This window comes from Kitasatospora sp. NPDC052896, assembly GCF_044547075.1.
GTDB lineage: Bacteria > Actinomycetota > Actinomycetes > Streptomycetales > Streptomycetaceae > Kitasatospora.
This window is the reverse complement of sequence record NZ_JBITZU010000001.1, coordinates 591052-646801: the sequence shown is the minus strand read 5'-3', so window position 1 is coordinate 646801 and position 55750 is coordinate 591052. Positions and strand designations below refer to the sequence as shown.

The window sequence follows — 55750 nt, the reverse complement described above, 5'->3', positions numbered from 1 at the left end:
CCCGTACTGACCCCTCACGACTGGGGATTCATATGCGGCCTGCTGGCGGCCAAGACTCCGCAGGAGCTCGCCGCGCGCCCGTTCGTGCCGACGGCGGCCAGGCTGCGCCAGGGCGAGCAGGCACTGCTGACGGCGCCCGCCCAGCGGCACACCTGGAAGCCCACTTCAGCACCCCAGTACCGCCGCCACAATCTGTCCGCCCGGGGCTCCGTGGGGTACGTGCTCGCTGCCCACGCCGTCAACGAAGGCATCAACGCGATCAACAAGTCCCGCGCCCAGGCCAAGGCGCAGGGCCGCTGGATCACCGAGTCGGCCGGGACGCTCACCGTCACCACCCACGGCATGCACTACCTGCACCCCGAGAACTGGGCGACGGTCAACTGGACCAGCTCGCAGATGTGCGACCTCCCCGCTCCCGACCTGTACGAGGTCCACATCCACAACGGCCAGGCCGGCAAGCGGATCGGCCTGCGGCTCCGCACGATCTGGGCGCCTCTGCTGTTCGCGATGACCGCGTTCGCCGCCCACCCCGGGCACCCCCGCCTGCACGACCGGTCGTGGGTGCCCCCGCACGTCGCCCACCTGTACCCCGAGGTCCCTGCCGAGCTCGCCGCCCTGGCCGCCACTCGCGGTCGACACGGACAGCCCTGACCACGCCACTCTCCGCCCCGTGCGGCCTCCGCCCTCCTACGGGGCGGAGGCCACCGAGGCCAGAGGCGACATCGGCCCGATGGGATTCAGATCCAGCTTCTCGCTCCTGCGCATGGTCGAGGCAGCAAAGGGGCTCACCGAGCACGCGGTCGTCCAGCAGCGAATCGACACGGTGTTGCGCATCATGGGGACGGACCGCACGTACGGCAAGGGCCGGCCGTTGGTGGACGCCCTGAACGATGTGGCCCAAGGGGCCATTCTCTGTGGGGACTTCGGGCTTGCCCAGCGCTTCCAACGGTTCGCCGGCTACGCCGACGGAGAGCTGTTCCTCGAAGTTGTGGAGGGGTACTACGACGAGGACGCTCAGCAGCGTGGTGAGGAGTTCCATCGGAGGATGGCCGCTCTTGGTGCCGACCGGGCGGTTGCCGTGCTTGACGTGCTCTGCCGTGACAATCCGGACGCGACTGCCGCGGATGCCCGTGACCTCTTCCGTGGCATTGCCCAGTCCGCCGACCACCTGGGAGTCGAGGCTGGCGAGGGTGGGATCCGGCTGTCCGCGCGGGAGGTGAGGCGACTCCAGCAGTACGGCCACCTTGAGCTGGTCCTGCGAAGTCTGCCGCGTCCGGCCTCTGCGGAGTCTGCCCGGTTGCTGGGTGATGTCCTGGCGGATGCCGACGCGGGACTGTTGGCCCAGTTCCTTGAGCTCAAGGCCAGGCGGGCCGGCCTCGCGGCCCTGAGGGCTGCGGTGGATGATCCGGCCAGTTCCGAGAGCGCGCTTCACGCCTGCCTGAAGAATCAGGCGTGGATCTTCGGCGGGGCCTACGTGGGTGAGCTGGCGCGCCGCCAGTACACCCCGGATGCCATCCTGGACATCCCGCTCCTGCGTGCCGATGGTTCCCTGCACGTCGTCGAGCTCAAGCGCGCCAACATCGAGAGCTTGGTCATTCGCCGCAGCGGCCATCTGATGCTGGGCGCGCCACCCCACCAAGCGGTCTCCCAGGCACAGAACTACCTGCGGACACTGGACGAGAACCGGCGGACCATCCTGGCCGACTACGGAGTCGACAGTCGTAGGGCCTCGGCCACCATTGTGATCGGCCACTCGCGCTATGTGGCAGGGGGTATTGCGCCGACGGAGGTCGCTGAGACCCTGCGTACCTACAACACGCACGCCACCCGGATAGAAGTGATCACCTACGAGACGCTGCTCGATTCGGCCAGCCGGATGCTTGCGCTGTCATCCGAGCAACAGGACTCGGAAGCGACTGAGGAGCCCGACGTATGACTGACGCCCAGCCCTCGATCGAGCAACTCCTGGCTCGCCTGTGCGGTGGCTTGATCACCGCGAAGGACTACGTGGGCTACTTTCTGAACGAGTACGGCGAGGAACTCGTCTTCGCCCAGCGTCGAGGGGAGAAGACGGCGCGCCTCTGGCACAGCGATGCGGATTGGCAGCTGTTCCGCGTCGGCGACCACTCGATCCGGGTCGGCGAGGTCATGGACGGGATGATCACCGTCAGCGGCCTCATCATCAACCAACCAGAGGCAACCTGGCTGTCTTCCTGCTTGGCGGCCTCTCGCCACCTGCGCCGGCGGTAGCCATGATGCCGGCGGGGACAGCCCGGCAACGACGATGGCCCGGACCGCTGTGCGGTCCGGGCCTTCTGCCGGCGGAGGATACGAGATTCGAACTCGTGAGGGGTTGCCCCCAACACGCTTTCCAACTGTTCGTCCGGGAGTCCGGGGGCGTTCGTCAGCGTCCTGACCTGCGATGAGACGACCGACGGACGCCCACCCGGACAGCTGTGAACACAGGCGAATGCAACCGGAACTGCAACCACCCGGCGTTCCTCTCCGCGAGGTCCGACATGCGACGTCTCGGCTCGATGCCAAAGCGCAGCGGCGGGGGCAGGACGGTAGAGGCTCTACTTGCTGTAGTGGTAGCGGCAGGCGACGACACAGACGGTGTCGGCTTGCTCGTCGAGGACGTAGACCAGGCGGTGCTCCTGGTCGATCCGGCGGGACCAGGCCCCAGCGAGCTCGTGGCGCAAAGGCTCGGGCTTGCCGATGCCCTCGTTGCCGTTGCGGCGGATGTCGTCAATCAACTGGTTGATGCGCTTGAGGAGGCGGCGGTCGTCCGCTTGCCAGGACAGGTAGTCGTTCCAGCCGCGCTCGGTGAACTGGACCTTCACGCGGTCTGCTCGGTGAGGCCGTCGGGGTCGATCAGCTCGCGGGCCTGGACGCGGCCTTCCCGGTATTCCTGCAGGGAGCGGCGCAGGTGATCGGCGTTCGCCGGGGAGCGGAGCAGGTAGTCGGTCTCGCGTAGTGACGCGTACTCGGCGAGGGAGACGACGACCAGCGGTTCGTGGCCGGCGCGGGTGATAACGAGTTCTTCGGCGTCGTTCTCGACGGCGTCGAGCGCGGCGGCGAGGTTGCCGCGGAGTTCAGTCGCACTCATCGTCTTCATGCTGTACATAATAACGTACACTCCGCGCCTTGCTCTACCTTGGCGCTGCGGGGGTTGAGTATCGCTTGCCCCGACTTCATGATCGCTCCACCTTCGGTGCCTGCGCTCCCCGCAGGGTCGGCGGACTCATCTGGCGTGCGAAGAGGGAGTCGGACGACGGGTCGGAGTCTCTGGAAACCCAGCGTTGAGACTGCCGATGGGGCTGTGAACGCAGAAGGGCTGCACCGTCGGAACGGTGCAGCCCTTCTAGCTGCGGAGGATACGAGATTCGAACTCGTGAGGGGTTGCCCCCAACACGCTTTCCAATTCTCACGAACGCTGTCCGTCGGGGTTCACACCCGTCCTGACCTGTGGCGCAGCGAACCGCTGGGCGGCGGCTGAACCCGGCTGGACGGGGGTGAATGAGACCAGAACTGAGACCGGGCACTTGGCTACGACACTTCCCGGTGGCTGAGGGGCCAACTTTGGAGAGGCACCACCGAGTCAGTGATTGCGAGAGTGCGACGGGCTGTCTGGATCCAAGAGAGTCGCTTCCCCGCTGTCAGCTCATCCCGGCCGCCTTGAGCAGCTTGTGCCAGTAAGGCAACTCGCGCACCTCAGCTTTCTTGTACACGCCGTGTACTCGCAGCTTCTTGTACGCGTGGACAAGATGTTCCGCGGTTCGCCGCGTCAGCGCCGGCACCTCGTTGTCGAGGATCTTCTCCCATTCTGGAGCCGCAGGGTCCCACAGGTCGCAGTGCAGCCAGTCGATCGGCAGTTGGCGGGCAACCGCCCAGACGACCAGGTCGGGGGCATCCTCCAGCAGGTGCCAATGGTGGGCCGACTGGATCCGGAGCATCTCTTCCATGACGTTGAGGATGGACCGCCGGAACGTGATGGCGATGTGGACGCCAGTTGCTTGGGTGCGGTCGTTGAACAAGGTGCGGAACGCCCGGCCGGACGGATCTCGCCAGATCTCCTGCCGTCCCCTGTCCTCAAGCGTATGAAAGGCGAGGTCAGGATGAGTTTCGTGCGAGAACAGGGCGAGCGCTGTTGTCGCTTCACCGATGGAATATCCCTCTCGGTGCGGGCCGCGTCGATGCCCTCGTCGAAGTTTGAAGTGACGCTGATCGTTGCTGAACTGTTTGACCAGCTTGAGCATGATCGGTTGGCGGACGAGCAGGTCCTGCGGCTCGGTCGGGTTGCAGTACAAATGAGCGCGGTCGTACTCACTCCGAGCCAGTTTGCGGGCCAGTCCGGTGAGGATGCGGACATCCAGTACGGCCCGGTCGAGATGGTCCGGAGACAGTTCGTTGGCGAGGCGGGCGATGAGGGCGATCTGCTGGTACCCGTCGATGCACTCCGGCCTGAGAAGGTCTAGGGTGCCGCTGCTGCGGGTGCGGTCCGGTACCCAGAAGACGTTGTCGGCGCCGAGGACCACCCGGCCCACAACGCCGAAGGCCTCAGGCCGTTCACGCAGTACCTGTTCCCGTGCCAGGTTCTGAGCCGAGCCTTCCAGGAACTCGCGCCTGGCACCGAGTTGTTCTGCCGCGTCGAGTGCTTCACCGAGCCCGACGAGTTGGCTGGCGGGTACACGAGCATCCCAATGATCGGTATCCAGCCGATGCAGGAGCGTCGTCTGGATCCGGTGGCCCGAACACGGAAGCGGCATGCTTGTCGGCTCCTCGCGAGCCGGGAAAGGATGCGTCGCGGCAAAGGAGTTCACACTCCTACAACGGGCGCTTCGTCGATCAGGTGACGGGCGCCGCCGTGGAGAGTGTTCCTTGGTGAAGCGGAATTCATCCGTCGGTTGCGGCTTGCTCGTGCCCGGGCTCGGGGATGCGCCAGACGATCCGAACCTGCTCGTCCAGGGGGAGTGAGGGACCGCCGATGTAGATGCGATGGATCAGGTAGAGCACTGCCAGCCGGAACGCGTCCGGCCCGAGGTCGCCCATGGTCGAGCGGCTCAGTTTCGTCACCTGCCGGACGGTGCGCGGATCGGCTTCGAGGGGCCCGAGTTCCGCCACGAACTCCGGTTCGATCTCGCAGTCCTCGCGCATGGCTGAGATCGAGCGCGAGAGGAGATCCGGCTCGGCCTCGAATCGGGTGACAATGCGGTCGATGACGTACTGGTGAAGTACATCTGCTGCGATGTTGCCGTGCTCCACGGGCTCCTCGCCCGTGCAGCTTGGGCGCCCGTCGCACTCGTCAGAGCCGAAGATGGCCTCCGATTCCTCGTCTGCCTGCCGCGTGGACATGAAGCAAGAGGCTACCCACATGATCTCCGGCTGGCTCAACTCCAAGTCTTCTGCTGACGACAGGTCATGGTCGTTCCAGAGGCGAGCTGCGGCCTCGTCGACTGCCACGAAGTCCGGCGGCGCCATCTCGGAGCGCATCAGGGACGCCAGGCTGACGAGATACGGCTCCCAGTCGAGTGCACTGTGCAGCAGGGTTGCGAGTTCGGCTCCGGGGTGGCGCCAGAAGATGAGGTCTTCGTCGTAACCGTTGACGAAATGCAGGACGTGGTCCGCCGGATCGAATTCGACCCCGGACATCTCTCCCAGGTGGGTGAGGACGGCCTGCCTGCCTCGGTACCGTCCGACGTAGCGACGGGCCTGCGCGACGAACGAGCTCATCGTCGTACCGGCCAGCACCGCGTTGGGGCTGACACCGATTGCCTTCGGGCGGTTGAACGGGCCGGATCGGCGGAGCTGTTGCGTTGCGTTCGCCCAGAAGAGCTGCTTGTTGTCCGGGTCGTACACCACGCAGTAGACAGGGATGTTCCCGTCTGCCCAGGTGTCGCCGTGGTGGCTGACGGGTACCGCGTAGCCGTTGGCTCGGCGCCACTTGTCTCCACCCTTGACCTGGACCCTGATGACGTCGCTCGTTACGTGTTCGTCCTCGACGAACGTGACGTAGAGGTCCTCGCCGAAGTCGTTTTGCCCGGATATCTCCTGGACGATGTGGTCATGCTCCTCAAGGAGGGTGCGCACCGCGTTCACAGCCGCCTGGCCAACACGCCGGCCTTTGTGGATCTTCGGCATGTCGCCCTCTCCGGAGGTTCCTCAACCGTCCGCGCAAGTTCCGGGACAGTGCCTTCCCAGTGATTCTGCCCTGAGCTTCTGACATGGGGGCCAGCGCACGAACGGAGCGGACGTGACACGACCGAGGGCTGGCACGGAGAACGTAGAAGGCCCGGACCGCTGGGCGGTCCGGGCCTTCTGCCGGCGGAGGATACGAGATTCGAACTCGTGAGGGGTTGCCCCCAACACGCTTTCCAAGCGTGCGCCCTAGGCCTCTAGGCGAATCCTCCGTGGGAGAGCTTAGTACATGTTCGGGGGTGCTCGCGAACCGCTATCCCGCAGGTGGTCTTGGGTGGCTGCCTGCGGATCGTCGACGGGGGTGGGGGTAGGGGGCAGGGGCCAGGATCCGCTACTCTGGTGCCAGCCCCTCGTGTGGCGTTATCTCTCTGAACCCCCCCAGGGCCGGAAGGCAGCAAGGGTAAGAGGGCTCTGGCGGGTGCACGGGGGGTCCTTGCGTTCCCGGGGCGGGATGGAGGGGGACGCGTTTGTCGGCCTGTCCCGATATCGTCGATGGCGTGTCCCTAGCCCTGTACCGCCGCTATCGCCCCGAGACTTTCGCCGAGGTCATCGGGCAGGAGCACGTGACCGCTCCGCTCCAGCAGGCCCTGCGCAACAACCGGGTCAACCACGCCTACCTGTTCAGTGGCCCGCGCGGCTGCGGTAAGACGACCAGCGCGCGGATCCTGGCCCGCTGCCTCAACTGCGAGCAGGGGCCGACCCCGACGCCGTGCGGGGAGTGCCAGTCGTGCCGCGATCTGGCCACCGGTGGGCCGGGGTCGATCGACGTGATCGAGATCGACGCCGCGTCGCACGGTGGTGTGGACGACGCGCGCGAGCTGCGGGAGCGGGCGTTCTTCGCACCGGTGCACAGCCGGTACAAGATCTTCATCCTGGACGAGGCGCACATGGTGACCTCGGCCGGCTTCAACGCGCTGCTGAAGGTGGTGGAGGAACCGCCGGAGCACCTCAAGTTCATCTTCGCCACCACCGAGCCGGAGAAGGTGATCGGGACGATCCGGTCCCGGACCCACCACTACCCGTTCCGGCTGGTGCCGCCGGGGACGCTGCGGGACTACCTCGCCGAGGTCTGCGGGCGGGAGGGCATCCAGGTCGAGGACTCGGTGTTCCCGCTGGTGGTGCGGGCCGGTGCGGGGTCGGTGCGGGACTCGATGTCGGTGATGGACCAGCTGCTGGCCGGGGCCGCCGAGGGCGGCGTCACGTACCAGATGGCCACCGCGCTGCTCGGGTACACGGACTCCGCGCTGCTGGACGAGGTGGTGGACGCCTTCGCCGTGCGGGACGGGGCGACGGTGTTCCAGGTGATCGACCGGGTGGTCGAGGGCGGTCACGATCCGCGGCGGTTCGTGACGGACCTGCTGGAGCGGCTGCGCGACCTGGTGATCCTGGCCACCGTGCCGGAGGCGGGGGAGAAGGGGCTGATCGACGCGCCGGCCGACCGGGTGGCCGTGATGCAGGCGCAGGCGGACCGGTTCGGGTCGGCCGAGCTGAGCCGGGCAGCCGACATCGTCAACACCGGATTGACCGAGATGCGGGGGAACGCGGCGCCGCGGCTGCAGCTGGAGCTGATCTGTGCCCGGGTGATGCTGCCGGGGGCGTACCGCGACGAGCTGTCGCTGATGGCGCGGCTGGACGGGTTGGAGCGCCGGGTCGTGATGGGGGCGCAGGGGGCGCAGGCGCTGGGGGAGCAGGTGGCGGTCGCTCCCGTGCAGGCGCCGCCGGCCGTGCCGGCGCCGGTCCAGGCCGCGCCCGTGCAGGCCCAGCCCCAGGTCCAGGCACCGGCCGCTGCCCCGGTCGCTCCGGCCGGTCCCGCGCCCGGGGCCTGGCCGATCCCGCGCAGCTTCCCGGCGGCGGGCGAGGCCGTCCCGGCCCCGGCCCCGGTGCAACCGCCGGCCCAGGCCCAGCCGCAACAGCAGCCGCAACAGCAACAGCAGCAGCCCGCGGGCGGCCCGGCGCCCGCGGCGGGCCAGCAGGGTGCGGCGCAGGTGCGGCAGCTCTGGCCGCAGATCCTGGAGGCGGTGAAGAACCGGCGTCGCTTCACCTGGATCCTGCTCAGCCAGAACGGTCAGGTGGCCGGCTTCGACGGCAGCACGCTCCAGGTCTCCTTCATCAACGCCGGCGCCCGGGACAGCTTCGTCAGCAGCAACAGCGACGACGTGCTGCGGCAGGCGCTGGCCGATGCGCTCAACGTCGACTGGCGGGTCGAGTGCATCGTCGACCCGTCCGGTGGCAGTGCCGCGCCGTCCGGCGGTGGCGGCGCTGGTGGCGGTGCCGGTACCGGTGGTGGCGGCTGGGGGGCCCCGCGTGCCGCGGCGCCCGCGGCCCCGTCGTACCAGGGCGCCCCGCCCGCGGCGCCGTCCGGCGGGTTCGCGCACACCTCCTCGGCGGTGTCGGCCGTGCCGCCGCCCGCGGCCCCGGCCGCCGTGCCGCCGTCCCCGGTCGCGCCGCCCGCCGCCCCCCCGGCCGGCTCGCCGCCGCCCCCGCCGGCGCCGTACGCCGACCAGTACGGCGACCCGGACGAGGACATCGCGGCGGACGACGCCCCGGCCGTCCCGGTGGAGTCCGTCTCGGCGCAGGAACTGATCATTCGTGAGCTGGGCGCGACCGTGCTGGAGGAGATCCAGCACGGCGGCTGAGGCGTGCCCCGGGTGGTGTCGACGAGCCGGCGGCAGGACATAGGCTCGAACCGGCGTGGTCCGTCGGATGACTCGGATGACGCAGCGTGACGAACTCAGTCAGGAGTGAACCGTGTTCCCTGGTGGCCAGCCCAACATGCAGAAGATGCTCATGCAGGCGCAGAAGATGCAGCAGGACCTCGCCAAGGCCCAGGAGGAGCTGGCCGCGGCCAAGGTCAGCGGCTCCGCCGGTGGTGGCCTGGTGGAGGCGACGGTCAGCGGCAGCGGCGTGCTGCTCGGCCTGACCATCGCGCCGGAGGCGGTCGATCCGGAGGACACCGAGACCCTCGCCGACCTGGTCCTGGCGGCGGTCCACGCCGCCAACGCGGAGGCGCAGAAGCTGCAGCAGGAGCGGATGGGCCCGCTGACCCAGGCCCTGGGCGGCCTCGGCGGCGGTATCCCGGGCCTGCCCTTCTGAGCACGACCCGGCCGGATCGTCGCCAGCCGGGTTACCGGAATGTGAGGATCCGGGGACTTCCGGGCGCTGGACGGTGTGTCCGGCGCCCGAATCGTTGGATGATGGCACCGGCGCAACCACCGTCGAGCACGGCCGGGTGCGGCACGGACGTGTGCGCGGGTGCGCCGGCGTCCGTGAGGACGAGTGCGGTGGCGAGTGCAGTGGGAAGGCAGAGCGGTGTACGAAGGCGTGGTTCAGGACCTGATCGACGAACTGGGCAGGCTGCCCGGCGTCGGGCCCAAGAGCGCCCAGCGGATCGCCTTCCACGTGCTGCAGTCCGACCCGGTGGACGTCCGCCGGCTGGCGCACGCGCTGCTGGAGGTCAAGGACAAGGTGCGGTTCTGCGCGGTCTGCGGCAACGTGGCCGAGGCCGAGCAGTGCCGGGTCTGCCTGGACCCGCGGCGTGACCTGGGCGTCATCTGCGTGGTCGAGGAGCCCAAGGACGTCGTCGCCATCGAGCGGACCCGCGAGTTCCGCGGGCGGTACCACGTGCTCGGCGGCGCGATCAGCCCGATCGAGGGGGTCGGGCCGGATGACCTGCGGATCCGCGAACTGCTGGCGCGGCTGGCCGACGGCACCGTCGGCGAGCTGATCCTCGCCACAGACCCCAACCTGGAGGGGGAGGCGACCGCGACCTATCTGGCCCGGCTCTGCAAGCCGATGGGCCTGAAGGTGACCCGGCTGGCGAGCGGTCTGCCCGTCGGCGGGGACTTGGAGTACGCCGACGAGGTCACCCTCGGCCGGGCCTTCGAAGGGAGACGACTGCTCGATGTCTGACAAGAGCGTGCACCCGGTGCACATCCCGGAACCTGACGACTTCGCGGTGCAGATCGCGGACTCGATCAAGAGCTTCGTCCTCGCGGTGACCGAGATCGCCAAGGGCGACGAGCCGGGCAGCGCGGTCTCCCTGCTCCTGCTGGAGGTCTCCCAGCTGCTGCTGGCCGGCGGTCGGCTCGGCGCGATCGAGGACGTGCTCCCGGACGACCGGTTCGAGCCGGACGCCGGCCCGGAGCCGGACGGGGTCGAGGTGCGTGAGCGGCTCGCCGAGCTGCTGGCGCCGATCGACGTCTACCACGAGGTCTTCGACCCCTACGGGCCGCCGGAGAAGCCGAACGCGTTCCGGATCTCCGACGACCTCGCGGGCGTGGTCAGCGACCTGCGGCACGGCCTGACCCACTACGACGAGGGCCGGGTCAGCGAGGCGCTCTGGTGGTGGCAGTTCTCCTACCTCTCCACCTGGGGCTCGACCTGCACGGCGGTGCTCCGCGCGCTGCAGTCGCTGATCGCGCACGTCCGGCTGGACAGCCCGATCGGCGCGGTGCCGGACGGTGCGGACACCGACGACGACGGGCTCACCGACGAGCAGCTGGAGCAGCAGGCCGGTGACCTGATGGCGGCCGAACTCGGGATCTGAGCCGGCCCGCCCGGGAATTCTCCGAAAACTCTTCGACCGGCAAATCCGGCCCCGACGCGCCCGACCCGTGGAATTCTTTCGACCGGCTGCCGCCCGGCCCGCAGAGTCGCCGGTCGGGCACCCGAATCGCCGTCCATTTGCTGAAATGCCAGTCTCATCATATGGAATGCGACTGACGCCCGGTCCCCGCTCGGTAGACTGGCCGGCGACCGCAGTACCCCCTCCCAGGGGGTCTGGGGGGACCGGACGGCGCCACCCCGCGCCGGGTACCACCCCCCGAAGACGACTTAGTCGAGGAGCGCACGTGGGCCTTGTCGTGCAGAAGTACGGCGGCTCATCCGTTGCGGATGCCGAGGGCATCAAGCGCGTAGCCCGTCGAATTGTCGACACCAAGAAGGCCGGCCATGAGGTCGTCGTCGTGGTGTCCGCGATGGGCGACACGACGGACGAGCTCATCGAACTCGCCGAGCAGGTATCCCCGATTCCTGCCGGTCGTGAGTTCGACATGCTGCTGACCGCTGGAGAGCGGATCTCGATGGCCCTGCTGGCGATGGCGATCAAATCGCTCGGGCACGAGGCCCAGTCGTTCACCGGCAGCCAGGCCGGTGTGATCACCGACCAGGTCCACAACAAGGCGCGCATCATCGACGTCACGCCGGGCCGGATCCGCAACGCCCTGGACGAGGGCAACATCGCGATCGTGGCCGGCTTCCAGGGCGTCTCCCAGGTGAGCAAGGACATCACCACCCTCGGCCGGGGCGGCTCGGACACCACCGCGGTGGCGCTGGCCGCCGCGCTGGAGGCCGAGGTCTGCGAGATCTACACCGACGTGGACGGCGTCTTCACCGCCGACCCGCGGGTGGTCAAGAAGGCCCGCAAGATCGACTGGATCGCCTACGAGGACATGCTGGAGCTGGCCTCGTCCGGCTCCAAGGTGCTGCTCGACCGGTGTGTCGAGTACGCACGGCGCTACAACATCCCGATCCACGTACGATCGTCGTTCTCCGGTCTGCCGGGGACCATCGTCAGCAACACCAACCCGACCAAGCCCGAAGGGGGCGAGATGGAGCAGGCCATCATCTCCGGAGTCGCCCATGACACGTCCGAGGCGAAGATCACGGTCGTCGGCGTCCCGGACAAGCCGGGCGAGGCGGCCCGGATCTTCCGCGCCATCGCGGACGCCGAGGTCAACATCGACATGGTGGTGCAGAACGTCTCCGCCGCGTCGACCGGTCTCACCGACATCTCCTTCACGCTGCCGAAGACCGAGGGCCAGAAGGCGATCGACGCACTGAGCCGGGTCCGCGAGGGGATCGGCTTCGAGTCGCTCCGCTACGACGACGCGATCGGCAAGATCTCGCTGGTCGGCGCGGGCATGAAGTCCAACCCGGGGGTCACCGCGACCTTCTTCGAGGCGCTCTCCGAGGCCGGCGTCAACATCGAGCTGATCTCCACCTCGGAGATCCGGATCTCCGTGGTGACCCGGGCCGACGACGTCAACGAGGCGGTCCGCGCCGTGCACACCGCGTTCGGCCTGGACTCGGACAGCGACGAAGCCGTCGTCTACGGCGGGACCGGGCGATGACCGCCGCCGAGCCGTCGCCGGAGCAGTCGGCGGCGGCGCGGCGCAGGCCCAACCTGGCCGTGGTCGGCGCGACCGGCGCGGTCGGCACGGTGATGCTCGGCATCCTCTCCGCCCGGGAGGACGTCTGGGGCGAGATCCGGCTGATCGCCTCGGCGCGCTCGGCCGGCCGCCGGCTCACCGTGCGCGGCCGCGAGGTCGAGGTGGTCGCGCTCACCGAGGAGGCCTTCGAGGGCATCGACATCGCGATGTTCGACGTCCCGGACGAGGTCTCCGCCCAGTGGGCGCCGATCGCCGCCGCCAAGGGCGCGGTCGTGGTCGACAACTCCGGGGCGTTCCGGATGGACGAGGACGTGCCGCTGGTGGTGCCCGAGGTGAACGCCGCCGCGGCCCGGCTCCGGCCCCGCGGCATCATCGCCAACCCGAACTGCACCACCCTGTCGATGATCGTCGCGCTGGGCGCGCTGCACTCCGAGCTCGGGCTCAGGGAGCTGGTGGTCGCCTCCTACCAGGCCGCCTCCGGCGCCGGGCAGGCCGGTATCGACGCGCTGCGCGAGCAGACCGCGAAGGTGGCCGGCACCGCGGTCGGCGAGCTGGCCGGCGACCTGCGCGCGGTGATCGGCGACAACGGGCCGTTCGCGGCCCCGCTGGCGCTGAACGCGGTGCCGTGGGCCGGCTCGCTCAAGGCGGACGGCTGGTCCTCCGAGGAACTCAAGGTCCGCGACGAGAGCCGCAAGATCCTCGGGCTGCCGCACCTCAAGGTCGCCGCGACCTGCGTGCGGATCCCGGTGGTCACCACGCACTCGCTGGCCGTGCACGCGGTCTTCGAGCGCGAGGTCAGCCAGCTGCACGCGCAGGAGATCCTGGCCCGGGCGCCCGGCGTGGTGCTGTACGACGACCCGGCGGCCGGCGAGTTCCCGACCCCGAACGACGTGGTCGGCACCGATCCGACCTGGGTCGGCCGGGTGCGCCGCTCGCTCGACGACCCGAACGCGCTGGACCTCTTCCTCTGCGGGGACAACCTGCGCAAGGGCGCGGCGTTGAACACCGCCCAGATCGCCGAGCTGGTGGCGGCCGAATTCATCGGCTGAGGCCGGGTCCGGATCCCGAGGAGCCCCCTTCAGGTGGAGGGGGCTCCGTCGCGTGCGGAAGAATGTCCGCCGAACGGGGCAACCCTGAGGGGGGATCAAGTGTCCAACGGGCGTGACAGACCTGGTGGCGGTGGGTGTGGATCCGACGGTGCGGCTGCCCCTGGCGGGGGTCCGTCCGCTTGTCCGGCAACCGGTTGAGCCGGGGATGACCATGGCCGCCACCGACACGGCGGGAGCCAGTGTCGACCTGCTCACCGAGACCTACCAGGCCCACTACCGCTCACTGCTGCGGCTGGCCGCGCTGCTGTTGGACGACCTGTCCTCCTGCGAGGACGTCGTCCAGGAGGCGTTCATCCGGGTGCACGCGGCCCGCCGCCGGGTGCGCGACCCCGAGAAGACCCTGGCCTACCTGCGCCAGACCGTCGTCAACCTGTCCCGCAGCACGCTTCGTCGGCGGATCCTGGGCCTGCGCCTGCTGCCCAAGCCGATGCCTGACATGGCCAGCGCAGAGGAGGGCGCCTACGATGCTCTGGAACGCGACCAGTTGAGGGCCGCCCTGCGCGGCCTGCAGCGGCGGCAGCGCGAGGTCCTGGTCCTGCGCTACTACGCCGATCTGACCGAGGCTCAGGTCGCCGAGGTGCTGGGGGTCTCCGTGGGGGCGGTCAAGGCGTACGGCTCGCGCGGCCTGGCGGCGCTGCGGGTGCTGATGGAGAGCAGTCATGACTGAGGATCGGTTCGGCCGGGACGCGAAGCGGGCGGAGGCGGCGGCCGAGGGCCGCGGCGAGGAGGCGGCGCTGCGGGCGCTGCTGCACGGCGCGGTGGACGGCCTGCAACCCGCGGCGGACGCGCTGCCGCGGATCCGCCGGGCGATCCCGGCCCGGCGGGCCCGGCACCGGCAGGTGTGGACCGGTGCGGCCGTGGTCGCCCTGGCCACCGCGGTGCTGCCGACCCTGAACAGCCTCGGCGCGTTGCAGCTCTCGGACGGTTCGGCGCCCGGCGGGGGCAGCGGAGGCGCGGCCGCCGCGCCGGCGCCCCGGCTGTCCGCGCCGGCGCGGGGACAGGTTCCGCTCCCCGTCCCGGCGGCGAGCGCCGGTCTGTCGAGCCCGAGCGCCTCGGCCGAGCCGGTCTCGGCCGGGCCCAGCGTCACGGCCGGCGGGCCGAGCGCCAGCGCCGCCGGCCCGGCCGCGGCGGCCGCCGGCGCGCCCGACTGCGTCCGGACCGATCTGGGCGGCGGCGCCGCGCAACTGGGTGCGCCCGACGCGGCCGGCCGGCGGTACGGGTACTTCTCGGTGGCCAACGTCTCCGGGCACGCGTGCGTGGTGGCCGACCCGGGCACGGTCTCGGTCAGCGGCGGGACGGGCGCGATCCGGGTGGTGGCCCACACCGTCGGCGACCCGGCCGGTGGCCTGCCCGACCCGGCGAGTCTGCCGGCCCGGCTGCTGCTGGCCGCCGCGGCCAGCTACCGGCTGCCGTTCGCCTGGGTGCCGGACAGCCTCTGCCCGGCCGCCGGCCCGAGCCCGGTCCAGTCGGCCGGCCAGGGGGCCGGGACGGCCGGGACGAGCGCCTCGCCCAGCCCCAGCCCGTCCGGCGCCGGCGCCCCGGTCTCGGCCGGCCCGGCGCTCTCCAACGGCACGGCCGGCCCGGCCGCCCCGGCAGCCCCGGTGGCCGACGGCCCGGCCTCGCCCGGCGCCTCGCCGTCCCCGGCCGCCACCGTCGCCCCGGCCGTGCCGGCCTCGCTCACCGTCGGCCACCAGCCGCTGGGAACCGGCCCGGACGCGGCCAGCACCGTGATCGACGGGGTGTGCGGCGGCGGGACGCTCTACCGCTCGGTGCCGCAGGCGGCCTCCTGAGCCCGGCCCGTCCGGCGGCCGGCGCACCCGCGCGCCGCCGGACGGGGACCCTGCGTCCGGGCCGGTGGGATCGCTGGTTACCGTGGGGGCTGTGTACCGGTTCCTCCTGACTCCGCGCTGGCTCGGCAGCACCGTCCTGTCGATCGCCGCCATCGTGGTCTGCGTCTGGCTGGGCACCTGGCAGCTGAGCCGGTTCGAGGCGGCGGCCGGTGTCTCGCACCCTCAGCACCACACGCAGGCCAGCACGCCGGCGCGGCCCGCCGCCGCGAGCCCGCTCGAGGCCCTGCTGCCCGGGCCGACCGCCCAGCTGACCACCGGCGCGCTGGGCCGCGAGGTGACCGCCACCGGGACGTACGACGCGGCGCACCAGCTGCTGGTGCCCAACCGGACGGTCAACGGGAAACAGGGTTACTACGTGCTGACCCCGCTGCGCACCGCGGCCGGCCCGGCCGTCTCGGTGGTCCGCGGCTGGGCCGAGGGCAACCCCGGCACGCCCCCTCCCGCCCCGACCGGCCAGGTCACGGTGACCGGGAGGTTGCAGGCCGACGAGACCGCCGACACCTCCGGCGCGGTGGCCGGCGGCCTGCCGGACGGGCAGCTCGGCATGATCAGCCCGGCCACCCTGGTCAACCTGCTGCCCTATCCGACCTACGACGGATGGGTGGCCGCCGACACCGTCCCGGCCGGCCTGACCGCCGTGCCGACCACCCAGCCGGACGGCGGGAACGGGCTGACCGCCCGGGCCTTCCAGAACCTCGGCTACACCCTGCAGTGGTTCGCCTTCGCGGGTTTCGTCGGCTTCATGTGGTTCCGGCTGGCCCGCCGGGAGGCGGAGGCCGCCCAGGACCGGGCGCTCGGGCTGACCCCGTCCTGGACTGACCCCGTCCTGGACTGACCCGGAGCCCGGTCCCGGACCGGGCCCAGGGCCTGTCCGGCGTCAGCCCAGGTGGCGCCGGACGAAGTCGATCTCCAGCCGCTGCTGCTTGATCCGCTCGTCCACCACCAGCGAGCCGTGCCCCGCGTCGTAGCGGTACACCTCGTGCGGGACGCCCAGTTCCACCAGTCGCGCCACGTAGTTCTCGATCTGCCGGATCGGGCAGCGCGGGTCGTTCAGGCCGGCGCTGAGGTAGAGCGGCACCCGGACGTTGGCCACGTGGGTCAGCGGTGAGGAGGCCCGCCAGCGCTCCGGCACCTCCTCCGGCGTGCCGCCGAAGAGCGTCCGGTCGAGCGACTTGAGGGCCTCCATCTCGTCCCCGTACGCGGTCAGGTAGTCCGCGACCGGGACCGCGGCCAGGCCCAGCGACCAGGCGTCCGGCTGGGTGCCGAGGCCGAGCAGGGTCAGGTAGCCGCCCCACGAGCCGCCGGAGAGCACCAGCCGGGCCGGGTCGGCGAGCCCGGACGCCACCGCCCAGGCGCGCACCGCGCCGATGTCCTCCAGCTCGATCAGGCCCACCCGCTCGCGCAGCGCGTCCGTCCAGGCCTGGCCGTAGCCGGTCGAGCCGCGGTAGTTGACCCGGACCACCGCGAAACCGTGGTCCAGCCAGGCGGCCGGGCCGGCCGCGAAGGAGTCGCTGTCGTGGTGGGTCGGGCCGCCGTGCACCTCGAAGACGGTCGGGAACGGACCCTCGCCGGCCGGGCGCTGCACCAGCGCGTGCACCCGCCCGCCGGGCCCGTCCACCCAGACGTCCTCGACCGGCACCGAGCCGGGCGGCACCGCGCCGGGGGCGCGCAGCACCACGGTGCCCGCGGTGGAGCGGACCACCGAGGGCTCCGCGGCGGAGGACCAGAGGAACTCGACGGTCCCGTCCGGCCGGGCGGTGGCGCCGGCCACCGTGCCGCGCGGGGTCTCCAGCCGGGTCAGCGTGCCGTCGGCCAGGTCGTAGGAGAACAGCTCACTGCGCGCCTCGAACTCGTGCTCGATCAGCAGGGCTCCGGCCCCCGGCCGCCACTGCGCCGAGACGTCGCCGGGCAGCGGCCGTCCGTCCGCCGTGCGCAGCGCCAGCTCGGTCTCGACGCCGGTCAGCGGGTCCCAGAGCATCGGCTCCCAGCGGTCGTGCCGCTGGTGGGCGACCAGCAGCCGGCTGTCCCCGGGCACCGGGGCGAAGCCCAGGCAGGCCAGGCCGAGCGGCTGCTCACGGCCGGTCACCTCGTCCAGCTCGGCGACCGTCGAGCCTCCCCCGGCCTCCGAACCGGGGGACTCCCGCCCGGTCCGCACCACCCGGATCGCGCTGTGCATGGCGTCGCCGTGTTCGGTGTGCTCGATGGCGAGCAGTGTGCCGTCGTGCGAGAGGTCGCCCACGCTGCCGTACTCGGCGTGCCGGTAGACCTCGACCGGCTCCGCGGCGCCCGGCCGGAGCAGGTGCAGGGTGGTGCCCGCCTCGTCGGTGGAGCGGCCGACGACCACGGTGCCGTCCCGGCCGAGCGCCAGGCCGGCCTCGTAGGACGGGGCGAGTCCGGGCACCGCCTCCTGGTCCGGGCCGCCCTCGAACGGCTGCCGGCGCCAGACGCCGAACTCGTCGCCGTCGGTGTCGTCGAACCACCAGACCCAGGCGCCGTCGGGGGAGAGCGCCGCGTCGGTGGTGCCGTGCGGGCGGTCGGTGACCTGCCGGTGGGTGCCGGCGGCCCGGTCCCAGGCGTACACCTGGTAGCTGCCGGTGGCGTTGGAGACGTACAGCGACCGGTCGGGCGCGTCGTCCGCCCAGTCGGGGAGGGAGACCCGCGCCGCCCGGAACCGCTGCTCCCAGGCGGGCGTGTCGTGCTTCTCGCTACTCATCCACCCATCCAACCCGATGGGGGCGCGGTGGCGGCAGCCCCCCGGTCGTGCGACGGGGCTCAGCCGAAGAGCAGCTCGCGGTCCGGGCCCAGGTGCTCGCGGAGCACCGCCAGCGAGCGCATGCTCTGCGACTTCACCACCGAGGGGCTCACCCCCAGGATCTCGGCGGTGGCCTCGACACTGTGGTCCTCCCAGTAGCGCAGCAGCACGATCGCCCGGTCCCGCTTGGGCAGCAGCGCGAGCGCGTCCAGCAGGGTGAGCCGGACGGCGGTGGGGTCGGCGGCGCCCGGCCGGTCCGGGAGCTGGTCGGTGGCCAGCTCGCCGCTGCTGCGCAGCCTGCGGTGGTCGAGCAGCGAGTTCAGCAGCACCTTGCGGGCGTACAGGAAGGGGTCCAGCTCCGGACGGCGGTTGATCCGGTTCCAGGCGACGTACATCTTGGTGAGCGTGGTCTGGGTGAGGTCCTGCGCGAGGTGCCAGTCCCGGCACATCAGGTAGGCGATCTGACGCAGGCGGACCGCGCCGGCCTGCGCGAAGGCGGTGAAGTCTGCTTCGTTGCGCACTACTGGGACCCCGATCTGGGCAGGCGGTGGGACGGACGACGAAAGCCGCCGCGACTCCCGGGGGACGGGAGCCGCGGCGGACCGGATCAGCTGAACGTGGGCACGCCGCCGAAGAGGGCGTTCGCCCTGGCGATGTACTCGGCGGGCATCATCGCCGTGAGCGTCGGGTCGCCGGCGATCGCCGTCGCCTGGTCGGCCGTCAGCGCCGGGACCCCGGGCCGGTTGGCGCTGCCGTCCCAGGCGAGGCAGCTTGCCACGCTGATCATGACCACACTGTGGTCGGAGTGCTCGACGGTGACGACCAGGCTCTGCACGCAGTTCCCCGGCAGGGTCAGCACCGAGACCTGCTGTCCCCGGCTGTCCCGGTAGCACGTCGCGCCGCGGGCGCAGAGATCGCCGCCGTCGCCCTTGCCCACGTCCACCCGGATCATCCCGGTGCCGGCCGCGGAGGTCAGGTAGACCTGGGCGCCGGTTTCGGTGATCTCGTTGCCGTTGACGCTCGCGTCGTTGGCGGCGAGGTGGGAGGGGGTGACGCCCTTCGGCAGCAGGTTCAGCACGGCCTGCAGCACGGCGGCGCCGGTCGCGTCGGCCGCCGCGACCGGGCCGGCCTGGCTCGCGGAGGGGCTCGCGGTGGGGGTGTCGCTCGGCGTGGGCGTCGGCGTAGGCGTGGGCGTCGGGGCCGGGGACGGCTGGCCGGCGACGACGGACGGTCCGGCCGCCGCGCCCAGCTCGCGCGAGCGGGTGGCCGGGTCGAGCGGACCGGTCAGCAGCGCGGTGAGGGTGGCCAGCGCGACCACCGACGCGGCCGCCGTGCTGATCACCCGCAGCCGCCGGATCCGGCGTCCGCGCTGGGCCGCCGCGCCGACCACGTCGCCCAGCGGCGGCGGGGTCAGTGCGAGTAGCTCGTCATCGAGTGCGGTGCGGAACCCGTCGATTCCGTCGATTCCGGTGAAGTCCTCTGACGTCACGTGATGTCCTCTGGTGTCGACCGCACGCCGGCTATGCGGACCCGCTCGTTCGCGGGGCTCTGCCCGATGGGACGGCTCGGGAGGCCGGTTCGGTCGCACCCGCCGAGGTCTTTTTTCCACGGCCCTATGGGACGGTGAGCACGATCTTTCCGGTCACTCGCCCGGTGTCGCCCAACGCGTGGCCCTTGGCGGCCTGGTCGAGTGGGAAGGTGGCCTCGATCACCGGCCCGAGCCTGTCGGCGGCGAGCAGCTCGCCGATCGCGCGCATGCCCGCCCGGTCGGCCTCGACCAGCAGCGGGTAGGACGTGCGGCTCAGTCGTCCTCGACGGACACGCTGCCGCCCCCGGTGTGCGCCTTGATCCGGTGCGTGGAGGTCGGGTCGGTCGTCACCCCGACGGACCGGCCGGTGACGGAGCCGTCCAGGTCCACCGCGTAGGAGCCCTTGGGCACCCGGATCCGCACGCTGCCGCCGCCGCTCTCGGCGTCGACCTGGTCCGGCGTCCGGTCGAGCCGCACGTCGACGCTGCCGCCGTCGGTCTGGGCGGTGACGTCCGTGGCCGCGGAGTCGTGGACGTCGACGGCGCCGCCGCTGGTGTGCGCGTACGTCGTGCCGGACAGCCCCTCGAGGCTGATGCTCCCGCCGTCGCTGGTCAGATGGGTCGCGGTGGCCCGGGGGACCTCCAGCCGGTACGACACGTCGCACTTGCTTCCGACGTGTCCGAACCCGCTGGAGCTGCAACCGTTCGCCTGGAGCGTGAGTTCGCCGTCCCGCACGGAGTGCGTGGTGCGCGGCTTGCCGTCCGAGTAGGTGTAGGTCTCCACCACCGTGACCGTGCTCTGGTCGGTGGCGACCACCTCGATGCTGCCGCCCCGGTCATCGACATTGACCGACTTCACCGCGTCCGTCACCTGGTAGCTCTGGGAGTCCGTCCTGCTGTCGAGGACGGAACACCCACTGACCAGGCCGGTCACGGCGACCGCGGCGACCGCGACGGCCACCGCCCACCTGCCGCCACGAGCGGCAGTGCTGGAACGGGCTTTGGTGGACACGGATTCCCCCTCCAAGACGGCGCGTCGGTCAGGCTCCGAACATTCTGACCCGACCTGACCGGCCGTCACATCGGGAACAACCCTGGAAGGACCTGACGACCCCCACCCGCCGCCTCAGGGGCGTGCTTCGATCCAGCCCGAGCCGCGGTCCCGGGTGCTGGAGTCGACGGTCGCGCCGGAGGCCCGCGGGACGCCGAGCGGCTGGCGCGGTTCGTCCAGCCGCCGACGCGGCGGTGCCTGATCGAATACCGCTCCCACCCGTGCGAAGTCGACATCCGACCGCCGCCCGATCCCCGGCGCGAGCCCGCCGGCCCGGAGATCCCCGCTAGGAGCAGTCGGAGCGGTGGCTGTAGGGCCGGTCCGGGCAGCGTCGGCAGTCGAAGAGGTAGATGCCGCCCATGTCGCCGAGCATCAGCCCCGGCGGGCGCTGGATCCGCGTGCGCTCCTGGTACGGGAGGTCCCAGACGGTGCCCGTGGCGGGGATGTCCTCGACGGGGAGCCAGGTCCGCCAGGACTCGCCGTCGAACTCCGCGCTGTTGACCGTGAGCAGGTGCTCCATGCGCTGGCCGCAGGTCGGGCAGTCGGGCCAGGACGGCTCCTGGGTCCACGTCGGGTACCCGCCGACCTTGATGCCGTCGGCCACGGACAGGTGCGACCAGTACGACCACCCGGTCTCCTCCTCCAGCCGGTCGAACCGTTCCTCCAGTGCCTCGGCGACCTCCTCGGGCAGGTCCCAGTTCGGGTAGTCGGCGGTCCTCTCGGGGTGCAGCACGCACGGGTCGGGCAGGTAGTCGTCGTCGGCGCCGATCGGCCGGGGCGGGGTGCCCGGTTCGCCGTCGCAGGCGGAACCGTCCCGCCAGTAGCGCTCCGGGCGGGGAACGTAACCGGCCTCGTGGTCGAACGGGCACCACAGCACCTGCAGGACGTCCGTGCCGGCTGGGAAGGGCAGCTCGGGGACGTCGGCGGCGAACAGTTGGAGGACGGGCACCAAGGGGATCGCGCCGGGTTGCGGCGGGGCGAAGGCGGTGTGCGGATGGTCGTCGTGGCAGTGCGGCCAGGGCTGCGACCGCGGCCACAGCAGGGGCCCGCCCACGGAGCTGTCCCGCACGCCCGGATCGCCGGCCCGCGGGTGCAGGCGGACGGTGTCCCTGCGGTACGGCGAGACCTCCGGGAACAGCGTCTCCACGTCGACGGGACGCGGCGGGGTGGTCCGGGCCATGGTGGCTGCTCCTGCGGGTCGGTGTCGGTTCGCGACGGCGGAGCCGCGGCGCCCCGCAGCGTAGCCGCGCCGGACGACACCGCCGTCCCGGGCAGCCGCCGGCGTCGCCGGCGGCGCGGGTCACCCCGGAGGGACGGTGACGGCTGGTCGACGGTCTGACGGAGTGTCGGGCGGTGATGCCGGAGGGCGGTGGGCGACGTCTCCCAAGCCCGCCCGTGGCGACCCCGCTCATCCGCTGAAGGAGCATCAGCGGGAGATCCCGGGAGTGGCCCCGCGGCGATCTGCGCCACCGCCAACCCGGTGAACCTACGGAGCACTGCACTCTTTGTCGCCAGGTGAACGCTGAACGTAACGTCACTCGGCGGTGCGGTGCTGCCGCTGAGCGTGCCGGGCGCGGCTGCCATGGCCGCCGCTGCGCCGGCCTGCCCGGCCACCGGTGCCACGACGGTGTGCGAGGCTCCCGGCAACTTCGGCTACACGGTGCCCCGGGACGCGGGACGGATCCGGTTCACGGTCATCGGCGCCGGTGGAGCCGGCGGCAGGTTCAGTTTCATCGGCGGGGGCGGTGGTGGCAGTGCCAGGGCTGCGATCACCTGCACCGTCACCGGCCTGCAGGCGGGCACCGTGCTGAACGTGACCGTCCCCGCCGGAGGAGGAGGCGGCAAGGGCGGCTCGGGCGGATCCGGCAAGCCGGGCTGCGTCATGATCGTCGCACCCTGACAACCAGACAGCTCCGCCAGGCCCGCGATGCGGCGCGAGCCGATGGACGGCCTGACGCGCCCCTGGGGGCTGCTCCGGAAGCCCGCGCCGGAGCATGTCGCCTCCCTCGCCCGTGGCTGTCCGCGACACGCTGCTGATGGAGCGTTGGTGGAGCCGCTGGGAGCGGGTCACTCCCCAGCGACCCCCAGGGGAGGCGAGAAACCAGTCAGGGCCGTTACTCCTTGCGGAGCAACGGCCCTGAGCTGGTGTTACTGGGTCGGGGTGGCGGGATTTGAACCCACGGCCTCTTCGTCCCGAACGAAGCGCGCTACCAAGCTGCGCCACACCCCGGTCTTGCGTTTGTTGCTTCCGTCTCCGTTGCAACGAGTAGAACTCTACCCGACGCAGCTCAGGACACGAAATCCGGTCCTCCGGAGCCCGTGCGGACGGCTCCGGACCGGGGTCGGCCGGGCGTCCGCACGGGCCCCGGGGTCAGGCGCGGGGGGTGAGGGTCATCAGGGTGGCCTCGGGGGGGCAGGCGAAGCGGACCGGGGTGTAGCGGTTGGTGCCGCAGCCGGCCGAGACGTGCAGGTAGGCCTGCTTGCCGCCGGCCCGGTGGCTGGAGAGGCCCTTGACCCGCTTGGCGTCCAGGTCGCAGTTGGTCACCAGAGCGCCGTAGAAGGGGATGCAGAGCTGGCCGCCGTGGGTGTGGCCGGCCAGGATCAGTGGGTACCCGTCCGCGGTGAAGGCGTCCAGGGTGCGCAGGTAGGGCGCGTGGACCACGCCGATCGAGAGGTCGGCGTCGGCGGCCGGGCCGCCGGCCACGTCCGCGTACCGGTCGCGGCGGATGTGCGGGTCGTCCAACCCGGTGAACTCCAGGTCGAGCCCGCGCAGGGCGAGCCGGCCGCGGGTGTTGGTGAGGTCCAGCCAGCCGGCCGCGTCGAAGCCGTCGCGCAGCTTCTCCCACGGGTTGTGGACGGCGCCGGTGATGCCGCGCCGCCCGGTGCCGTCGGCGTTGTTCAGCCCGTGGTTGCCGGTGCTCAGCGCCTTGAGGTAGCGGGTGGGGCTCTTCCGGGCCGGGCCGTAGTAGTCGTTCGACCCGAAGACGTACACCCCGGGGAACTCCATCAGCGGCCCGAGCGCGTCCAGCGCGGACGGCACGCCGAGCGGGTCGGAGAGGTTGTCGCCGGTGTTCACCACCAGGTCCGGGCGGAGTCCGGCCAGGCTCTGCAGCCAGCGCTGCTTCTTCCGCTGCCCGGTCACCATGTGGATGTCCGATACCTGGAGCACCCGGAGGGGCTTGGCCCCCTTCGGCAGGACCGGGATCTCCACCCGGCGGAGCCGGAAGGAGCGGACCTCGTACCCGGCGGAGTAGGCGAGGCAGGCGGCGCCGGTGGCGGCGATTCCGAGCGGAACGGAGTACAGCTTTCGCATCGGTCCATGGTCGCAGACGGCCGCGGAGCGGGTGCACCCGCGCCCCGCCCCGCTCGCCCGGCCGGAGCCGGCTGACGGTCGGTCGGTCGAAATTGGACGGCGTTCGGGCAGCCCAGCTGAGAGACTCGCGGCATGACAACGCTCAAGGAGCGGCTGCGGGACGATCTCACGGCCGCGATCAAGGCTCGGGACGAGCTGCGCTCGTCCACCCTCCGGCTGACCCTGGCCGCCGTCACCGGTGCCGAGGTGGCGGGGACCACCAAGCGCGAGCTCTCCGACGCGGAGGTGCTCCAGGTGGTCGAGGGCGAGGCGAAGAAGCGCCGGGACGCGGCCGCCGCCTTCGAGACCGCGGGCCGGGCCGAGTCCGCCGCGCGCGAGCGGGCGGAGGGGGAGGTGCTCGCCGAGTACCTGCCCCGGCAGCTCAGCGACGAGGAGCTGGCGGCGATCGTGGCCGCGGCCGTCGCGGAGAGCGGGGCGAGCGGGCCGCAGGGGATGGGCGCCGTGATGAAGATCGTCCGGCCCAAGGTGGCCGGGGTGGCAGAGGGCGGCCGGGTGGCCGCCGTGGTGCGCGCCGCGCTGGGCGCTCAGTAGCTCGCCCGGCGGGCCGGCGGACGGCACCGTGCCCCCGACCCGCCCGGGTCGGGGGCACGGTCGTCCGTGGCCCTCAGTGCCGCCGGGGCTGGCCGGCGCCGCCGATGCCGTAGCCGGGGACGCCGGCCGGCCAGCTGTGACCGCCACCGCCGTTCCCGCGGCCGGTGGCGGCCGGTGCCGGCGGTGCCGGGTGGACGGCCGGCGGACCGGGCGCCACCGGCGGGCTCGGCGCGGCCGGAGTCGCGGGCGCCGGCGGGTGGGGGGCCGCCGGGGCCTGGCCGGGCGCGCCCTGGTTGCCCTGGCCCTGGCCCTGGTTCTGGCCTTGGCCTTGGCCCTGGTTCTGGTTCTGGCCTTGGCCCTGGTTCTGGCCGGGACCGGCCGCCGGCGCGCTCGGCAGGTTGACCAGCTGGAAGTTCTGCTGCGGGGTCCCGGCGACCGACTCGCTCATCGCCTGCTGCCAGATCGGCCCCGGCCCGGTGGCGCCGTACACGCCGGCCGGGAAGTTCTGCCCGCCGATCTTGATGCTCTGGTCCATCTTGACCCCGCCCTCGGGCCCGCCCAGCCAGACCACCCCGACCAGGTCGGGGGTGTAGCCGTCGAACCAGGCCGCCCGCCGTTCGTCGGTGGTCCCGGTCTTGCCGGCGATCATGCGGCCGTCGCTCAGGGAGAGCGCGCCGCCGGTGCCGCCCTTCTCGGTCACCCCCTTGAGCAGGGTGTTGATCCCGTCCGCGGTGCTCTGCTGCATGGCCTGGCCGCAGTTGGCCTTCGGGACCGGCAGTTGCCTGCCGTCCAGCCCGGTGACCGAGCTGATCGCGACCGGCGCGCAGTAGACACCGCGGGAGGCGAAGGTGGCGTAGACGCCCGCCATGTCCAGCGGACTCATCTCCTCGGTGCCGAGCACGATGGCCGGCACCTCCTCCAGTGGCGCGCCGCTGGCCTTGGCCTTGATACCGACCTTGTTGGCCATCTGCCGGATCGGACAGAGGCCGATGTCCGCCTCCAGCTGCACGAAGTAGGTGTTGACCGACCGGGCCATCGCCTCCGGCATGGCCATCGGTCCCACCTCCTGCGGGGTGTCGTTGGCCACGTTGCTGTGCAGCAGGTTCTTCCAGGTGCCCTCGCAGGTGCTCACGTTCGGGTAGGGCATCTGGGCCGGCGCCGGGTACTGCTGGTTGATCGGCGTGCCGCCCTCCAGCGCCGCCGCGGCCAGGATGGGCTTGAAGGTCGAGCCCGGCTGGAACCCGTTGCCGCCGCCCATCGCCGCGTCCACGTTGAGGTTCACCACGGTCTGGTGCTTGGTGGCGTCCAGTCCGTACGGCCGGGTCTGCGCCATCGCGAGGATCTCGCCGGTGCCGGGCTTGAGCATGGTCATCGCCGCCGAGACCGAGTCACTGGCGTTGACCTTGGTGGTCACCGCCTTGTTGACGGCGGCCTGCTTGGCCGGGTCGATGGTGGTGTAGATCTTCAGCCCGCCGTCGGTCCACACCTTGTTCCGCTCGGCCGCCGTCATCCCGAAGGCGGGGTCGCCCTTGACCACGTGCCGGACGTAGTCGCAGAAGAAGCCCATGCCGTTGCCGGCCGTGATGCAGCCGTTCAGCGGCTCGTGGTAGCTCAGGTCGAGCGGGGCGGCCAGCGCGTCCTTGGCCTGCTGGGGGGTGATGTGGTGGTACTCCAGCATCTTGTCGATCACGGTGTCCCGGCGGGCCTGGGCGGCCTTCGGGTGCAGCAGCGGGTCGTAGGCCGAGGGGTTCTGCACCAGCCCGGCCAACAGCGCGGCCTCGGGGATGGTCACGTCCTTGTTGCTCTTGCCGAAGTAGCGCTGGGAGGCGGCCTCGACGCCGTACGCCTGGTGGCCGTAGAAGGTGATGTTGAGGTAGTTGGTGAGGATCTGGTCCTTCGACAGGTCCTCCTCCAGCTTCATGGCGTACTTCAGTTCTTTGATCTTGCGGCCCAGGCTCTTCTTGGTGGCCTCCAGGAAGGCCGCCTGGTCGTCGCCCGCCTCCTCGACGAAGACGTTCTTGACGTACTGCTGGGTCAGCGTCGAGGCGCCCTGGGAGGCCGAGTCCGAGGAGGCGTTCTTGCCGATCGCGCGCAGCACGCCCTTGGGGTCGATCGCACCGTGCTGGAAGAACCGGTTGTCCTCGATGTCGACCTGGGCCTGACGCATGATCGGCGACATCTGGTCCTTGGTCAGGATGGTCCGGTCGCGGTCGAAGACCTTGGCGATCTGGTTGCCCTTGGCGTCGTAGATGAAGGAGGCCTGGGAGAGGGTCGGGGTCTTGAAGTCGTCGGGGATGCTGTCGAAGCCCTCGGCGCCGGTCTTCGCGGCGACTCCGAGCGCGCCGATGGCGGGTAGGGCGAGGCCGGCCAGCAGGATGCCGGACAGGATGCTGATCCCCAGGAACTTGACGCCCTCGCCGACCAGCTCGGCGGTGGAGTCGTCCTCCCGCCGGAGCCAGGACCGACCGGGGCGCTGTGGTGCTGTGGAGCGCTTCGGTGCCATGGGACGGACTGTACGTCTCGGAAACCCACCCATCGGGGCAGGCGTTCGCCTACGCTTGTCACAGGATTCGGTCAGCCTCGCTCTGCGTATTGCTGAGACTCTTGTGAGTGTTGAGAGTTGTCCGAATTGACGGGGTATGAGATGCCCGGCACGGCTCATCAGGGCGTGTCGCCCGGCTGGCGCCGATGGCATCGGTTGCACTGCGTGACAAGAGGTGTCACCCGAGTTCTCGCAAGGCCTGCGACCTGCGATCACTCCAACGAGTGATCTGGTCGGCACCCATAGTCCGATCGGGTCATTCGAGATTGGGCCCAGGGGGGCTGTTGCGCCTCGCCAATCTTCCGTAACGTCCTCAACTGGCAGCGGTGAATATGCCGTTGCCGCCGTGGGGGAGCCTCGATTCGGGAGAGGACGGCGCCAGCATGGGCTGGGTAGACGACTGGAGTGCGCAGGCTGCCTGCCGCACGAGCGATCCGGACGAGCTTTTCGTCCAAGGGGCGGCGCAGAACCGCGCCAAGGCCGTGTGCAGCGGGTGCCCGGTGCGCACCGAGTGCCTGGCGGACGCCCTCGACAACCGGGTCGAGTTCGGAGTCTGGGGAGGGATGACGGAGCGCGAGCGCCGGGCGCTGCTGCGCCGCCGCCCGACGGTGATCTCCTGGCGGCGCCTGCTGGAGACCGCCCGCACGGAGTACGAGGAGTCCCTCGCCACCGGTGTGATCCTCTCGGACTACGCGCAGGCCGGTTGAACCGTCGTCGGGCGGACTACGGTTCGGGGGAATCCGTGGTCGGCTCGGGGTCACCGCTCAGCCGGCGGCCGATCAGCCGCAGCCCGTCCAGATCGTGCACGTCACCCGCCAGCGCGGGCACCTCGACGATCGGCACGTCCGGGTAGACCGACACGAAGCGGTCCCGGGTGCGCCGCTCCCGGGCCATCACCTCGACCCGCTCGGCGTGCAGCCGGAGCAGTCCGGCCGCCAGCGCGTCCGCCCTGGACGTCCCGTCCTCGCTCCCGTTCTCCTCCAGCGCCTGTGCCGCCGCCAGCGCGCGCTCGGCGGTCAGCTGCGGAGCCCCGGTGCCGTGCACCCGGTTGAGCACCAGGCCCGCCAGCGGCATCTCGTCCTCGGCCAGCCGGTCCACGAAGTACGCGGCCTCCCGCAGCGCGTCCCGCTCCGGCGCGGCGACCACCAGGAACGCCGTGCCCTCCGCCTTGAGCAGCTGGTACGTCCGGTCCGCGCGTTCCCGGAAGCCGCCGAACATCGAGTCCATGGCGGCCACGAAGGTCTGCAGGTCGGTCAGCAGCTGGGCGCCGAAGATCTTGCCGAGGGTACCGGTCAGCAGGCCCATCCCGACGTTGAGGAACTTCATCGCGCTCCGGCCGCCGACCTTGGCCGGTGCCATCAGCACCCGGATGATCTTCCCGTCCAGGAAGGAGCCCAGCCGGTTGGGCGCGTCCAGGAAGTCCAGCGCCGAGCGGGACGGCGGGGTGTCGACCACGATCAGGTCCCACTCGCCGGTGGAGCGCAGCTGGCCGAGCTTCTCCATCGCCATGTACTCCTGCGTCCCCGCGAAGCCCGCCGAGAGCGACTGGTAGAACGGGTTCTCCAGGATCGCCCGGGCCCGCTCCGGGTCGGCGTGGGCCAGCACGACCTCGTCGAAGGTCCGCTTCATGTCCAGCATCATGGCGTGCAGTTCGCCCGGGCCGTCCGGACCGGCCGCGCCCTTGACCGGCCGCGGGGTGTTGTCCAGCTCGGTCAGGCCCATCGACTGGGCCAGCCGGCGGGCGGGGTCGATGGTCAGCACGACGGTGCGCCGCCCGCGCTCGGCGGCCCGCAGCCCGATCGCGGCGGCCGTGGTGGTCTTGCCCACCCCGCCGGAGCCGCAGCAGACGATGATCCGGGTCGTCGGGTCGTCGATCAGCCGGTCGACCGCCAGCTCGGCCCCGCGTCCGTCCGGCTGCGCCGTCGTGCCCCGCCCGCTCATGCCGCCCCCTGCCGCTTCAGCTCGCCCGCCAATCGGTACAGCCCGCCGAGGTCCACGCCGCCGCTGAGCAGCGGCAGCTCGTAGCCCGGCAGCTTCAGCGCGGCCAGGTCGGCCCGCTGCTCGTGCTCCAGCGACACCCGCTCGGCGTGCTCGCGGGCCTGCGCCAGCAACGGGTCGAGCAGCGGGTCGACCGCCGTCCGCTTCGTCGCCGCGGTCCGCGAGCGCCCGCCGAGACCGGCCTCCACCAGGGCCAGTGCGACCTCCTCGCGGTGGTCCCCGTGCGCCGCCTCGACCGCCGCCGCGTCCAGCACCGGCGGTCGCACCATGTTCACCAGCACCCCGCCGGCCGGCAGCCCGGCCGCCCGCAGCTCCGCGAAGCCGTCGACGGTCTCCTGCACCGGCATCTCCTCCAGCAGGGTGACCAGGTGCACCGCCGTCTCCGGCGACTTCAACACGCCCATCACCGCCTGGGCCTGGCTGTGTATCGGCCCGAACCTGGCCAGCCCGGCCACCTCGGAGTTGACGTTCAGGAACCTGGTGAGCCGCCCGGTCGGTGGGGCGTCCATCACCACCGCGTCGTACGCCCGGCGGCCGTCCGGTCCCTTGCGGCGGGCGGCCTCGCAGGCCTTGCCGGTCAGCAGGACGTCCCGCACCCCCGGCGCGATGGTGGTCGCGAAGTCGACGAAACCGACCTTCTGCAGCGCCTTCCCGGCCCGGCCGAGCTTGTAGAACATGTCGAGGTACTCCAGCAGCGCCTGCTCGGGGTCGATCGCCAGCGCGAACACCTCGCCGGTCGCCCGGCCCGGGAGGCCCAGCCGGGCCGGCGAGACGGCGGCGACCTTGCGCTCCTCGTACGGCAGCGCGGCGATGCCGAACAGCTCGGCGATCCCCTGTCGGCCCTCGACCTCGATCAGCAGGGTCCGTCGCCCCTCCGCGGCCAGGGCCAGCGCGAGTGCCGCGGCGACCGTGGTCTTGCCGGTGCCCCCCTTGCCGCTGACCACGTGCAGCCGGACCCCCTCCCAGTCGGGTCCGCCGGGTGCGTCGGTGGGCTCCTCGGTACCTGCCACGCTCCGTCTCCGTCCGCTCGGGGCTCTCAGGCTTACGACTCCAGGGTGCCCTCCTCGCCGAGGGTAACCAGCGGCCGGGTCCGATGCCGGGAGCATCCGGTGGCCCGGGCCGATTCTCGCCCGCTTTGTGTCCCACCTCACATCGGACTGACCGGCTCCCCGACCGTCTAGAGTCACCCCCATGACCAAGTGGGAATACGTAACCGTGCCGCTGCTCGTCCATGCCACCAAGCAGATCCTGGACACCTGGGGCGAGGACGGCTGGGAGCTGGTCCAGGTCGTGCCCGGCCCGAACAACCCGGAGCAGCTGGTGGCCTACCTCAAGCGGGAGAAGAACTGATGAGCAAGGTCGAGAGCCGGCTCGCCGAGCTCGGTCTGGAGCTGCCGGCGGTCGCCGCGCCGGTCGCCGCGTACGTCCCGGCCATCCGGTCGGGGGAGTACGTCTTCACCTCCGGCCAGTTGCCGATGGTGGCGGGCAAGCTGGAGAACACCGGCAAGGTCGGCGGCGAGGTGACCCCCGAGGAGGCCAAGGCGCTGGCGCAGATCTGCGCGCTGAACGCGCTGGCCGCCGTGAAGTCGGTGATCGGCGACCTGGACAAGGTCGAGCAGGTCGTCAAGGTGGTCGGTTTCGTCGCCTCGGAGCCGGACTTCACCGGCCAGCCGGGCGTCATCAACGGCGCCAGCGAGCTGCTGGGCAAGGTGCTCGGCGACGCCGGGGTGCACGCCCGTAGCGCGGTCGGCGTCGCGGTGCTGCCGCTGGACGCCCCGGTCGAGGTCGAGATCCAGGTCCGGGTCCGGGCCTGACCCCGCATCCGCCGCCGCCCGGCCGGGGCTGTTCACGGCCGGGCCCGGATGCATAGCATCCGCTACATGGCTGCGAACCTCCCTGGCCCGGCCCCGGCCGCCCTCCCCATGCCCCCCGGCTGGCCCGCCCGGATCCGGGCGCTGGCGGCCGGCGAGCTGACCCCGGTGGTGCCGCGCCCGGCCGCCACCGTGGTGCTGCTGCGGGACGGCGAGGCCGGCCCGCAGGCCTACCTGCTCCGCCGGCGCAGCTCGATGGCGTTCGCCGCCGGGATGTACGCCTACCCGGGCGGCGGGGTGGACCCGCGGGACGCCGAGGCGTCGCCCGGCTGGGCCGGCCCGAGCCCGGAGGTGTGGGCGACGCGGCTCGGGGTGGACCCGGCGACGGCGCAGGCGGTGGTCTGCGCGGCGGTCCGGGAGACCTTCGAGGAGGCCGGCGTGCTGCTGGCCGGTCCGGACCCGCACAGCATCGCCCCGGCGCGCGACTGGACCGCCGAGCGGGCCGCTCTGGAGGCCCACGAACTCTCCTTCGCCGACTTCTGCCGCGAGCAGGGCCTGGTGCTGCGCAGCGACCTGCTGGGTGGCTGGGCCCGCTGGGTGACCCCGGCCTTCGAGGAGCGGCGCTACGACACCTGGTTCTTCGTCGCCGCACTGCCGCCCGGCCAGCGGGCCGCCCGCGACGTCGGCGAGGCGGACCGGGTGGCCTGGCTGAGCCCGGCGGAGGCGGTCCGCGGCTACGGTGAGGGCCGCTACGGGATGCTGCCGCCGACCGTCTCGGTGCTGCGCGAGCTGCTGCCGGTCCGCACGGCGCGGCAGGCGCTGGAGGTGGCCGCGGCGCGCACCCTGACCCCCGTGCTCGGCGAGGCCGAGCTGCGCGGTGATCGAATGACCGTCCGATGGTCAGGGTATGAAGAGCTGACCATCGATGGACACTATCCCGAGGAAGGACCCGCCGATGATCCACGATGAGGTGGCTCGCCGCGTGGTGCGCGAACTCCCGGCCAGGCTCCTGGCGCCCCGCCGGCTCGGCTCCGGGAGCCGGGTCCGGTTGGCCGAGGAGAGCCCCCGCGCGCTGGTCCGAGACCTCGACCCCCGCCCGCTGACCCGGCGCGCCGAGCGCGGCCGGTTCGACACCCCCGCCTCCTGGTAAGGATCACGGTGACCGGTCTGCTGCCCGGCAACCCCGCCGACACCGTCGGTGGGGCGGCCACCGCGCGGGCGCACTGCGTCCTCGCGCCCAACCCGTCCCCGATGACGCTGGACGGCACCAACACCTGGCTGCTCTCCGAGCCCGGCTCCGAGCTGGCCGTGGTGGTCGACCCCGGGCCGCTGGACGAGGGCCACCTGCGGTCGGTCATCGACACCGCCGAGCGGCAGGGCAAGCGGATCGCGCTGACCCTGCTCACCCACGGCCACCACGACCACGCCGAGGGCGCGACCCGGTTCGCCGAGCTGACCGGGACCAAGGTGCGCGCGCTCGACCCGGCGCTGCGGCTCGGCGACGAGGGCCTGCGCGGGGGCCAGACCATCGCGGTCGGCGGCCTGGAGCTGCGGGTGGTCGCCACCCCCGGCCACACCGCCGACTCGCTCACCTTCCACCTGCCGGCCGAGGGCGCGATCCTGACCGGCGACACCGTGCTCGGCCGGGGCACCACGATGGTGGCCCACCCGGACGGCGTGCTCGGCGACTACCTGGACTCGCTGCGCCGGCTGCGCACGCTGGCCGCCGAGCACGGGGTGCGGACCGTGCTGCCCGGCCACGGACCGGTGCTGGCGGACGCGCTGGGCACGGTGGAGTACTACCTGGCGCACCGGGCCGCCCGGCTGGCCCAGGTGGAGACCGCGGTGGAGGACGGCTGCCGGACCGCGGACCAGGTGGTGGCCCGGGTCTACGCCGACGTCGACCGGGCGCTCTGGCCGGCCGCCAAGCTCTCCGTCCAGGCGCAGCTGCAGTACCTGGAGGACCACGGACTCATCTGAGTCCGTGGTCCTCGGGGGTGGTGCCGGGTCAGCGCGACCGGCGGGACAGCCGCTCGACGTCCATCAGCACCACCGCGCGGGCCTCCAGCTTGAGCCAGCCACGCCCGGCGAAGTCGGCCAGCGCCTTGTTGACCGTCTCCCGGGAGGCGCCGACCAGCTGGGCCAGCTCCTCCTGGGTGAGGTCGTGGGCGACGTGGATGCCCTCCTCGGACTGCACGCCGAAGCGGCGCGACAGGTCCAGCAGCGCCTTGGCCACCCGGCCCGGCACGTCGGAGAAGACCAGGTCGGACATCACGTCGTTGGTCCGGCGCAGCCGGCGGGCGATGGCGCGCAGCAGCGCGATGGAGACCTCGGGCCGGGCGTGCAGCCAGGGCTGCAGGTCGCCGTGGCCCAGGCCGAGCAGCTTGACCTCGGTCAGCGCGCTGGCGGTGGCGGTACGCGGTCCGGGGTCGAAGAGCGACAGCTCGCCGATCATCTCGCTGGGGCCGAGCACCGCGAGCATGTTCTCGCGGCCGTCCGGCGAGGCGCGGTGCAGCTTGACCTTGCCCTCGGCGACCACGTAGAGCCGGTCGCCCGGGTCGCCCTCGTGGAACAGCGACTCTCCACGGGCGAGGGTCACCTCGGTCATGGAAGCGCGCAGCTCGCCGGCCTGTTCGTCGTCGAGAGCCGCGAAGAGCGCGGCGCGCCGCAGAACGTCGTCCACGTGCTTCCTCCTTCTCGGCCGTCCGCGGTCGGACTCGGACGGCCCAAGTGCTTGCGGTTCTCCATGGCGGTGACGGAGAAACAGTGCTGATTGTCACCAAGCATGGCGCATGTCGATCTGATCATATGAGGAGGGGGTGTGCTGTGGAGTGTGGTACGGGGCCATCCGTACACATTGCTACCCCGCGACGACCCCGGCCGACCCTCCGGCCGGCGTTCACTCGGTGCGCGGGGCGTCCGGGCCGCGGGTGACGGCCAGGACGGCCATGTCGTCGTCGCGGGGGCCGCCGGTCCAGTACTCGATGTCCTGGATCAGGACGTCGATCACCTCCCGGGGGTGCTGGAAGGGGCCCCGGCCGGCGAGGCGGTGCTCGGGGTCGTAGAACGTCCCCGAGCCGTTCCGGGCCTCCGTGACACCGTCGGTGACCAGCAGCAGGGTGTCGCCGACGGCGAACGGCCAGCCGTCCGGGCCCGGCCGCGGGAGGCCGAAGGCGCCCATCCCGAGCGGGAGGCCGGGCTCGTGCGGGGCGAGCGCGCGGATGCCGCCGCCGTTGCAGAGGTAGGCCGGGGGATGGCCGCAGTTCAGCAGTCGCAGTCGGCCCGAATCCGGGGCGAACTCGCCCAGCAGGGCGGTGATGAAGCCCTCCAACCGGACCTCCTCCTCGAGCTGGGCGGCCTCCCGGACCAGCGCGTGTTCGAGCTGGCCGGCCAGTTCGGCCAGGTCCGCGGCCTCTTCGGCGGCCTCCCGGAAGGCACCGAGCAGTACCGAGACGACGCTCACCGCGCCGAGCCCCTTGCCCCGGACGTCCGCGATCAGCATCCGGGTGCCGTGCGGCGAGGACTGGACGGCGTACGCATCGCCGCCGATCAGCGCCTCGGTCTGGGCGGCCCGGTAGCACGCGGCGACGGCCAGCGGCCCGATCCGCTCGGGCGGGGTGGGCAGCACCGCCCGCTGCGCGGCCTCCGCGACCGACCGCATGACGGCCAGGTGCCGGCCGTGCCGGGCCACCACCCGGTTCACCCCCACGCCGATCAGCGCCGCGAACAGGGTGTTGCCCAGTTCGAGGTAGCCCGCGGGGCGGCCGAGCGAGCCGTCCAGGAAGGTCAGCACCAGGATCCCGACCACGATGGTGGTGCCGACCGCGACGGTGTGCCGCAGGGAGAGCAGGGCACCCGCCGTCACGCAGGCCGCGGCGATCATCGGATCGCCCCAGTAGTCCTTCGGCGCCAACGCGTCCCAGACCAGCCCGGCGACGATCAGCACGCTCGGGGCGAACCGCACGTACCTCGGCCATTGCGTGGAGATGGATGCCATGCGCGTGCCCGATTCCGCCCGGGATCCGAATGGCGATATTTTATCCCGATTTATTATCGGAGAGATCAGTCCTGTGATGGCTCCGTGGGCCACTGTTCCAGCGCCAGGTGCAGCGCGTCGATGATCCGTTCCCAGGACGCCTGGACGTTCCGGGAGTGGTGGAAGGCACCGGCCGCCTCCAGGCTGCTGTAGCCGTGGAAGGTGCTGCGCAGCAGGCGCACCGCGTCGGTCAGGGCCGGCTCGGCCAGCCCGTAGCCGCGCAGCATCGCGTTGGTGGTCTCGACGGTGCGGTGGAAGGCGGGCGACTGGGCGGCGATCGCCGGGTCCACCCGGAACTGGGTCGCGGCGTAGCGGCCGGGGTGTTCCAGCGCGAACGCCCGGTAGGTGTGGGCGTACGCGGCCAGCGCCTCCTTGCCGGACCGGCCGGCCACCGCCACCGAGATCCGGTCCACCAGCTCGCCGCCGGCCAGCAGGGCGACCCGGGTCCGCAGGTCCTGGAGGTTCCTGATGTGCGAGTAGAGGCTGGCGTCCTTGACCCCGAAGCCGCGGGCCAGCGCGGACACCGTGACGTTCTCGAACCCGGCGCTGTCCGCCAGGTCCGCCGCCGCTGCCACCACCCGATCGGTCGTCAGACCGGCACGAGCCATCCGCCACCTCCGCCGAAGCGATTCCTAGGACACTTAATTAGTTGCCTAATGTACCAAGGCATTGTTAGCTTCCGATCATGAAGTCAGTGACCGAGCAGGACATCCGATCGTCGTTCGTCAACTGCTCGAAGGGAGAAGCCAAACGACTGACGTTGCCGCGGGACCTGCCGGAGCGCCCCTGGGACGACCTCGACTTCCTGGGGTGGCGTGACCCGACGGCCCCGGAGCGCGGCTGCCTGGTGGCCGAGCACGAGGGCCGGCTGGTCGCCGTGGTGCTCCGCTCGCCCGTCAAGCAGCGCGGCCGCCAGCACCGCAGCATGTGCTCGCTCTGCCTGACCACGCACCCCGCGGACGGCGTGTCGCTGATGACCGCCAGTCTGGCGGGCCGGGCCGGTCGCGAGGGCAACTCGGTCGGGGCGTACCTCTGCGCCGACCTCGCCTGCTCGCTCTACGTCCGCGGCCGGAAGACCCCGGAGCCGGGCGGGCGGTTGGAGGAGTCGCTCACCGTCGAGGAGAAGATCGACCGCACCCGGGCCAACCTGGCCGGCTTCCTCACCCGGATCCTGGCCTGACCGACCGCACCCGGCCCGGGGGGGCGGACCTCGGTGGAATGCGCCTCGGGCCGTCGCCTCTTCGGCGTAGCCTGCGTGCATGGCAGAGAGCAAGGTCCGGAAGGCTGCGGCCGAGCCGGCGGTGAAGGCGGTCGTGAAGCCCGGGAGGTCCGGGAAGCCGGAGTCCCACCAGGCGATGGTCCGGCGGGCGCGGAAGATCAACCGTGCGCTGGCGGAGCTGTATCCGTACGCGCACCCGGAGCTGGACTTCGAGGACGCGTTCCAGCTGCTGGTGGCGGTGGTGCTCTCCGCCCAGACCACCGACCTGCGGGTGAACCAGACGACACCGGCGCTGTTCGCGAAGTACCCGACTCCGCAGGACATGGCGGCGGCCGCGCCGGAGGAGCTGGAGGAGGTCATCCGGCCGACCGGGTTCTTCCGGAACAAGGCGAAGGCGCTGATCGGCCTGTCGATCAAGCTGCGGGACGAGTTCGGCGGCGAGGTGCCCAGGACACTGGAGGAGCTGATCACCCTCCCCGGCGTCGGCCGCAAGACCGCCAACGTCGTGCTCGGCAACGCCTACGGGGTGCCGGGGATCACCGTGGACACCCACTTCGGTCGGCTGGCCCGGCGGTTCGGGTGGACGACGGCGGAGGACCCGGTGGCCGTCGAGGCCGCCGTCGCGGAGATCTTCCCCAAGTCGGAGTGGACCATGCTCTCGCACCGGGTGGTCTTCCACGGCCGGCGGATCTGCCACTCCCGCAAGCCGGCCTGCGGGGTCTGCCCGATCGCGCCGCTCTGCCCGGCGTACGGCGAGGGCGAGACCGATCCGGAGAAGGCCCGGAAGCTGCTCAAGTACGAGCTGGGCGGCCAGCCCGGCCAGCGGCTGAAGCCGCCCGCCGACTACCCCGGGCGGGCCGCGAGCCCGAACGGCACGGCGTCCGTGGCGGGCACCGGCCTGGTGGACGGGGCCGCGGGGTGACCGGACGCGGCGACACGGCACCGATGGTGCGGGACGGGCTGCCGAGCTGGCTGCTGCCAGTGCGGACGGCCGCCGAGACGGTCCGGCCGGAGCAGCTGAGCCGGTTCCTGCCGCCGGCCGAGGGCGGGCGGCACTCCGCGGTCCTGCTGCTCTTCGGCGAGGGCCCGGCCGGGCCCGACCTGCTGCTGATCGAGCGCTCCCGGACGCTGCGCAAGCACGCCGGGCAGGTCTCCTTCCCCGGCGGCGCGCTGGAGGAGGCCGACGGCGACGTGCACGGCCCCGGCCCGGTGGCCGCGGCGCTCCGCGAGGCGGCCGAGGAGACCGGGCTGGATCCGAGCGGCGTCCAGGTCTTCGCGACGCTGCCCGCGCTCTACATCCCGGTGAGCGACTTCGTGGTGACCCCGGTGCTGGGCTGGTGGCGCCGGGAGACGCCGGTCGGGCCGGTGGATCCGGGGGAGACCGGCGCGGTCTTCCGGGTGCCGCTGGCCGAGCTGGCGGACCCGGCCCGGCGCGGTCGCTACCGGCACCCGTCGGGGTTCACCGGCCCCGCGTTCGAGGTGGACGGTCGCGTGGTCTGGGGTTTCACCGCCGGGGTGATCGACCGGGTGCTCCACCACAGCGGTCTGGAGCTGCCCTGGGACAGCACCCGGATGGTCGGTCAGTCCGGCTCGGAGGCCGTGCCGGGCTGACCGGCCCCGGACGCGTCCGCTGGTGAGACGGATGGCCGGGACCTGTGCGAGAAACGGGCGGGTTGCCGGGTCCGCTGCCGGGCGGAAGCGAGTCCATGGGAGGGTGGCGGGGTGAACGTGCTGGATCTGCTGCTGCTCGCCGCCGCGATCGGCTTCGCCGTGTCCGGGTACCGGCAGGGCTTCGTGGTGGGCATTCTCTCCGTCCTGGGCTTCCTGGGGGGTGGCCTGATCGCGGTGGAGCTGCTTCCGCTGGTGCTCAGCCACCTCAAGCCGGGGACCACCGCCTCGGTGGTCGCCGTCGTCGTGGTGATCGTCTTCGCGGCGATCGGGCAGGCGGCCACCACCCAGCTGGGCTGGAAGCTACGGGGGCGGATCGGCGGCAGTCCGGCCAAGGCGCTGGACGCCTTCGGCGGCTCGGTGGTGAACGTGCTGTCGATGTTGCTGGTCGCCTGGCTGATCGGCTCGGCGCTGGCTGGGACGTCGATGCCCACGGTGTCCAAGCAGGTGCGCACCTCCCGGGTGCTCGCCGGGGTGCAGGACGCGCTGCCGGCCGACGCGCCGAACTGGTTCTCCGACTTCAGCAAGGTGCTCTCGCAGAACGGCTTCCCGCAGGTCTTCAACCCATTCGAGCACGAACCGATCACCGACGTGCAGCCCCCCGACCCGGCGCTGGCCGGCAGTCCGGCGCTGGCCAAGGCCCGGCTGAGCCTGGTCAAGGTGGTCGGCACGGCGACCTCGTGCGCCAAGACCCTGGAGGGCAGCGGGTTCGTCTTCGCACCGCACCGGGTGATGACCAACGCCCACGTGGTCGGGGGCGTCGACGAGCCCACGGTCCAGGTCGGCGGCAGCGGCCCGCTCTACGACGCCACGGTCGTCGACTACGACTGGCAGCGCGACATCGCGATCCTGGACGTGCCCAAGCTCAACGCGCCGCCGCTGACCTTCGCCGGCGAGGCCCGGACCAACGACAGCGCCATCGTGGCCGGATTCCCCGAGAACGGCGCCTTCAACGTCCAGCCCGCCCGGATCCGCGGCCGGATCCAGGCCAACGGCCCGGACATCTACCACCGTGGCCAGGTGGTCCGCGACGTCTACTCGATCCGTTCGCTGGTCCGCCAGGGCAACAGCGGCGGACCGCTGCTCACCCCGGACGGTCAGGTTTACGGGGTGGTCTTCGCCAAGTCGCTGGACAGCTCGGACACCGGCTACGTGCTGACCGCCGCCGAGGTGAAACCGGACGCCACCGCCGGTGCCACCGCCGACACCCAGGTGGACACCCAGGGCTGCGCCCTGTAGTCCCCGGTGACCGGCCCTGGTGACCTTTCCCACTGACGGACCGCCAGGCACGCCGGTCCCGCTTCCGGCGGTCCGTCAGGACATCCTGATAGCGTCGGCGGGCTCTCACCCGTTCGGCCCAACCGGGGGCGCATCGGGGAGCGCCTGAACGGGAGGTCAGGAAACGCCATGATGGGTCACTCGCACGCGGTCAGCGGGGCGATGTTGTACGCGGGCTCCGCGCCCTTTCTGCCGCCGCTGCTGCTGCACACCCACCTGAAGCCGGCTGACATCCTGCTCGGGACGGTGCTCTGCGCCGGCGCCGCTCTGCTGCCCGACCTGGACCACCACGACGGGACCATCGCCAACTTCCTCGGCCCGGTCTCCAAGCTGCTCTGCCGCTTCGTCGCCTGGATCTCGGGCGGGCACCGGCACGCCACCCACTCGGTGCTCTTCGTGGCCCTGATGGGCTTCGGCTCCTGGGCGGGGGTGAGCTACCTGGGGCGTGGTTTCACCATGGGCCTGTCGTTCTTCCTGCTGGCGCTGGCGATCAAGGCGCTGCGGTTGCACCCGCCGGGTGACGGGGTGGAGAGCTGGCTGACGGTCGTCGGCCTGGCGGCGCTCGGCACCTTCGGGATGGACCGGTGGCTGCCCGACGCGCCGGGCTGGCTGCCGTACGCGGTCGCCCTCGGCACGCTCACCCACCTGCTGGGCGACTGCCTGACCAAGAAGGGCGCGCCGCTGCTCTGGCCGCACAAGCAGCGCTACGAGATCGTGCTGATCAAGCGCAGTGGCAATGACATGGAGACCAAGGTTCTGGTCCCGATCATGACAGTCGCCACCTTCGCGCTGCTCTGGTTCACGGCCCTGGAGCCGACCGTCCTCAGCTGACGGTTGTCGCCGCGCCGGACGGTGCGAACCGGTCGGCGCCCGCCGGGTGGTGCGAGGCCGCTCAGGCCTCGCGCCGCAGGCGGGCGCCGACCCAGCGGGCTCGCCGGCCGAGGATCCGTGGAATACCGAGTGGATGCGGTTCGGCGCTCTGGTGCTGCTTCGAGCCGTTGGGCCATTCCGGCTGGTGCGGGGCGGGCGCGGGCGTGTGGTTGACGCGCCGTCCGCGGGGCGCGGCGGTGCGATCGGGCATCCAGGTCATGCTGGATGGATGCCCCTGCGCCCGCCCGGGTAACCACCCTTACCGGGGCGAACTGGAGTATGCCGCAGTCATAGGAACATCTCGTCGAGAAAGGCGAGTTGAGCGTGCATCGGGTGCCGCGAACGACCCTCGGTGCCGCTCTCGCGAAGGGGTCCGGTCGACGCGGAGTCGGCTACTTGTGCTCGCTCACCCAGTCGATGAGTTCGGCGCTGAACTCCTCCGGGGCCTCTTCGTGCGGGAAGTGGCCGACACCGGGCAACAGCCGCCAGCGGTACGGCGCCTCGACGAACTCGCCCGCGCCCAGCGCGGTGTGGGAGAGCAGCACCGGGTCGGCGGCGCCCTGGATGTGCAGGGTCGGTGCGGTGACCGGCTTCTTCATCCGGCGGACGAACTGGATGCCGTCCGGGCGGGCCATCGAGCGGATCAGCCAGCGGTAGGGCTCGATGGAGCAGTGCGCGGTGCTGGGGATCCGCATGGCGCTGCGGTAGTTCTCCACCGCCTCGGGGGCCAGCAGGTTCGGGCCGGTCCAGGCGCCCAGGTAGCGGGCGATCTGCTCGGCCTCGTCGGCGACCAGCCGGCGCTCGGGTATCCACGGGCGCTGGAAGCCCAGGACGTGCTCGAAGGCGGCCATCTGCCGCCGGTCCCTGAGCAGAGCCCGGCGCAGGTGGCGGGGGTGGGCCGCGGAGACCACGGTCAGGCTGCGGATCACCGAGGGGCGCATCACGGCGGCGACCCAGGCGAGCGAGCCGCCGGTGTCGTGGCCGACCAGGTGGGCGCTGTGCTCGCCGAGCGAGCGGATCACACCGGTGATGTCGAGCGCGAGGTTGGTCGGGTCGTAGCCGCGCGGGGTGCGGTCGCTACCGCCCATGCCGCGCAGGTCCAGGGCCGCCGCCCGGTAGCCCGCGGCGGCCAGCGCGGCCATCTGGTGCCGCCAGGCCCACCAGTACTGCGGCCAGCCGTGCACCAGCAGGACCAGCGGCCCCTCGCCCTGCTCGGCGATGTGGAACCGGGCGCCGTTCGCGGCCAGGTCGCGATGGGTCCACGGGCCGGGTTCGCGGACGCTCCAGCCGACCGGACGGCCGCCCTGGGCGGCGCCGGCGGACCCGAGCTGACCGGTGGTCCGGCCGGGGGTGGTCGCGCCGTCGCCCGGGGGCGTGGTCGGGTCCGCTTCGGCTCCGGGGCCGGGCACTGCGGTCACGGGCGGGACGGGCGTCTGGTCGAGCGGCATAACGAGAGCGTTTCACATCCGGGCCGGGAACACGGCCCCGGCACTCGTTCGGGCTACAGCGGATTTGGTACGCGGCGGCCCCGGGATCACCGCCGGAGTCGGCCGCGGGCCGGTGCCGGTCAGCGCTCCAGCGCGGCGCGCTCGGCGGGGGTGGCCGGGCGGGGGCGGGCGTTCTTCAGGACCTCGGCGGTGGCCTGGGCACCCTCGATGGTCCGGCGCGGGGGTTCGACCTTCTTGAAGAACCGGACGGCCAGCAGCGCCAGGATCGCGCCCAGCACGACGTACACGCCGAAGACGATCAGGAACGACCAGCCGAGCGGGAGCCCCAGCCACTTCAGCCCGTACGCCGCCGCGAAGCTGAGCATCGGCAGCGAGGCCAGGAAGAAGACGCCCGCCACCACGCCGGAGACGCTGCCGGTCAGGCCGCGCTTGACGTCCTGTCGGAGCTCGGACTTGGCCAGCGCGATCTCGTCGTGCACCAGTGCCGACAGGTCGGCGGTGGCCGCGGCGAACAGCTGCCCGACCGAGCGCTCGCCCTCGTAGGGCTCGCGGGCGCTGCCGGACGGGCCTGCGGTTCCTGCGGACATCTGGTCTTCTCCTCTGCTGAGATTCCGGACAGCTCAGATCATGCCCTCACCAGCTGGTGGGGCACCACTCAGGGCCGCCTGTGCGGACGGTGTGTCATCCGACCGTATGTCACCGTGGACCGGGACGCCCGCGCCACTACCGCGCCTGCGGCCAGGAGGGGTCGTCGTCCTGCTGGTAGACGTCGGGGATCCCGTCACCGTCGCTGTCCCGGTCCTCCTCTTCGCAGAGCTGCCGGTAGTGCCGGTTGCGCAACTTGAGCAGCACCGTGGCCACCAGGGCACAGAGCACCGAGCCGAGCAGCACGGCGGCCTTGGCGCGGTCGGCGAGCGCGTGGTCGCCCTCGAACGCCAGCTCGCTGATCAGCAGGGAGACGGTGAACCCGATGCCCGCCAGGGTGGCGACCGCGAACAGGTCGGCCCAGGTCAGCTGCGGGTTGAGTTCGGCCCGGGTGAACCGGGCGGCCAGCCGCGCCCCGCCGAAGACGCCGATGCTCTTGCCGACCAGCAGGCCGAGCACGATGCCGAGCGGCATGGCCTGGGTGAAGACCTCCCTGATCGCCGCGGGCGAGAGGGTCACCCCGGCCGAGAAGAGGGCGAACAGTGGCACCGCGACCCCGGCGGAGAGCGGCCGGACCAGGTGCTCGATGCGCTCACCGGGTGACTGTTTCTCGTCGCCCTCCCGGTGGCAGCGCAGCAGTAGGCCCATGGCCACGCCGGAGACGGTCGGGTGCACTCCGCTCTCGTGCATCAGCGCCCAGATCACCAGCGCCAGCGGGACGAAGAGGTACCAGCCGTGGACGCCACGCCGGTGCAGGAACCAGAACAGCACCAGCCCCGCCAGGGACAGCCCGAGCGCCCAGAACTTGATCCCCGAGCTGTAGAACACCGCGATGATCAGGATGGCGATCAGGTCGTCCACCACGGCGAGCGTGAGTAGGAACGCGCGCAACGCGGAGGGCAGGTGACTGCCCACCACGGCGAGCACGCCGAGGGCGAAGGCGATGTCGGTGGCGGTCGGGATGGCCCAGCCGCCGGGGTGGCCGCCGGGGCCGCTGTTGGCCAAGGCGAAGACGATCGCCGGGAGCGCGACCCCGCAGACCGCGGCCACCACCGGCAGCAGGGCCGCGCTGGGCGTCCGCAGCTCGCCGGCGATGAACTCGCGCTTGAGTTCGATGCCGGCGGCGAAGAAGAAGATGGTGAGCAGGCCGTCCTTGGCCCAGGCGTCCAGCGTGAGGTTCAGGTGCAGCGGGCCGGACGGCCCGACGGTGTCCTCCAGGACGCTCTCGTAGGCGTGCGGCCAGACGTTGGCCCAGATGAGTGCGGCGGCGGCGGCCAGTAGCAGCAGGATGCCGCCGACCGTCTCGGTCCGCAGGGCGTCCGCCAGATAGTTGCGCTCGGGGAGGGAGAGCCTGCCGAGGAACTGACGGGGCCGGGACGACGGGGCGGTGGGCGGCGGGCTGGCCACGCGGGAGACCTCCTGGGCAGCGGGACGGTGTGGATGCACCTGTGGTGCAGTGCCGACCAGACTTCCCGGCGCGCCTCGGAGACTGTCGCTGATCTTGTTGCGACGTTAACAGTCTACCGGGTGCCGAAGTCCTATATCCGTCTTGTCATATTTTATGGGCAACGATGACCATCTGCCCTGCGGTCCGAGTGGGGTCGGCTCGGTGACCGAGGTTGCCCTGGCACCGGGTCAGGCACCCAGGTAGCGCAGCGCGGCCAGGACCCGCCGATGGTCGGCCGGGGCATCGGAAGCTCCAGCTTGAGGAGGGTGTTCGCCACGTGCTTCTCGATCGCCCGCTCGGTCACCACCAGCCCGGACGCGATCGCGGCACTGACCAGCCCTCCGCCATCAGCGCGGGCACCTCCCGCTCCTGGGGACTGAGCGGGTTCACCGCGTTGCGGGTCGGGCGGGCGCCCATCAGCTGGGTGACCGCCTCCGGGTCGAGCGCCGTGCCGCCGGCTGCCACCTGCTCCAGGGCGTCGATGAAGTCCTGGGAGTCGAGCACTCGCTTCTTCAACAGGTATCCCATCCCAGCTGAACCACCGGCCAACAGTTCGCTGGCGTACTGGGTCTCCATGTACTGGGAGAGGATCGGCACGGCCAGCGCCGGGTTGACCGCGCGCAGTTCGATGGCGGGACGCAGGCTCTCGTCGGTGTGGGTCGGCGGCGTCCAGGTCGGGTTGGTGCCTGGCCACCGCACTGCGCAACTGCTCGGCGTCCGGGGCGGCCGTCGCCACGTGGTGGCCCTCACTTTCCGGGCTGTACCAGGTCGGCACGCAGGATCGTGGTGTCCTCCGCCGCCACCTGCATCGCTCGATCACGTCCCTTCGACTCGGGTGTCGCTTCATCAGGTTGTCTGCGGTCGGACGGTTGTGCTGAGGCCCGGCCGCTGGCTGCGGAACTGGGATCACGGGGGCTGTTCCACGTTGCCCTTGGCCAGTAGGCGCTCGGCCCGGCCGAGCCGCATCCCGAGCGCGACCAGTCGAGTCTGGGCGCCGTCGTGCAGGTCCCCGTTCGATCCGGCGCAGGGTGGCCGCTGCCTCGTCGATGGCGTGCTCCCTGGTCTCCGCGAGCTGGACCAGCAGCAGCACCCGGCAGAGGGACCGAACGGGCGGGTCAGCGGGAGGTGGTCGGCAACCAGCGGATGTCGCGCCAGCCGGAGCGGTACCCAGAGCGCCAGCAGGCCGACGGCGTTGATCAGGAGCGCCCGGGGCAAGGTGTCGAAGAGGGACCCCGCGATCTGGATCCCGAAGCTGTGCATGGTGCCGGTCGCGTCCCGCTCGTGTTGCGGATCCAGCTTCCAGAGCAGCGGGCAGCAGACGAACAGGACGCCGTAGGCCCACCAGCAGAAGCCCGATGCGAACTGCGCCACGCACAACGCGACTCGGGCCAGCAGGTAGGCGCAGGATCGCCAGGCGGCAGCATCTCCCCAGGCGGTGGCCCGTCAGCCTGGCGAGGCCGGACGGCCTAGGCAGCCGTGGTGGGTTGGCGACTTCCAGTCGCAACTTCTGGCGGGTGAAGGTCCGTTGGAGCGAGCTGAGCGCCTGGTTTGGGCGGATGGCCAGCACGAGCATCGGCAGGAACAGCAAACCGGCGGAGAGCGCGCTGATCACGCCGGTCAGCACCACTGCGGCGCGTCCCAGGACTGCCAGCGGGAGGCTCAGCAGCGAGCAGAGCCGCTCGCGCCAGGCCCGGGCGGTCAGCCGCTCGAACACGGTGATCCCCGTTGTTACCCGGACGGGCTTGCTCGTCCTGACCCCACACGTGGCACGGGTGCGCGCCGAGCGGCACGCCCATCTGCGAGAGCGGGGTAAGGAGTTCGGCGCCGCTGCGGGGTACGGTCTGCCGTTGATCAGGGCACGCCCGACATCGGGAGGCCCCAGGCCCAGCAGCGGCCGTAGGGTGGTCGATCCACCGGCGCCGTTGGAGCCTGCGAATCCGGTGACCAGGCCCGCTCGGGCGGCGAGGCTCACACCGGACACGACCGTCCGGCGCCCGTACGCCGTGGTGAGGTTGATGGCCTGGGCGGTCGGAACCGCGCTGTTGGATGTCGTCGTCATGGGAGTCGTCGTCATGCAATGAGAGTGCCGCTTCGCCTCGGCGCGCCGCATTGGCGTTGGCACCCGACTTCGCAGGAGCCCAGCACCCGTTGGACAGGTGGTGCTAGCACCAGGTCGGGCAGGGAACCGCGCCGGGCCGACTTCCCGTGCGGACTGCCGTGCCCCGAACAGCGTTGAGCACGTGCGGGACCGGTCGGCCGTCCCACCCCGCCGTGGCACTCCGCCCGTGTGACTGCTTCGCGTTCGCGGGCTTCAGCCCCGCGACCAGGACGGGCCTGGTCACGATGGTCAGCGCACCGCCGCCCCGGCGCCGGCTCCTGGTCCAGGCCGCCTACGGGACGCTGCGCGTCCCGGTCGCCGACCAGCGCGCGAGCTGACATCGGCCCGACAGCCGTCCGTACGCGGCCGAGGGCCGCCCCGCGTTCGGCGGAGCGACCCTCGGTGGGCGGGCGCGGACTCAGTCCTCGCTGGCGCCGCCGGGCAGCTGGGACTGGATGAGGTTCATCACGGAGGAGTCGGCCAGCGTGGTGGTGTCGCCGACCTCCCGGCCCTCGGCGATGTCGCGCAGCAGGCGCCGCATGATCTTGCCGGAGCGGGTCTTCGGCAGCTCGGTGACCACCTTGATCTGCTTGGGCTTGGCGATCGGGCCGAGCGTCCGGCCGACGTGGTCGCGCAGCTCTGCGATCAGCCCGTTGCCATCCTGCGCGCTCCCGCGCAGGATCACGAAGGCGACGATGGCCTGGCCGGTGGTGGCGTCGGTGGCACCGACGACTGCGGACTCGGCGACCGCGGGGTGTCCGACCAGGGCCGACTCCACCTCGGTGGTGGAGATGTTGTGGCCGGAGACCAGCATGACGTCGTCGACCCGGCCGAGCAGCCAGATGTCGCCGTCCTCGTCCTTCTTCGCACCGTCGCCGGCGAAGTAGCGCCCCTCGAAGCGGGACCAGTAGGTGTCGATGTACCGCTGGTCGTCGCCCCAGATGGTGCGCAGCATCGAGGGCCAGGGCTCGGTGAGAACGAGGTAGCCGCCGGAGCCGTTGGGGACCTCGACGCCGAGGTCGTCCACCACGGTGGCCGAGATGCCGGGCAGCGCGCGCTGGGCCGAGCCGGGCTTGGTCTCGGTGACGCCGGGCAGCGGGCTGATCATCATGGCCCCGGTCTCGGTCTGCCACCAGGTGTCCACGATCGGGCAGCGGCCGCCGCCGATGTGCTCGCGGTACCAGACCCAGGCCTCGGGGTTGATCGGCTCGCCGACACTGCCGAGCACCCGCAGTGAGCTGAGGTCGAACTTGGTGGGGATGTCGTCGCCCCACTTCATGAAGGTGCGGATCGCGGTGGGCGCGGTGTAGAGGATGGTGACGCGGTACTTCTGGACGATCTCCCAGAACCGGCCCTGGTGCGGGGTGTCCGGGGTGCCCTCGTAGATCACCTGGGTGGCACCGTTGGCGAGCGGACCGTAGACGATGTACGAGTGCCCGGTGACCCAGCCGATGTCGGCGGTGCACCAGTACACGTCGCTCTCGGGCTTGAGGTCGAAGACCGCCTGGTGGGTGTAGGCGGCCTGGGTCAGGTAGCCGCCGGAGGTGTGCAGGATGCCCTTCGGCTTACCCGTGGTGCCGGAGGTGTACAGGATGAACAGCGGCTGCTCGGCGTCGTGCGCCTCGGGAGCGTGCTCGGTGGACTGCCGCTCGCAGGCCTCGTGCCACCAGACGTCGCGGCCCTCGGTCCAGGAGACCTCCTGGCCGGTGCGCCGTACCACCAGGACCTTCTCGACCTGCGGGCACTTGGCCAGCGCCTCGTCGATGGCCGGCTTCAGCGCGCTCGGCTTGCCGCGGCGGTAGCCGCCGTCGGCGGTGATCACCAGCTTGGCGTCGGCGTCCTGGATCCGGGAGGCGACGGCGTCGGCGGAGAAACCGCCGAAGACGACGGAGTGCGCCGCGCCGATCCGGGCGCAGGCGAGCATGGCGACGACCGCCTCGGGGATCATCGGCAGGTAGACGGCGACCCGGTCGCCCTTGCTGACACCGAGCTCCAGCAGGGCGTTGGCGGCCTGCGAGACCTCGTCCTTGAGCTGGGCGTAGGTGATGGCGCGGCCGTCGCCGGGCTCGCCCTCGAAGTGGATGGCGACGCGGTCGCCGTTGCCGGCCTCGACGTGCCGGTCGACGCAGTTGTAGGCGACGTTGAGCCGGCCGTCGGCGAACCACCTGGCGAAGGGCGGGTTCGACCAGTCGAGCGTCTCGGTGGGCTCGGTAGCCCAGGTGAGTCGGCGGGCCTGCTCGGCCCAGAAGCCGAGCCGGTCCTCGGAAGCCTGTGTGTACGCGGCCGCGGTGACGTTGGCGGCGGCGGCGAGCTCAGCGGGCGGGGCGAATCGCCGCTCCTCCTTGAGCAGGTTGGCCAGGCTCTCGTTGCTCACACGCACTCCTCATCGAGTCTTCTCATGGTGCTGTTCCCGCGCATGGTGCTGTTCCCGCGACGGGAAGGTCTCATGCTGCCGGGAACTCCCCCGTTGGCAGGGGATTGTCCTGTGTGTCCCAGGGCACAGCTCACCAGGCCGGAAGGCCGGTTGACAAGGGGGCACTTCGGAAAATTGGTGTAGACCTCTGAAGGGCCGCGGCCGACGCCGGCGCCTGGCAGGGAGATGGTCGGCCGCCGGCCGTCGTCACGGCCGTCGTGCGCATGCGGTGCACCGGCATGCGAACGGAGCGTCCGTGTGCGGATGGCCCGGTCGAGCCGCCGACGTCCGGGCATGCGAGGGGCGGCTCGGCCGGCCGCGCCGTGGCGAGCACCGTGACGACCGGAACGCCTGGTGCTCTTCCGGAACCGCCAACCGCTGAGATCGCCGCAGGCCCTTCGCGGCGATCCGGACCGTCGGCATGCCGTACCCACCCCGCGCTTCCCACTGCGGTGGCCTGCCGTCGCGGTCTGCCGGCATGACGATGGACTTCGGCGACGGCCAGAACGCGTTGGAGGACGCCGAGTCCGCGGCCAACGCGACCCACGGGCAATTCGTCGGGATCTACGGCGGTTCGTCGGCTCAGGTCTGGGCGAAGCTTGGGCTGACGCCGATCGCCGGCCGCAACGACGACAACGAGAACTTCACCCGGGCCAACGCGTCCGCCCTGGAGAGCTTCGCCGCTGCGCGGGGCGTCCAGGAGCCGTCCTTCTGGGTGGACAGCGAGGACAAGGCCACCGGATACGCCTACTCGAAGATCTCCAACAAGATCACCAGCTGAGCGGTGACCGGCGCTCGGACCTGGCCCGGGACAGCCCGCCGGGCCAGGTCCGGGTGTGCGGAGGCCGGAGGATCAGGCCGCGCTGGCGATCTCGCGCGAGCTGGCCACCGCGCTGAACCGCCCGGTCCCCGGGTCGAGCACGTAGGCCTGCGCGGCGGCGATGTCGAAGTACATCCCGACCAGGCGCAGGGTGCCTGCCTCGACCCGCTCCTCGACCGCCGGGTTGGCCAGCAACTGGTCCAACTGCTGCACCACGTTGGTGATGCACAACTCCTCGATCCGGTCGGCGACCGGACGGTCCTCGAACTCCGCGGGAACCCGGGCGAGCCGGGCCAGTGCCCCCCGCCCGTTACGAAGCCAGCGGGCCAGCGGGGTCGGCCGACCCGACTGTTCGTGCACGCCGTCGAGCAGGGCCTTCATCGCCCCGCAGCCGGAGTGGCCGCAGACGGTGATGCTGCGCACCTCCAGCACCTCCACGGCGTACTGCACGGCGGCCGCCACCGAGTCGTCGGCGGCGCCCGGTTCGTGCGGGGCGGGGACGAGGTTGCCGATATTGCGCACCGTGAAGAGGTCGCCAGGGCCGCTACTGGTGATCATGCTGGTCACCATCCGCGAGTCGGCGCAGGTGATGAAGAGCTGGGACGGCGTCTGCCCCTCGCGCGCCAGGCGAGCCAGCTCCGGCCGGACCAGCGGTGCGGTGTGCAACTGGAAGCCGCGGACACCCGCGAGCAGGCGGCCGTGCGGGTCCTCGTCCTGGTCGATGCGGTGGTGGCCGACCCACGGTGTCCAGGCGTGGAAACGGTGCGACTCGGCCAGGACCGTGGTCCGCGCCGTGCCGTCCGGATCGAGCGCCTCGGTACCGTGCTGCTCCGTCAGCATCGAGACCCGGCCGCCTCGGAGGATGTGGGCCGAGCGCCAGGAGTGCAGCGCCTCGAAGGCCGGATGGTCCAGGAACGAGCCGTCGTGGCAGACCGTGACCTCGGCGCCGGTGGGAATGGCACCGAGCGTCCTGGTCAGCCGCGGGACGGTGACGAAGGTCAGCGGGCCGTGCAGCTCCACGCCGTACGAGCCGTCCGGCCGGGCGGTGGCGTCGACGTGCGCCCTGGTCAGCCGGTAGAGGGCCAGCAACAGTGCGGTGCCCCCACCCATGGCCACGCCGAGCGGGACCCCGAGCAGCACCACACCGACCACGGTGGTGAGGTAGATCGGGAACTCCCGGTGCCGGTGCACCCGCCGGATGTGCGCGAAGCTGACCATCCGGATGCCCACCACCATCACCAGCGCGGCGAGCGCGGCCAGCGGAATCCGTCGCATCCCGCCGGTCAGCGCCACGGCGGCCAGTAGGACCCACCCGCCGTGCAGCACGGCAGCCCACCGACTGCGGGCCCCGGCCCGGACGTTGGCGGAACTGCGGACCTCGCCGCCTGCCACCGGCAGGCCGCCCAGCAACCCGCTGAGCAGGTTGGCCACCCCCTGCCCGCGCAACTCGCGGTCCAACTGTCCGGCGTCGCCACCGAGTCGGTCCACCGCGACCGCGCAGAGCAGCGACTCCACGCTCGCCACCACGGTGACCGTCACGATGGCTCCGAGCAGGCCGAGCAGCGGAGCGTGCGGCAGCGCGACCAGTTGGTGTTCGCGCCAACCCGGCAGTTCGACCCGAGCCAGTTCGAAGTCACAGCCGGCGGCCAGCGCCGTCCCGCCGGCGACGGCCGCCAGCGGCGCGGGCACCCTCGCCACGAGGCCGCCGATCCGCCCGGCCCGTCCGGGCAGCCGGCCGAGCCGCGGCCAGCCGCAGAGCACCCCGACGGCGAGCACACCGACTGCCAGGGCGGGCAGGTGCGGGCCCGCCAACTGCGCTGGCAGCGCCCGCAGATCGGCCACCGCCGAGCGCTGTGGCGACCCGCCGAGCACGACGTGCAACTGCGCGAGTGCGACGGTGATGCCGACCCCGGCGAGCATCCCGTGGACCACCGCGGGCGAGATCGCCAGTGCCGACCGGGCTGTCCGCAGTGCGCCCAGCAGGATCTGCAGCAGCCCGGCCGCCACGGTGATCGCGCAGGTGGTCTGCCAGCCGTACTGGCTGATCAGCCCCGCCGTGATCACGGTCAATGCCGCCGAGGGACCGCTGACCTGGAGCGGAGCACCACCCAGTAGGCCGGCGACGATGCCACCGACGGCGGCCGCCACCAGGCCGGCGGTCAGCGGCGCGCCGGTGGCCAGGGCGATACCGAGCGCGAAGGGCGCGGCGACCAGGAAGACCGCCACGGAGGCCGGCAGATCGTGGCGCGCCAATACGCGTAGCCGGGCTCGGTGGGAGGGCGCGGCACCGGGCGGGGCGTGGCTCACGGGGGTGGTGTCGGTGGGGGGACCGGCGGGGGGAGAAGGAGTGTCGAGGGTCATGGCTTCCCGTCTTTCCGGGGGAACGAACGCAGTCAACCCCGCCGGTTCTTCTCGGGCTCGGACGGCTGTCGTGGGTCGCGACGGTGGGGCGGGATGGTGCGGGCGGACCGCCGTCGGACAGCGGCCCGCCCGCGCACCATCAAGTCAATGCATCAAGACTTGGTAAACTGCTGGTAATGGAAGCTTTGCACAGCGTAAGTGTGTGCGGGAGCCCTGAAGCCGAGATTCACCCCTCCGAGTGGCACGGGTGCGGGTGGTGGACCGGCTGGGACAACCAGAGGGCCGGTGTCGTGGCCGGCTCGGCCACGACACCGGCCCTCGGTCGGGTCCCGGTGGGATTGCTCGGAGGTCAAGCGGGCGCGGTGGCCGGGTTCTGGGCGGGTACGCCGGTCTGCCGGCCGAGGGTGAACTCCGGGTCCACCTGCGCTGCCAGGTCCGCGCCGGTCTTCGCGTTGCCCCAACTCTCCGCGTTGCGCAGGTGGAAGTGGACGGCCTGGGCGGTGTACCGGCCGGCGTCCCGCCAGTGGTACGCCGCGTCCGCCTCGGCCTTCAGCAGCTCCAACACCTCGCGGTTGGCCGGTTCGAGCGCGCTCAGCGGCGGCGCCTCGCCCTGCTCCAGGCGGCGGACCCAGTCCGAGTGGCCGAAGGCGGCCAGCAGGTCGTCCCCCACCTCGCGGCGCAGGAAATCCAGGTCGGCCGGCCCCTGGACCTTGTTGCCGACCACCCGCAACGCGATGTCGAAGTCGCGGGCGTACTCCTTGTACTGCCGGTAGACCGAGGCGCCCTTCCGGGTCGGTTCGGCGATCAGGAAGGTGAGGTCGAACCGGGTGAACAGGCCGGAGGCGAAGGAGTCCGAGCCGGCCGTCATGTCCGTCACCACGTACTCGTCCTGACCATCAGTCAGATGGTTGAGCAGTAGCTCGACCGCGCCGACCTTGGAGTGGTAACAGGCCACCCCGAGGTCCTCCTCGGTGAAGGCGCCGGTGGCCAGCAGTCGCACCGAGCCCTCGTCGAGGGCGATCGGACGTGCGCAGGTCGCGTAGACCGGGTTCTCCTCGACGATCCGCAGCAGCCGGGAGCCGCGGCCGGGCGGGGTGGTCTTGATCATGACGTCCGCCGACGCCAGTCGGGGATTGCTGCCGCGCAGGTACTCCTTGATCTCCGGCAGGTGGGCGCCGAGCGAGGGGAGCGCGGCTGCCTGATCATCAGTCAGGCCCAGGGCCGGCCCCAGGTGCTGGTTGATGTCGGCGTCCATCGCGATCACCGGCCGGCCGTCGGCGGCGAGATGGCGGATGAACAGCGCCGACAGGGTGGTCTTGCCACTGCCGCCCTTGCCGACAAAGGCGATCTTCATCTGGATTCCCGGCTTTCGTTCCGCCGATCGCCACGGAGGCGCCGGCCGTCAGCTTGTTGGTAATCGTTATCGTCACCGATAGCGTCATAGTAGCCATGGCCCTCGCCGCCCCGCCGGAGGGGCCGGAGGATTGCCTCGAACGGGTGACGCCGGGGTTGCTGTGCGGGCCGGGTCGAGGGGGTCGTTACCCTCGGGTAGGTGAGCACTGGAACTGATCCGCTTGCCCCGCTGGCCGAGCTGCCCGGGGTGCCCGAGTCCGTCGCCGAGGTCCGCAAGGCCGTGGACCGGTTGTACGGCCACCGGGTTATGCGGCGCCGCGCGCCCGAGGTCACCTCGGAGGCCGCGCTGCGCGGGGCTCGCGCCTCGGCCGCCTTGGCCGGCGCCGACTGGCCGCTCGAAGAGGTTCGGCGGCGGAGCGATTTCAGTGCCGGCGAGCAGGATCGCGTGATCGGTGGGGCGCTGCGGCTCTCGGCCGAGGCCGGGCAGCTGCTGAGCGTGTGGCGGACCTCGCCGCTGCAGGTCCTGGCGCGGCTGCATCTGCTGGCGGCCGGCGAGGGGAGTTCGGCCGGGCGGCCCCGGCAGGCCGGCGAGCCGGTCGACGAGCTCTTCCCCTTGGAGTTGGCGGCCGCCGAGGGGGTGGCGGCTCCGGTCGCGCCGACCGTCCAGCCCGTGCCGGTGACGACCGCGCTGCCGCCGGCGCCCATGCCCGAGGAGGCCGCCGCGCGGCTGGACCAGCTGTCCCGGCTCCTGGTGGCGCGCACCTCGGGGGCCGTCGGTGCGGCTCCCGCGCTGGTCGTGGCGGCGGTGGTGCACGGCGAGCTGCTGGCGCTGCGCCCGTTCGCCTCCCACAACGGGATGGTCGCCCGGGCCGCACAGCGGATCGTGCTGATCACCGAGGGGCTGGACCCGAAGGCGATCTGCCCGGCCGAGGTGGGACTGGTCGAACTCGGCACGGCCGCCTACCAGCAGGCGCTAGCCGGCTATGCCAGTGGGACGCCGGAGGGGTTGGCGCACTGGATCGGGCACTGCGGGTTGGCGCTGGGGTTGGGGGTTCGGGAGAGCACGGCGGTCTGCGAGGCGATGCAGCGCGGGATGGTCTGACCGGCCGGAGCGGTTCGTTCCCGCTCCGGACAGTGAGTTGCGGCGGCACCCTGACCGCTGGTACCGCCGCTGGTACAACATTCCGGGTGACCATGCGTGCACCGGATGTGCCCATCAGGCGGGGATCCTGCCCGTTCGCCTGGTGCGGCGGCCCGTATCGCGGGTCGGCTGCACGTGGGTGCTCGGAACCTGTACGCGGTCCGTGGGGCCTGAACTGCGGTGTCGGTCTGACCTCTTCGGGTCCTTCCGGGTCTCGCGGGCCGTAAACCCTTTGTATCTCGGATCCGGGGCAAACGGAACTCGAACGGCGAATTCTTTACCTTTTGTCCGATTTGCTGACAGATGCTGCCAGTTGGTCAGTTGACTGGACGCTGCCGCTTGGCCAGGTGCCAGACCAGTCCGGCGGTCACCATGGCCGTTCCGACCGCGACGGCGACCACCGCCGTGCGACTGGGGGCCCTGAACTCGGGCAGCCGGCGGTGCAGTTCGATGGGACGATCGAAGACCAGTACCGGCCAGTCACGGGCCACGGCCTCCTTGCGCAGTCCGCGGTCGGGATTGACCGCGGAGGGGCGGCCGACCGCCTCCAGCAGTGGCAGATCGGTGATGGAGTCGCTGTAGGCGTAGCACTCCGCGAGGTCGTAGCCCTGCCGCTCGGCCAGCTCGCGGATCGAGGCCGCTTTGTTCTCAGCGTAGGCGTAGTACTCGATCTCGCCGGTGTACCGGCCGTCCTCGATCTTCAGTCGGGTGGCGATGACGTGGTCGGCGCCGAGCATGGCGCCGATCGGCTCGACCACCTCGGCTCCGGAACTGCTGACGATCACCACATCGCGACCGGCGGCGTGGTGCCGCACGATCAGGGAGGCAGCTTCCTCGTAGATCAACGGGTCGATCAGGCCGTGCAGCGTCTCGGCGACGATCTCGCGGACCTGCTGCACGTTCCAGCCGCGGGTCAGGGTGGAGAGGTACTGCCGCATCTTCTCCATCTGGTCGTGGTCAGCGCCGCCGACCAGGAAGACGAACTGGGCGTAGGCGCTCTTGAGTACGGCCCGACGGTTGATCAGACCGCCCTGGTAGAAGGGGCGGCTGAAGGCGAGGGCGCTCGACTTGGCGATGATCGTCTTGTCGAGGTCGAAGAAGGCGGCGGTGCGCGGGGTGGCCGGGTGGGGTGCGTCGGGCAGTCCGACGCGGGTGAGATCGGCTGGGGTCGTGGCTCGGGGGGTGTCGTCCGCCGGTGTCGCGCCGTCCGGCTGGACCGCTGCCGGGACGGCACTCGCGTCGTGGTCCGAGGCGGGGGTCGGCTCCGGACTGGCGGTCGGCGCGGTCTCCGAGGCGGAGTTCTCGTCGCCGTTGGCGAGGTCGGCGTTCTCGGTGGTGTCCACAGCAACCGAGGATAGATGGCGGCTTCGATGACGCCGCCATTCGGTGTACTCGGGGCCCTGCGGGTTTGTGTTTCTGGCCGCTCGGGTACACCATGGAAGTCACGGATCGTTCGCGACCGTGCTAACCCGGTCCGGCTCCTCCCCCCCGAGTCGGGCCGTGGATAGACGACCCCCGCTCTCCCCCCCGGCGGGGGTCGTCGCATGTCCGAGCCCATTTTCCAAGGCTGGCGGCTGGTGTGGGGGAGGTGCTGGAGGGGTGCCGGGGGTGGCGTCCGGGCAGGGAGGGACGGCGGAGCCCTCGTTGCCACTGATCACTCTCCGTAGTCCAATGCCTCGCTCGCGGCGACTGTTCGGCGGTTGTCAATTCATTGCCGAGATACGCCCGCACGAGTGAGTGAGTCCTCTCGAGTGGACTCGGATTTGTCCACACCCCCCGGGTTATCCACAGAAATCGATTCGCGGCAGACGAACGGCCGGCCCGACGGCACTGTGGGGGCCACGCCGAAGCGACGGCCGGTCCGGGGATGCGGTTCGCCCCCTGATGCCAGGCCGCCGGCCGAGGTTCCCACCGTCGCGGGCCGGCCCCCCCCGCGCGCCCCCCCCCCCCGGGGGGCCCCCGGGGGGGCCCCCCCCCCCCCCCCGGAACCGCCCCGGGGCCCGGGCCCGGGGGCCCAGGGGGCGCCGAAACACGCCCCCGG

55 protein-coding genes, 2 tRNA genes, 1 other RNA gene and 1 pseudogene (1 of these 59 cut by a window edge) are annotated in these 55750 nt (G+C 71.7%); 29 read left to right on the top strand and 30 right to left on the bottom strand.

What is annotated here, in order from left to right:
• From ACIGXM_RS03005 to ACIGXM_RS02995, 3 genes are all read left to right on the top strand, one after another.
• Window positions 1-651: the 3' portion of a hypothetical protein gene (locus tag ACIGXM_RS03005; RefSeq protein ID WP_396556176.1), read on the top strand. The gene continues 93 nt to the left of window position 1, outside the view; 651 of the gene's 744 nt are visible here — the last part of the coding sequence; its start codon lies beyond the left edge, outside the window; the stop codon is at window positions 649-651.
• A gap of 112 nt (window positions 652-763) precedes the next feature.
• Window positions 764-1936, top strand: a complete 1173-nt coding sequence (locus tag ACIGXM_RS03000; protein WP_396556174.1) for a Shedu anti-phage system protein SduA domain-containing protein — start codon at window positions 764-766, stop codon at window positions 1934-1936.
• The gene (locus tag ACIGXM_RS02995) at window positions 1933-2250 is read left to right on the top strand and encodes a hypothetical protein (protein ID WP_396556172.1); all 318 of its coding nucleotides are present in this window, start codon (window positions 1933-1935) and stop codon (window positions 2248-2250) included. The genes ACIGXM_RS03000 and ACIGXM_RS02995 overlap by 4 nt, the downstream gene beginning before the upstream one ends.
• A gap of 326 nt (window positions 2251-2576) precedes the next feature.
• On the opposite strand, the gene ACIGXM_RS02990 is transcribed toward ACIGXM_RS02995, so the two are convergent.
• The 5 genes from ACIGXM_RS02990 to ACIGXM_RS02970 all read right to left on the bottom strand — a co-directional run bounded on the left by ACIGXM_RS02990 (window position 2577) and on the right by ACIGXM_RS02970 (window position 6410).
• On the bottom strand, window positions 2577-2843 hold the full coding sequence (locus ACIGXM_RS02990; RefSeq protein WP_270145951.1) for a Txe/YoeB family addiction module toxin: 267 nt from the start codon (window positions 2841-2843) through the stop codon (window positions 2577-2579).
• A complete protein-coding gene (locus ACIGXM_RS02985) occupies window positions 2840-3127 on the bottom strand; it encodes a type II toxin-antitoxin system Phd/YefM family antitoxin (RefSeq protein WP_396556170.1) in 288 nt (95 codons plus the stop codon). The genes ACIGXM_RS02990 and ACIGXM_RS02985 overlap by 4 nt, the downstream gene beginning before the upstream one ends.
• A 532-nt stretch (window positions 3128-3659) precedes the next feature.
• Window positions 3660-4823 carry a hypothetical protein gene (locus tag ACIGXM_RS02980; protein ID WP_396556168.1) on the bottom strand — a complete coding sequence of 388 codons (1164 nt, stop codon included), beginning with the start codon at window positions 4821-4823 and terminating at the stop codon, window positions 3660-3662.
• Between the two features lie 73 nt (window positions 4824-4896).
• Window positions 4897-6141, bottom strand: a complete 1245-nt coding sequence (locus ACIGXM_RS02975; RefSeq protein ID WP_396556166.1) for a DUF4365 domain-containing protein — start codon at window positions 6139-6141, stop codon at window positions 4897-4899.
• 184 nt (window positions 6142-6325) lie between these two features.
• Window positions 6326-6410 (bottom strand) — tRNA-Ser (locus tag ACIGXM_RS02970).
• 132 nt (window positions 6411-6542) lie between these two features.
• Between ACIGXM_RS02970 and ffs the strand changes: the two genes are divergently transcribed.
• The 10 genes from ffs (at window position 6543) to ACIGXM_RS02920 (ending at window position 16162) form a co-directional block, all read left to right on the top strand.
• Window positions 6543-6633, top strand: an RNA gene (gene ffs / locus ACIGXM_RS02965) — signal recognition particle sRNA small type.
• A gap of 62 nt (window positions 6634-6695) precedes the next feature.
• Window positions 6696-8834, top strand: a complete 2139-nt coding sequence (locus ACIGXM_RS02960; RefSeq protein ID WP_396556164.1) for a DNA polymerase III subunit gamma and tau — start codon at window positions 6696-6698, stop codon at window positions 8832-8834.
• A 136-nt stretch (window positions 8835-8970) separates the two neighbouring features.
• Entirely contained in the window at window positions 8971-9291 is a 321-nt protein-coding gene (locus tag ACIGXM_RS02955) for a YbaB/EbfC family nucleoid-associated protein (RefSeq protein ID WP_396557352.1), read from the top strand.
• Window positions 9292-9507: 216 nt separating this feature from the next.
• Complete coding sequence (gene recR, locus ACIGXM_RS02950; RefSeq protein WP_396556162.1) at window positions 9508-10107, top strand: recombination mediator RecR; 600 nt, start codon at window positions 9508-9510, stop codon at window positions 10105-10107.
• Complete coding sequence (locus ACIGXM_RS02945) at window positions 10100-10744, top strand: DUF5063 domain-containing protein (protein WP_396556160.1); 645 nt, start codon at window positions 10100-10102, stop codon at window positions 10742-10744. Before recR ends, ACIGXM_RS02945 begins: the two co-directional genes overlap by 8 nt.
• 304 nt (window positions 10745-11048) lie before the next feature.
• Window positions 11049-12329 (top strand): aspartate kinase, encoded by a 1281-nt coding sequence (locus ACIGXM_RS02940; RefSeq protein ID WP_396556158.1) that lies wholly within the window; start codon window positions 11049-11051, stop codon window positions 12327-12329.
• Window positions 12326-13417: an aspartate-semialdehyde dehydrogenase gene (locus ACIGXM_RS02935; RefSeq protein WP_396556156.1), complete on the top strand. Its 1092-nt coding sequence runs from the start codon at window positions 12326-12328 to the stop codon at window positions 13415-13417. Before ACIGXM_RS02940 ends, ACIGXM_RS02935 begins: the two co-directional genes overlap by 4 nt.
• A gap of 205 nt (window positions 13418-13622) precedes the next feature.
• Window positions 13623-14144 (top strand): SigE family RNA polymerase sigma factor, encoded by a 522-nt coding sequence (locus ACIGXM_RS02930; RefSeq protein WP_396556154.1) that lies wholly within the window; start codon window positions 13623-13625, stop codon window positions 14142-14144.
• Window positions 14137-15267 (top strand): hypothetical protein, encoded by a 1131-nt coding sequence (locus ACIGXM_RS02925; RefSeq protein WP_396556152.1) that lies wholly within the window; start codon window positions 14137-14139, stop codon window positions 15265-15267. Before ACIGXM_RS02930 ends, ACIGXM_RS02925 begins: the two co-directional genes overlap by 8 nt.
• Window positions 15268-15358: 91 nt before the next feature.
• A complete protein-coding gene (locus ACIGXM_RS02920; protein ID WP_396556150.1) occupies window positions 15359-16162 on the top strand; it encodes an SURF1 family protein in 804 nt (267 codons plus the stop codon).
• A 42-nt stretch (window positions 16163-16204) separates the two neighbouring features.
• On the opposite strand, the gene ACIGXM_RS02915 is transcribed toward ACIGXM_RS02920, so the two are convergent.
• The 6 genes from ACIGXM_RS02915 to ACIGXM_RS02890 all read right to left on the bottom strand — a co-directional run bounded on the left by ACIGXM_RS02915 (window position 16205) and on the right by ACIGXM_RS02890 (window position 21837).
• Entirely contained in the window at window positions 16205-18040 is a 1836-nt protein-coding gene (locus tag ACIGXM_RS02915; protein ID WP_396556148.1) for a S9 family peptidase, read from the bottom strand.
• Window positions 18041-18099: 59 nt separating this feature from the next.
• The gene (locus ACIGXM_RS02910) at window positions 18100-18600 is read right to left on the bottom strand and encodes a SigE family RNA polymerase sigma factor (RefSeq protein WP_396556146.1); all 501 of its coding nucleotides are present in this window, start codon (window positions 18598-18600) and stop codon (window positions 18100-18102) included.
• An 86-nt stretch (window positions 18601-18686) separates the two neighbouring features.
• The gene (locus tag ACIGXM_RS02905; RefSeq protein ID WP_396556144.1) at window positions 18687-19568 is read right to left on the bottom strand and encodes a hypothetical protein; all 882 of its coding nucleotides are present in this window, start codon (window positions 19566-19568) and stop codon (window positions 18687-18689) included.
• A gap of 124 nt (window positions 19569-19692) precedes the next feature.
• Window positions 19693-19860 carry a zinc-binding dehydrogenase gene (locus ACIGXM_RS02900; protein WP_396557350.1) on the bottom strand — a complete coding sequence of 56 codons (168 nt, stop codon included), beginning with the start codon at window positions 19858-19860 and terminating at the stop codon, window positions 19693-19695.
• A gap of 20 nt (window positions 19861-19880) precedes the next feature.
• The gene (locus ACIGXM_RS02895) at window positions 19881-20618 is read right to left on the bottom strand and encodes a DUF4097 family beta strand repeat-containing protein (protein ID WP_396556142.1); all 738 of its coding nucleotides are present in this window, start codon (window positions 20616-20618) and stop codon (window positions 19881-19883) included.
• A gap of 325 nt (window positions 20619-20943) precedes the next feature.
• Complete coding sequence (locus ACIGXM_RS02890; RefSeq protein ID WP_396556140.1) at window positions 20944-21837, bottom strand: DUF1963 domain-containing protein; 894 nt, start codon at window positions 21835-21837, stop codon at window positions 20944-20946.
• Between the two features lie 402 nt (window positions 21838-22239).
• Between ACIGXM_RS02890 and ACIGXM_RS02885 the strand changes: the two genes are divergently transcribed.
• Entirely contained in the window at window positions 22240-22557 is a 318-nt protein-coding gene (locus ACIGXM_RS02885; protein ID WP_396556138.1) for a hypothetical protein, read from the top strand.
• 256 nt (window positions 22558-22813) lie between these two features.
• On the opposite strand, the gene ACIGXM_RS02880 is transcribed toward ACIGXM_RS02885, so the two are convergent.
• Together ACIGXM_RS02880 and ACIGXM_RS02875 are read right to left on the bottom strand one after the other, a co-directional pair.
• Window positions 22814-22887 (bottom strand) — tRNA-Pro (locus ACIGXM_RS02880).
• A 141-nt stretch (window positions 22888-23028) separates the two neighbouring features.
• Complete coding sequence (locus tag ACIGXM_RS02875) at window positions 23029-23970, bottom strand: metallophosphoesterase (protein ID WP_396556136.1); 942 nt, start codon at window positions 23968-23970, stop codon at window positions 23029-23031.
• A 132-nt stretch (window positions 23971-24102) separates the two neighbouring features.
• On the opposite strand from ACIGXM_RS02875, the gene ACIGXM_RS02870 reads away from it, so the two are divergent.
• The gene (locus tag ACIGXM_RS02870; protein ID WP_396556133.1) at window positions 24103-24561 is read left to right on the top strand and encodes a GatB/YqeY domain-containing protein; all 459 of its coding nucleotides are present in this window, start codon (window positions 24103-24105) and stop codon (window positions 24559-24561) included.
• A gap of 73 nt (window positions 24562-24634) precedes the next feature.
• Here the strand turns inward: ACIGXM_RS02870 and ACIGXM_RS02865 are convergent, their stop codons facing one another.
• Window positions 24635-27064, bottom strand: coding sequence for a transglycosylase domain-containing protein (locus tag ACIGXM_RS02865; protein ID WP_396556131.1), 2430 nt, complete (start codon window positions 27062-27064; stop codon window positions 24635-24637).
• Window positions 27065-27486: 422 nt separating this feature from the next.
• On the opposite strand from ACIGXM_RS02865, the gene ACIGXM_RS02860 reads away from it, so the two are divergent.
• A complete protein-coding gene (locus ACIGXM_RS02860; protein WP_145905440.1) occupies window positions 27487-27810 on the top strand; it encodes a WhiB family transcriptional regulator in 324 nt (107 codons plus the stop codon).
• 16 nt (window positions 27811-27826) lie between these two features.
• On the opposite strand, the gene ACIGXM_RS02855 is transcribed toward ACIGXM_RS02860, so the two are convergent.
• Both ACIGXM_RS02855 and ACIGXM_RS02850 read right to left on the bottom strand, forming a co-directional pair.
• Entirely contained in the window at window positions 27827-29044 is a 1218-nt protein-coding gene (locus tag ACIGXM_RS02855; RefSeq protein ID WP_396556129.1) for an ArsA family ATPase, read from the bottom strand.
• Entirely contained in the window at window positions 29041-30111 is a 1071-nt protein-coding gene (locus ACIGXM_RS02850) for an ArsA-related P-loop ATPase (RefSeq protein WP_396556127.1), read from the bottom strand. Before ACIGXM_RS02850 ends, ACIGXM_RS02855 begins: the two co-directional genes overlap by 4 nt.
• Before the next feature lie 181 nt (window positions 30112-30292).
• On the opposite strand from ACIGXM_RS02850, the gene ACIGXM_RS02845 reads away from it, so the two are divergent.
• The 5 genes from ACIGXM_RS02845 (at window position 30293) to ACIGXM_RS02825 (ending at window position 32892) form a co-directional block, all read left to right on the top strand.
• Window positions 30293-30451 carry a DUF4177 domain-containing protein gene (locus ACIGXM_RS02845; protein WP_100889483.1) on the top strand — a complete coding sequence of 53 codons (159 nt, stop codon included), beginning with the start codon at window positions 30293-30295 and terminating at the stop codon, window positions 30449-30451.
• Complete coding sequence (locus tag ACIGXM_RS02840; RefSeq protein ID WP_396556125.1) at window positions 30451-30915, top strand: RidA family protein; 465 nt, start codon at window positions 30451-30453, stop codon at window positions 30913-30915. The genes ACIGXM_RS02845 and ACIGXM_RS02840 overlap by 1 nt, the downstream gene beginning before the upstream one ends.
• A 66-nt stretch (window positions 30916-30981) precedes the next feature.
• Window positions 30982-31881 carry an NUDIX hydrolase gene (locus ACIGXM_RS02835; RefSeq protein WP_396556123.1) on the top strand — a complete coding sequence of 300 codons (900 nt, stop codon included), beginning with the start codon at window positions 30982-30984 and terminating at the stop codon, window positions 31879-31881.
• A complete protein-coding gene (locus ACIGXM_RS02830) occupies window positions 31868-32062 on the top strand; it encodes a hypothetical protein (RefSeq protein WP_396556121.1) in 195 nt (64 codons plus the stop codon). Before ACIGXM_RS02835 ends, ACIGXM_RS02830 begins: the two co-directional genes overlap by 14 nt.
• An 8-nt stretch (window positions 32063-32070) precedes the next feature.
• On the top strand, window positions 32071-32892 hold the full coding sequence (locus tag ACIGXM_RS02825) for an MBL fold metallo-hydrolase (RefSeq protein WP_396556119.1): 822 nt from the start codon (window positions 32071-32073) through the stop codon (window positions 32890-32892).
• A 28-nt stretch (window positions 32893-32920) separates the two neighbouring features.
• Here the strand turns inward: ACIGXM_RS02825 and ACIGXM_RS02820 are convergent, their stop codons facing one another.
• The 3 genes from ACIGXM_RS02820 to ACIGXM_RS02810 all read right to left on the bottom strand — a co-directional run bounded on the left by ACIGXM_RS02820 (window position 32921) and on the right by ACIGXM_RS02810 (window position 35556).
• Window positions 32921-33595 (bottom strand): Crp/Fnr family transcriptional regulator, encoded by a 675-nt coding sequence (locus tag ACIGXM_RS02820; protein ID WP_030240972.1) that lies wholly within the window; start codon window positions 33593-33595, stop codon window positions 32921-32923.
• Between the two features lie 216 nt (window positions 33596-33811).
• Window positions 33812-34909, bottom strand: coding sequence for a PP2C family protein-serine/threonine phosphatase (locus ACIGXM_RS02815; RefSeq protein WP_396556117.1), 1098 nt, complete (start codon window positions 34907-34909; stop codon window positions 33812-33814).
• Between the two features lie 65 nt (window positions 34910-34974).
• On the bottom strand, window positions 34975-35556 hold the full coding sequence (locus ACIGXM_RS02810; protein WP_396556115.1) for a TetR/AcrR family transcriptional regulator: 582 nt from the start codon (window positions 35554-35556) through the stop codon (window positions 34975-34977).
• 77 nt (window positions 35557-35633) lie between these two features.
• Here ACIGXM_RS02810 and ACIGXM_RS02805 point away from each other — a divergent pair, with 77 nt between their 5' ends.
• The 5 genes from ACIGXM_RS02805 (at window position 35634) to ACIGXM_RS02785 (ending at window position 39944) form a co-directional block, all read left to right on the top strand.
• Window positions 35634-36128, top strand: a complete 495-nt coding sequence (locus ACIGXM_RS02805) for an FBP domain-containing protein (protein ID WP_396556113.1) — start codon at window positions 35634-35636, stop codon at window positions 36126-36128.
• 79 nt (window positions 36129-36207) lie between these two features.
• Window positions 36208-37089, top strand: coding sequence for an endonuclease III (nth, locus tag ACIGXM_RS02800; RefSeq protein WP_396556111.1), 882 nt, complete (start codon window positions 36208-36210; stop codon window positions 37087-37089).
• A 23-nt stretch (window positions 37090-37112) separates the two neighbouring features.
• The gene (locus ACIGXM_RS02795) at window positions 37113-37778 is read left to right on the top strand and encodes an NUDIX hydrolase (RefSeq protein WP_396557348.1); all 666 of its coding nucleotides are present in this window, start codon (window positions 37113-37115) and stop codon (window positions 37776-37778) included.
• Window positions 37779-37889: 111 nt separating this feature from the next.
• Window positions 37890-39074: a MarP family serine protease gene (locus tag ACIGXM_RS02790; protein ID WP_396556109.1), complete on the top strand. Its 1185-nt coding sequence runs from the start codon at window positions 37890-37892 to the stop codon at window positions 39072-39074.
• Window positions 39075-39242: 168 nt separating this feature from the next.
• The gene (locus ACIGXM_RS02785) at window positions 39243-39944 is read left to right on the top strand and encodes a metal-dependent hydrolase (protein ID WP_396556107.1); all 702 of its coding nucleotides are present in this window, start codon (window positions 39243-39245) and stop codon (window positions 39942-39944) included.
• 61 nt (window positions 39945-40005) lie between these two features.
• Here the strand turns inward: ACIGXM_RS02785 and ACIGXM_RS02780 are convergent, their stop codons facing one another.
• The 7 genes and pseudogenes from ACIGXM_RS02780 to ACIGXM_RS02750 form a co-directional block, all read right to left on the bottom strand.
• Entirely contained in the window at window positions 40006-40194 is a 189-nt protein-coding gene (locus ACIGXM_RS02780) for a hypothetical protein (protein WP_396556105.1), read from the bottom strand.
• 181 nt (window positions 40195-40375) lie between these two features.
• The gene (locus tag ACIGXM_RS02775; protein WP_396556103.1) at window positions 40376-41431 is read right to left on the bottom strand and encodes an alpha/beta fold hydrolase; all 1056 of its coding nucleotides are present in this window, start codon (window positions 41429-41431) and stop codon (window positions 40376-40378) included.
• A 119-nt stretch (window positions 41432-41550) separates the two neighbouring features.
• Window positions 41551-42018 carry a phage holin family protein gene (locus ACIGXM_RS02770; RefSeq protein WP_396556101.1) on the bottom strand — a complete coding sequence of 156 codons (468 nt, stop codon included), beginning with the start codon at window positions 42016-42018 and terminating at the stop codon, window positions 41551-41553.
• A gap of 136 nt (window positions 42019-42154) precedes the next feature.
• Window positions 42155-43483, bottom strand: coding sequence for a Na+/H+ antiporter NhaA (gene nhaA, locus ACIGXM_RS02765; protein ID WP_396556099.1), 1329 nt, complete (start codon window positions 43481-43483; stop codon window positions 42155-42157).
• 340 nt (window positions 43484-43823) lie between these two features.
• Window positions 43824-44222, bottom strand: a complete 399-nt coding sequence (locus ACIGXM_RS02760; protein ID WP_396556097.1) for a hypothetical protein — start codon at window positions 44220-44222, stop codon at window positions 43824-43826.
• Window positions 44223-44429: 207 nt separating this feature from the next.
• Window positions 44430-44894 carry a hypothetical protein gene (locus tag ACIGXM_RS02755; protein WP_396556095.1) on the bottom strand — a complete coding sequence of 155 codons (465 nt, stop codon included), beginning with the start codon at window positions 44892-44894 and terminating at the stop codon, window positions 44430-44432.
• 442 nt (window positions 44895-45336) lie between these two features.
• A pseudogene (locus ACIGXM_RS02750) lies at window positions 45337-45582 on the bottom strand (ATP-binding cassette domain-containing protein); the annotation flags it as partial.
• Between the two features lie 212 nt (window positions 45583-45794).
• On the opposite strand from ACIGXM_RS02750, the gene ACIGXM_RS02745 reads away from it, so the two are divergent.
• The gene (locus ACIGXM_RS02745) at window positions 45795-45959 is read left to right on the top strand and encodes a hypothetical protein (protein ID WP_396556093.1); all 165 of its coding nucleotides are present in this window, start codon (window positions 45795-45797) and stop codon (window positions 45957-45959) included.
• A gap of 80 nt (window positions 45960-46039) precedes the next feature.
• Here ACIGXM_RS02745 and acs read toward each other — a convergent pair whose 3' ends face one another.
• Window positions 46040-47995, bottom strand: a complete 1956-nt coding sequence (gene acs / locus ACIGXM_RS02740) for an acetate--CoA ligase (RefSeq protein WP_396556091.1) — start codon at window positions 47993-47995, stop codon at window positions 46040-46042.
• A gap of 517 nt (window positions 47996-48512) precedes the next feature.
• Here acs and ACIGXM_RS02735 point away from each other — a divergent pair.
• A complete protein-coding gene (locus tag ACIGXM_RS02735; protein ID WP_396556089.1) occupies window positions 48513-48815 on the top strand; it encodes a hypothetical protein in 303 nt (100 codons plus the stop codon).
• A gap of 72 nt (window positions 48816-48887) precedes the next feature.
• Here the strand turns inward: ACIGXM_RS02735 and ACIGXM_RS02730 are convergent, their stop codons facing one another.
• Together ACIGXM_RS02730 and ACIGXM_RS02725 are read right to left on the bottom strand one after the other, a co-directional pair.
• Window positions 48888-51107, bottom strand: coding sequence for a SulP family inorganic anion transporter (locus ACIGXM_RS02730; protein WP_396556087.1), 2220 nt, complete (start codon window positions 51105-51107; stop codon window positions 48888-48890).
• Window positions 51108-51564: 457 nt separating this feature from the next.
• Complete coding sequence (locus ACIGXM_RS02725; RefSeq protein ID WP_396556085.1) at window positions 51565-52569, bottom strand: ATP-binding protein; 1005 nt, start codon at window positions 52567-52569, stop codon at window positions 51565-51567.
• Window positions 52570-52767: 198 nt separating this feature from the next.
• Here ACIGXM_RS02725 and ACIGXM_RS02720 point away from each other — a divergent pair, with 198 nt between their 5' ends.
• A complete protein-coding gene (locus ACIGXM_RS02720) occupies window positions 52768-53670 on the top strand; it encodes an oxidoreductase (RefSeq protein ID WP_396556083.1) in 903 nt (300 codons plus the stop codon).
• Between the two features lie 356 nt (window positions 53671-54026).
• On the opposite strand, the gene ACIGXM_RS02715 is transcribed toward ACIGXM_RS02720, so the two are convergent.
• Window positions 54027-54851, bottom strand: coding sequence for an HAD family hydrolase (locus ACIGXM_RS02715; protein ID WP_396557346.1), 825 nt, complete (start codon window positions 54849-54851; stop codon window positions 54027-54029).
• Between the last annotated feature and the right edge of the window lie 899 nt (window positions 54852-55750).

Coding starts and splice junctions, on each gene's coding strand:
- ACIGXM_RS02925 (WP_396556152.1), top strand. CDS start 14,137: ATGACTGAGGATCGGTTCGGCCGGGACGCGAAGCGGGCGGAGGCGGCG.
- ACIGXM_RS02975 (WP_396556166.1), bottom strand. CDS start 6,141: ATGCCGAAGATCCACAAAGGCCGGCGTGTTGGCCAGGCGGCTGTGAAC.
- ACIGXM_RS02930 (WP_396556154.1), top strand. CDS start 13,623: ATGACCATGGCCGCCACCGACACGGCGGGAGCCAGTGTCGACCTGCTC.
- ACIGXM_RS02845 (WP_100889483.1), top strand. CDS start 30,293: ATGACCAAGTGGGAATACGTAACCGTGCCGCTGCTCGTCCATGCCACC.
- ACIGXM_RS02890 (WP_396556140.1), bottom strand. CDS start 21,837: ATGGCCCGGACCACCCCGCCGCGTCCCGTCGACGTGGAGACGCTGTTC.
- ACIGXM_RS02835 (WP_396556123.1), top strand. CDS start 30,982: ATGGCTGCGAACCTCCCTGGCCCGGCCCCGGCCGCCCTCCCCATGCCC.
- ACIGXM_RS02785 (WP_396556107.1), top strand. CDS start 39,243: ATGATGGGTCACTCGCACGCGGTCAGCGGGGCGATGTTGTACGCGGGC.
- ACIGXM_RS02985 (WP_396556170.1), bottom strand. CDS start 3,127: ATGTACAGCATGAAGACGATGAGTGCGACTGAACTCCGCGGCAACCTC.
- ACIGXM_RS02795 (WP_396557348.1), top strand. CDS start 37,113: ATGGTGCGGGACGGGCTGCCGAGCTGGCTGCTGCCAGTGCGGACGGCC.
- ACIGXM_RS02935 (WP_396556156.1), top strand. CDS start 12,326: ATGACCGCCGCCGAGCCGTCGCCGGAGCAGTCGGCGGCGGCGCGGCGC.
- ACIGXM_RS02735 (WP_396556089.1), top strand. CDS start 48,513: ATGACGATGGACTTCGGCGACGGCCAGAACGCGTTGGAGGACGCCGAG.
- ACIGXM_RS02870 (WP_396556133.1), top strand. CDS start 24,103: ATGACAACGCTCAAGGAGCGGCTGCGGGACGATCTCACGGCCGCGATC.
- nth (WP_396556111.1), top strand. CDS start 36,208: ATGGCAGAGAGCAAGGTCCGGAAGGCTGCGGCCGAGCCGGCGGTGAAG.
- ACIGXM_RS02725 (WP_396556085.1), bottom strand. CDS start 52,569: ATGAAGATCGCCTTTGTCGGCAAGGGCGGCAGTGGCAAGACCACCCTG.
- ACIGXM_RS02945 (WP_396556160.1), top strand. CDS start 10,100: ATGTCTGACAAGAGCGTGCACCCGGTGCACATCCCGGAACCTGACGAC.
- ACIGXM_RS02860 (WP_145905440.1), top strand. CDS start 27,487: ATGGGCTGGGTAGACGACTGGAGTGCGCAGGCTGCCTGCCGCACGAGC.
- ACIGXM_RS02775 (WP_396556103.1), bottom strand. CDS start 41,431: ATGCCGCTCGACCAGACGCCCGTCCCGCCCGTGACCGCAGTGCCCGGC.
- ACIGXM_RS02855 (WP_396556129.1), bottom strand. CDS start 29,044: ATGAGCGGGCGGGGCACGACGGCGCAGCCGGACGGACGCGGGGCCGAG.
- ACIGXM_RS02865 (WP_396556131.1), bottom strand. CDS start 27,064: ATGGCACCGAAGCGCTCCACAGCACCACAGCGCCCCGGTCGGTCCTGG.
- ACIGXM_RS02810 (WP_396556115.1), bottom strand. CDS start 35,556: ATGGCTCGTGCCGGTCTGACGACCGATCGGGTGGTGGCAGCGGCGGCG.
- ACIGXM_RS02875 (WP_396556136.1), bottom strand. CDS start 23,970: ATGCGAAAGCTGTACTCCGTTCCGCTCGGAATCGCCGCCACCGGCGCC.
- ACIGXM_RS03000 (WP_396556174.1), top strand. CDS start 764: ATGGTCGAGGCAGCAAAGGGGCTCACCGAGCACGCGGTCGTCCAGCAG.
- ACIGXM_RS02805 (WP_396556113.1), top strand. CDS start 35,634: ATGAAGTCAGTGACCGAGCAGGACATCCGATCGTCGTTCGTCAACTGC.
- ACIGXM_RS02830 (WP_396556121.1), top strand. CDS start 31,868: ATGATCCACGATGAGGTGGCTCGCCGCGTGGTGCGCGAACTCCCGGCC.
- ACIGXM_RS02915 (WP_396556148.1), bottom strand. CDS start 18,040: ATGAGTAGCGAGAAGCACGACACGCCCGCCTGGGAGCAGCGGTTCCGG.
- ACIGXM_RS02770 (WP_396556101.1), bottom strand. CDS start 42,018: ATGTCCGCAGGAACCGCAGGCCCGTCCGGCAGCGCCCGCGAGCCCTAC.
- ACIGXM_RS02955 (WP_396557352.1), top strand. CDS start 8,971: ATGCAGAAGATGCTCATGCAGGCGCAGAAGATGCAGCAGGACCTCGCC.
- ACIGXM_RS02885 (WP_396556138.1), top strand. CDS start 22,240: ATGGCCGCCGCTGCGCCGGCCTGCCCGGCCACCGGTGCCACGACGGTG.
- ACIGXM_RS02780 (WP_396556105.1), bottom strand. CDS start 40,194: ATGCCCGATCGCACCGCCGCGCCCCGCGGACGGCGCGTCAACCACACG.
- ACIGXM_RS02815 (WP_396556117.1), bottom strand. CDS start 34,909: ATGGCATCCATCTCCACGCAATGGCCGAGGTACGTGCGGTTCGCCCCG.
- ACIGXM_RS02995 (WP_396556172.1), top strand. CDS start 1,933: ATGACTGACGCCCAGCCCTCGATCGAGCAACTCCTGGCTCGCCTGTGC.
- ACIGXM_RS02840 (WP_396556125.1), top strand. CDS start 30,451: ATGAGCAAGGTCGAGAGCCGGCTCGCCGAGCTCGGTCTGGAGCTGCCG.